Here is a 57,671-nt window from a genome sequence, read left to right as displayed (position 1 = left end):
TGAATTTCGCCGGGCGCGGCTTTTCCTGGCAGGCACCTTCTACAAGAATCTGGATTTCAAGAGCCAGCTTGATTTCGCAGGCAACAGCGTCAGCGTGAAGGACATGTATATCCGATACAATTTCATGCCCAATTCGCTCACCTTTGGGAATTTCAAGCAGCCCTTCAGCCTCGAAGATCAGACGAGTTCGAAATACATCACCTTCATGGAACGCGCCCTGCCGAACGCCTTTTCCCCGGGCCACCTGATCGGTATCGGCTACAACACCCACGGTGAAAACTGGTCGTTTGCGCTGGCCGGTGCCGGGTCCAGCGTCACCGGCGATGCCGACAACGAAGGCGACGAAGGCTATTCCCTGACAAGCCGTGTGCATTTTGCGCCTTTAAGCGAAAAAGCCAAAAACATTCATCTTGGCGCGGCGGTGTCCTATCGCAATCTGCGCAATCAGACGCTGCGTTTCCGGGAACGGCCCGAATCCCATGTAACGTCTGTGCGCTTTGTGGACACGGGCACGATCACCAACGCCACGGATCAATTTTTATACGGCCTGGAAGCGGCCAGCGTCTGGGGCCCCTTCTCGCTCCAGGGGGAATATATCGGCGTCAATGTGACACGGGATCGCGGCCTGTCCGACCTGGATTTCTACGGCTGGTACGGGTTTGCAAGCCTCTTCCTCACACCGGGCGACCATCGCAGCTACAACCCCAAGAAGGGTTCTTTTGGCCGCACGAAGCCAAAACATTCCTATGCCGATGGCGGCCTCGGCGCCTGGGAACTTGCCGTTCGCTATAGCGGCGTCATGCTGACCGACGAAGATATCCTTGGCGGTGGCGAGAAAAACCTGACCTTTGGGCTGAACTGGTACGCAACGTCCCATGTCCGCTTCATGCTGAACTACATCCGCGTGAACAACGACAACAATGCGACGGGCAATGCGGCCAATCTTTTGCCGCAACTTGCCTCCGCCGCCGATGACGACCCGCAGATCATTCAGTTGCGGGCGCAAATTGATTTCTAAAAAAGAAAGCGCAATGCCCTTCCCTAAGGAAACGTTCCCCTCTCCCGGAAAACCGGGCGAGGGGTTTTCTTATCCACTGCGGCGATGGCGTACGGCGATTGCGGCGCGCGCGGTCATTCCCCTTCGAAATCCACAAGGGTGCACACCTTCTGACCCATCGCTTCAAGACGGCCCCGGCCGCCAAGGTCCGGAAGGCCGATCACAAAGCTGCTGCCGATCACATGGCCACCGGCGCGTTCGATCAACTGGATGGCCGCCGCCGCCGTGCCACCGGTCGCGATCAAATCGTCAATCAGAAGGATATGATCGCCCTTGGCAATCGCGTCTTTGTGAATTTCAACGCAATCCGTTCCATATTCCAGCGCATATTCCTGGCCGTACGTCTTCCATGGAAGCTTGCCCTTTTTCCGCACCGGCACAAACCCGATGGAAAGCTGATGCGCGACGGCACCGCCAAGGATGAACCCCCTGGCTTCGATCCCCGCGACTTTGTTGATAGGTACACCGGCATGCAACTGGACAAGTCCGTCAACCGCCCTGCGGAAGCCGACGGCGTCCTGGAGAAGCGTTGTAATGTCGCGAAACAGAATGCCGGGTTTCGGATAGTCCGGAATGGTGCGGATTTTCTCTTTAATGTTCATGGATCGGCTGCTCCCTTCTCCGCCCGTTGTCCGGCCCGGAAGAAAATTTATCTTTTGGCAGTGTAAAAGCTCCAATCTGTGAAAGCCAATGCCGCAACGGCCATCCAAGCGATTGATTCTTGAATATAAAATGCTTTCCGAATGAACCACGTAGGATTAGGTTTTCACCATGCAGCAAAAACGAAAGGCAAAAATCGTCGCCACACTTGGCCCGGCGTCCGACAGTCCGGAAGAAATCCGCGCGCTGATCGAGGCCGGTGTCGATGTCTTCCGGATGAATTTCAGCCATGGAACCCACGCCGAACACCGCCGCCGCTTTGTCGCGATCCGCAAGGCGGAAAAAGCCGCCGGGCGATGGGTCGGCACGATGGCAGACCTTCAGGGCCCAAAGCTGCGGCTCGGCCGGTTCAAGGAAGGCAGCGTCGTCCTCAAGACGGGCCAACCCTTTCGTCTGGATCTTTCAAAACAGGCGGGCGACCAGACCCGCGCGCCCCTTCCCCACCGCGAAGTGTTTGCTTCGCTCAAGCCGAAGATGGATCTTCTGCTCGACGACGGTCAGGTGCGCCTTCGCGTCCGAAAATGCGGGCCTGATTTTGCCGATACCCGCGTCATCATTGGCGGCGGCTTAAGCGACCACAAAGGCGTCAACGTCCCGAACGTGGAGCTGCCCATCTCCCCCCTGACGGCGAAAGACCGCCGGGACATGCGCGCCGCCCTCGATATGGGCGTTGACTGGATCGCCCTTTCCTTTGTCCAGCGCCCAAGCGATCTTCGCAAAGCGCGCCGGCTGATCGGCAACAAGGCCGCCATCCTGACAAAGCTGGAAAAACCGTCCGCCATCGATTATCTCGACGAAATCGTCCGGCTTTCCGATGCCGTCATGGTCGCGCGCGGCGATCTTGGCGTGGAACTGCCGCCCGAAGACGTCCCCAGCATCCAGCGGCAAATCATTCGCGTCTGCCGGCAACAGGGAAAGCCTGTCGTGGTTGCCACGCAAATGCTGCTCTCAATGGTTGGCTCGCCGACGCCGACCCGGGCCGAAGCCTCCGACGTCGCCAACGCCGTCTATGAGGGAACGGACGCCGTGATGCTCTCGAACGAGACGGCCGTCGGCATCTATCCGGTCGAGGCCGTGAAGATGATGGATCGCATCATCTCCCGCGTCGAACGGGACCCGAAATATCAGGCGATCATCAACGCCGAGCACGCAACGCCAGAGGCCACAACCGCAGACGCCATTACGTCTGCTGCGCGCCAAGTGGCGGAAACCATCTCGGCCGCCGCCATCGTCACCTACACGACGTCCGGCTCGACAACGCTGCGCGCCGCCCGCGAACGGCCCGACGTCCCCATCCTGTGCCTGACGACCCGCAAGAAGACGGCCCGGCAACTGGCCCTTGCCTGGGGCGTGCACAGCGCTGTCAGCGTCGAAGTAAACGACATCAACGACATGGTGGAAAAAGCCCAGCGCATCGCACGCGCCGAAAAGGTCGCCAAGCCCGGCGACCGGATCGTTGTCACCGCCGGCATCCCGTTCGGCACACCCGGCAAGACGAATATTCTGCGAATCGCAACGGTAAAAAAACGCTAGCGAAAATGCCGGAGTAAAAATGCCGGAAGGAAATGCGCCAGACCGCGCTTAAATCCCGCCGCCTTTACGCTGCCCTGTCAGCGCTTCGATCCGTTGGCGGGCCTGATCCAGATGCGGGTTCACGGCCAGGGCGCGCCGAAAGGCCGTCAACGCCTCCTTGTCCCGTCCCATCTCGATATACATCATGCCAAGGCCGACCAGCGCGCCAAAATGACGCGGTTCCAGCACCAGAGTCTTTTCAACATCGGCAATGGATGAATCGTAATCGCCGAGCGCATAAAAAATGGTTGCCCGAAGGTTCCATCCCTCCGCATGGTCCGGCGCCAATTGCACGATTTCCGAGGCAAGACCAAGCGCCGTCAAATAGTCATTGCGAAGCAGCATCTCGCGGCTTTGCCCAAAAAGCTTTCGGACCGCCCTGTCGTCCGTCTTGACCCAGAGCCGCCAGATATATTGCTGAAGGTTCTCCGCCTCGACCGGGTCATGGGTTGCCTTAAGGCGGCTAAAGATCGCATCCAGATCCGGGTCCGCCTGGGTTGCCGTTACCGGCGCGGCAGTGGCAAGGAAGAACGCGGCGACAAAGAAGGTAAGAAAATATTTCATTGGCTATTCCTAACCTCGAAAACTTTCCCAAAGTGAATCCTAGCAGGCTTTCATGGCAGCCAGCATAGGCACCGGGCGCAAAGCAACCAATGAACGCCCGATCACAATTTCGTTAACCGTCTGGCAAAGCGTTTATTTCAGCCGGTTTTGGGCCGCCGCTTGCCCAATCGAGCAGCTCGACCACATGAACGAATGGAAGGGCGCTGCCCCCGGCAAGCCAATCGCGGCAGCCGATGTTGCCGGTGGCGACGACGTCCGCCTGCACGCCGGCAATGGCCTGCAGTTTCCGCGCGCGCAGGCCCTCGGCAAAATCCGGCTGCAGCAGGCTATAGGGTCCGGCGCTGCCACAGCAAAGGTCCGGATCGGCCAACGCCACAACCGCAAAGCCCGCCTGTTCAAGAAGCCGGGACGGCAGATCGCCAATCCCCTGGCCGTAATGAAGGCCACAGGCCGATTGATAGGCGACTGTAAAACCAGCCGGCACCGCGTGCAAAGGCGCGACACCAAGGTCCGTCACAATCTCGCTGATGTCTTTGGCAAGGGCCGAAACCCGCGCCGCCTTTTCCAGATAGGCCGGATCGTCGCGGAAAAGATCAGCATAGTCCTTCACCATCGTTCCGCAACCGGCAGCGTTGATGACAATGGCGTCATAAGCATCCCCGGCGTCATCGCCTGCCCCGATTGCCGCCATCCAGCAATCCAGATTCGTTCGGGCCAGCGCCTTTGCGCCCGGCGCGTCGCCGAGATGCAAAAGGGTCGCCCCGCAACACCCCACCCCTTTTACCACCACCACCTCACAGCCAAGGCGGGTGAGAAGCCGCACGCTTGCCCCATGGATGGCCGGCCGCAAACTTTTCTGAACGCAGCCTTCCAAAAGAAGCACCCGGCGACGGCGTTCGCCTTTCGCCTCATGCACGCCCGGCCCGGCAAGATCGGCGCGCAACGGCAAATGCCGGGGCACATGTGCAACGGCGCGGCCAAGACGCCCCGGCAGATGAACCAGCCATGGGCGGCCAAGCCGGCTTAGACGCAGCAACGCGCGAAAACGCCCCGGCCACGGCAACACGTGACCAAGGAACCCACGCCAAAGTCGCTCGGGAAAGGGCCGGGCCGCCGTCGCTGCGATGCGCGCGCGACCCCGCGCAAGCAGGCCTTCATAATCCACCCCGGCAGGACAGGCCGTCACGCACGCCATACAGCCGAGACAGCGATCAAGGTGGCGCACGCAAGAGGCCGAAGGGGGCGCGTCCTTCTCCAGCAATTCCTTGATGAGGTAAATACGCCCGCGCGGGCTGTCGCGCTCGTCGCCGCTTAAAACATAGGTTGGGCATGAGGCAAGGCACATGCCGCAATGAATGCAACTGCGCAAAATGCGGTTTGCCTCGGCCACATCGGGGTCTGCCAATTGCGCAAGGGTGAACGCCGTTTGCATATCAAATTCCTGGATACATACGGCCGGGGTTCAGGATGGCCTTGGGATCGAAGGCGGCTTTCATGCGTTCCGTCAAGCCATGCATGGCTTCGGGCAAGGGCGAAAAAACGGGCATGGCTTGCCGCGTTTCCACCGGCGCGCGCACAAGAAGCGCGTGCCCCCCGGCGTCGATCGCCGCCTTGTGAACGAGAGACGCAAACGCCCCGGCCCCCGATGGCACGCGAAGCCAGACAAGGCCCCCACCCCAATCGCTGAAAACGTCGCCTTCTTCCACCTGGCTGAGAATAGAACGGACCGTTTCCCGGGACGCCGCCGGCGGCAGCGAAAGACGCCACACAATGCGCGATGTCTCGCCTGCAAAATAGTGCACATCGCGCACTTCCTTCCAGAACATGGCCGAAAATGCGCTATGCAATTCTGCCGTCTCGCCAAAACGCGCACCCAGCTTGCGCAAGGCTTCCGCGCGCAATCCCACGGACCGACCCGGCCCTTCAACGCGAAGGGCGACAACCGAAACCCCGGGGGACGCGACAAAATCGACCGCCGATTTCGCAGCCACTGCGGCCGGAAGATGCGCGGCACCGGAAATTTCGTTCGGCGTCGCCTGAGCCTCCCCCATCGCGATGGCCGCCGTCAGGCTGTCGAGGTCATAGATCAGAACGGTGCGCGATTTTTCCGGTGCCGGTTCAACTTTCAGGGTTCCCTCCAGCAACACGGCAAGGGTCCCGAAGGAGCCCGCCATCAGTTTCGAAAGATCATAGCCGGTCACGTTTTTCACGACGCGGCCACCGGCTTTAAAAATCTCGCCCCGGCCACTCACGGCCCGAAAGCCTAAAAAATGATCGCGCGCCGCCCCCGCCTTCACACGGCGCGGACCGGAAAGGTTGCAGGCCAGCACCCCGCCCAGGGTCGCCTTTTGTGGTGGCGTGCCAAGAAGGGGCCCGTAATCGGGCGGCTCAAAGGCAAGCTGCTGGCCATGACCGCGCAGCAGCGTTTCGATCTCAACCATAGGTGTCGCGGCCCGGGCCGTGAAAACAAGCTCCTCCGGCTCATACATCGTCACCCCGGAAAGCCCGGAAACATCAAGAATTTCAGCCGCTTCCACCGGCCGCCCCAGGGCGCGCTTTGAGCCGCCGGCGACGATTTCAAAGGCGCCGTCATTGGCCAGCGCCTCACCCAGGGCCGCTGCCACGTCTTTTTCGTCCCGGGGGAACTGCGCGCCCAAATCAGTAACGCGGCAAGTCTGGGAACGGCATCTTGTCCCCGTGCATGTGCAGCTTTCCCAATTCGGCGCAACGGTGCAAAATCGGAAACATCTTTCCCGGATTCAACAGCGACTTCGGATCGAAGACGCATTTGACGCGCTGTTGCTGATCAAGATCGATTTCGGAAAACATCAGACCCATCAGGTCCCGCTTTTCAATGCCGATGCCGTGCTCACCGGAAAGCGCGCCGCCGACCGCAACCGTCAGCTTCAGAATTTCTGCCCCCAGGGCCTCCGCCTTCTCCAGGTCCCCCGGCACGTTCGCATCGAAAAGAATCAGCGGATGATGATTGCCATCGCCCGCATGAAAGACGTTCACCACGCGCAGGCCATGGGCCTTTGCAAGCTCGCCCGTGCGCAGAAAAACCTCCGCCAGTCTGGCGCGTGGAATGCTCCCGTCGAGCGCATAACAATCCGGTGCCAGCCTGCCGACAGCACCAAAGGTGGATTTACGTCCCGCCCACAGGCGCTTGCGATCCGCTTCGCTTTCGCTGAACCCGGCGACAACAGCGTCGAAACCACGGGCAATGGACGCGACCCGCGCCAACAGATCATCGACCTCGGCCGCCGTCCCGTCCAGTTCGGCAATAAGAACGGCTTCGGCGTCCTTCGGGTAACCAGAGGCGACAAAAGCCTCCGTCGCCGCCACCGCCCCCTTGTCCATCAGTTCCAGCGCTGCGGGCAAAATCCCGGCGGCAATAATGGCACCGACGCAATCGCCGGCAGATTTGTGACTCGGAAAACCAAGCACCATCGCGCGCACGCTCGAAGGCTTTGGAAGCACGCGCAACGTGACTTCCGTAATCACCCCAAGCAGCCCTTCGGAACCGGTAAAAATTCCCAGAAAATCATAGCCGGGCGCGTCCATGTGGCGACCGCCGACACGAACGATCTGGCCGTCCATCAGCACAACCTCAAGGCCAAGCAGATTGTTTGTCGTCATGCCGTATTTCAGGCAGTGAATCCCGCCTGCATTTTCCGCCACATTGCCACCGATGCTGCACGCAAGCTGGCTGGAGGGGTCCGGCGCATAAAAGAAGCCTTCTTTCTCAACAGCCTGCGTGATTGCCAGATTGGTGACCCCCGGCTGCGCAACGACGCAGCGATTGGCAAAATCAATGTCAAGAATCCGGTTTAACTTCCCAAGCCCCAGCAACACGCCATCGGCCAGAGGCAACGCCCCGCCGGAAACCCCGGTGCCCGCACCACGCGGCACGATTTTGACGCCGCTGGCATGGCAATAAGAAAGCACATTGGAAATTTCACCCGTGGTCTTCGGCAGAACGACGGCAAGCGGTCGTTGCCGATGGGCGCTCAAGCCATCCGTCTCATAAACGGAAAGCCCGTCTGGGTCCGTGATGATGCAATCGGCGGCAAGGATCACAGACAGATCCGAAAGGATTTGCGATCGCCGTGAAAGAATCTCTGCGTCCGATTGTGGAAGTTGCATTCCCTTAAGCCTTCTACGAAGCCTTCCCCATCGGTCCGGTCATCGGCCCGCGGCACACGTCGAAGCAGGCACTCTACGCCCCCGCCCAAAGGGCGGCAAATGCACGAGCCCAAAGGGCGGCAAATGCAGGTAGGGGCCGACCGAATGAAGGACGGGCCAGAAAAGAATCAGAAAAGAAGAAAAGGACGCCGGGCTACTAGGTCCAGCCCTGGAACGGGTCTAGCCTTGGCGGGCCTTGAAACGCGGATTGGTGCGGTTAATGACGTAGACGCGACCGCGCCGACGCACAAGTCGGCAATCCTTGTGCCGGTTCTTTACCGTCTTGAGAGAATTCACAACTTTCATCGTTCTGCCGCGCCGCTCTAGATTGGGGAAACTCAAAAATCGCAGCCACCATAGGAAGGGTGGGCCGCCCTGTCAATTGCCGGGTCCGGTTTTTACCCGCGCCCCGCGGCATATCCGCCCCGTCCGCCCCTCAGAAGGCACCCGAAGCCCGCTTGACGACATGAATGCGATGGACGCGAAGCCCGCCACGGTCAAAAGCCAACACCCGGCGGACCCAGATTTCCACCTCCCGGAGCAAGGCTTCCCCCATGGCCGGGGTAAGCTGCGGGTGCCGCTTCAGATGTCCCAGGTAATTTGCCCAGGCGCGCACGATCATCCCCCGATAGCGATCCGTCATGTCCTCAGAGATGTGCACCTCAAACTCAAATCGATCAATGGATTTCAGGGTCTGTTTGACAGTCCAGAGATGCGGCGCTCCCTTTTCCGAAGCCAGCCCGGCCACCGCCTTGGGGCTTGCCTCACCACCCTCCGGCAAAACGTAATCCGTAAAAAGGAACTGGCCGTTCTGCTTCATATGCTTGTAGATGGCCTCAAAAAGCGCGTCCTTGTTCTCGACACGGTAAAACCCCTCTTTTGAAAAGACACAATCGTACTGACGCCGATCCTCGGTCAGCCGCTCGCCAAGGGCTTCACGGTTGCAAAACTCAACCGGCGCGCGCTTCACCATCCCTTCTCTTTCCGACATTTCCATGCCGATCCTGGCAAGGCTTTCGTCCGCTTCAAAGGCGTTCACCCACATTTGGTAAACATTGGCAATCGTGCGCGCACTGCCGCCGAGATGCGCGTCGAGATTAAGCAGGCTCATCGCCGACGTCGGTGCCAGCGGTTTGATAAGTTCGATTGCAAATTCCTCGCCGCCCGGCGACGTAAATCCCGGCCCCCACAATTCGGCAAGAAGCGCCAGACGTTCCTGTGACCACGGATCCGGCGCGCCTTCGGCGCTGCTTGCACACTCAAGGTCCGGGCAATGGGTTTCCTCGGTGCCTTCCGCAAGCTCGGTGCTTTCCACAGAAACACCCGCCGGCGGCAGCGATTGCGATGCCTGGCCCTGCCACCAGGCGCGCAGCCGTGACGGCGCGGGCGCAGCGTGATCTCTTCCCTGGCTAAAAAGCCGAAATGCAGCAGCGAGTGACATGTTTCCTCCCCCTGCTCTGGCCGATGCCAGACACACAATGGGGTGCGATAGTCTGCAACAAAAAGACTTAAATTCACGTTAAATCACCGGAAAATAAGGAACGCGCCCGGTAACCGGGCTTGGCACGCACGGTCACCGGGGGGGGGGCAGAGGCTATCTTTAGCGAAGCTGGGCCTGAAGATGCGTCGTAAGAAAACGGCGGATATGGGAAGCGATCACCGGGCCGTCCTCCTCAAGGGCAAAATGGCCGGTGTCGAGAAGGTGAAACTCGATCGTTTTCAGGTCCCGCTTGTAAGGGTGCGCGCCTTCTGCGGGAAAGATGAAATCATTCTTACCCCAGACCACCAGAGTCGGCGGCTGGTGTTTGCGGAAATAGGCCTGCCATGCCGGATAGAGCGGCGGGTTTGAGCCATAATCGTAGAAAAGCTGCAATTGCACCGCCTGATTGCCTGCCCGATCCAGCAACGCCTGATCGACTGCCCAGTTGTCTGGGCTGATTGTTTCCGGGTGGCGGGTGCCGTGGGTGTATTGCCACTTCGTCACCTCGGTCTTCAAAAAACCTGCCAACGGCTTCGCCGTTTCCGCGTTGCGGTCCTTCCAATAGGCCCGGAACGGGTCCCAAAATTCGCGCAAACCCTCCGCATAGGCATTGCCATTTTGAACAATCAGGGCTTCGACGCGCTCGGGATGGCGGGTGGCCAGGCGATACCCGACCGGCGCGCCGTAATCCATGACGTAGAGGCTATAGCGTTCAAGGCCAAGCTTTTCGGTAAAGGCTTCAACGACGTTGGCCAAATTGTCGAAGCTGTAATCAAACGTCTCGACCGACGGCATGTCGCTGTTACCAAAACCCGGATAGTCCGGGGCAATGACATGATAACGATCCGCAAGGGCCGGAATGAGGTTGCGGAACATATGGGAAGACGTTGGAAACCCGTGCAGCAACAGCACCACCGGCGCTCCCTTTGGACCCGCCTCGCGGTAGAAAATTTTAAGGCCGTCGATCTCGACCGTTTTATGAAGGGTCTGGGTCACCGGCACGTCCGGGCCGGCCGGTCGGGGCGTCTCGGCATCGGCGCGCGCGGCCGGAAGGGTCAGAACAAGGACAAACGCCAGAGCCAAAGCAAGGCGCGTCCAAAAGGGCTGCCGGGCGGCGTGGGGAAAATTGGACATGTGTTTTCTCCTAAACATAGGGCCTCTCCGAAAGGGTGTTTTCCGAAAGTCTCAATGGCTTGCGTCTTTCGCAAACAGGACCAGAGCCAGGGTCCGTAAGGGCAGCAATAGACAGACTTGTCTGTTCTGTCAAGCGCCCTTACCGGAGGAAGGCAAGAAAATTTAAAACGTCGATGCCGCAGAGCCCGGCGCATTTCCTTTCTGACGGCCCGGAAAGACCCTTGAAACTAGACAGAATGGTATATATAGATGTGGAAAAGGAGGCTCCCATGACACCCAGCCGCCGCGACGTCCTGATCGAGACCGCGTTGAAACTTTTTAATCAAGACGGGTACCACGCGACAGGAATCGACCGCATCCTGGCCCAATCCGGCGTCGCCAAGATGACCCTCTACAAGCATTTTAAATCGAAGGACGCGTTGATCCTCGCCGTTCTTCAATATCGCGACCTGGCCTTTCGCAAGCGTCTCGCCAGTCGGGTTGACGCGCGGGCCACGTCACCGAAGGCGCAATTGCTGGCCGTCTTCGACGTGCTGGACGAATGGTTCGGCGAGGAGGCTTTTTCCGGCTGCATGTTTATCAACGCCGCCGCCGAATATGCCGCACCCCAGGACCCAATCTACGTTGCCGCAGGCGAACACAAACACCAGGTCCTGAAATATCTGCGCGAACTTGCCGCTCGCGCCGGCGCGGCCTCCCCCCGGGAACTGGCCGCCGGACTGATGCTGTTGATGGAAGGGGCCATCGTCATGGCCCATGTTGCGGGCGAACGCGGCGCCGCGAAACAGGCAAGGCATACCGCCAGATCGCTAATCGAAAACGCCGGGCTGTAACGCGGGGTCCGTCATCAGGAATGGCGGGGGAAATGGCGGAGGGAATGGTGGGCGGTACTGGGATTGAACCAGTGACCTCTGCGATGTCAACGCAGCGCTCTCCCGCTGAGCTAACCGCCCTTGTGACGCCTTTCTGAAGGCGCGTTTTCACGCCAGGCGCGGGCGATTATGACGGAACGCAACCGCTTTGCAAGCCCTCTCCCAGACATCTCAGGCGGCGAGAACCGTCTCGACCTCCTGGATCAGATCCTTCAGGTGAAAAGGCTTCGAAAGCACCTTCGTCTTGGTGCCTAACGTTTCTTTGGCGCGCACCGAGACGGCGGCGAAACCGGTAATCAACATGATTTTTATTTTCGGGAATTTTCCGGAAACGCGTTGGACAAGTTCGATGCCGTCCACCCCCGGCATCACGATGTCCGCCAGCAGAAGATCAAAATCCGTCTCGTCCTTAATCAGGCGGATAACCGCATCGCCATCGCCGACGTCCTCGACAACATGGCCTGCGCGGCGAAGAGCGCGGGCAAGAAATTCCCGCATCGACTGATCGTCCTCCGCAAGCAGAATGTGAGCCATTGAATGTCGCCTCCCTGAACCTGCCCGGCATTTCCACCGATGCACCCTTATCTAGATAAAGGATCGGGAAGGCTTCGAAAACACTTCAATATGGTAAACGCCCACAAACATCCAAAATGCTGGAAACGGCCCCCGTGGCGATGGCGGCAAGACGGCAAAAGAACAAAAAAAAGCGGGGCCGCATTTGTGCGGCCCCGAAGTCGTTAAGGGAGGATACACTTAAGATGAGGATGCGGCGGCGAAGTTCCAGGGGAGAAAGATGCCGCCGCAAGCCTTAATGCAGCGGACCATACCCTGCTTATTGGTGCGCCGCAACAAAAAAAGGCCGCTGGCGCAAAAGTATGTGCAAAAAAAGCCCTGCAAACCCTTACAAAAACAACGGATATCTCGCCGCCGCCCAAAAATATGGCTGCTGCAAATTCGGGCCAAAATCACCCCTAAAAATTTTGCACTGCAAAATAAGCGGCGTTTTAGTTCTCTGAAAAATTTCCCAGGTCCCGCCGCAAAAGGCCCCCAAAGACGGAAAAAGCTATCACCGGCATCGCGTCACCCGAGACGGTGACCGAAAGGGCAAAATTTCGCTACACTCCCTCCCCAACCCGCCGGAGATGACCCGTGAACGAATTGCAATCCCGAATCAAACCGGCGACGCCGGCAAATCTGAAACGCGCCGCCGACCTTCTACGCGAAGGCGGCCTGGTCGCCTTTCCGACAGAAACCGTCTACGGCCTCGGCGGCGACGCGACAAACGATGCCGCCATCGCACGGATTTTTGCGGTCAAATCCCGCCCTTCCTTCAACCCCCTGATTGTCCACATCGCCGACCTTGCGGCGGCGGAAAAAGTAGCGGTGTTTGATGACCGGGCACGGTGCCTTGCCAAAGCTTTCTGGCCCGGCTCCCTGACCCTCGTTCTAAAGCGGCTAAAAAATTCGCCGGTCTCCAAAGTCACAAGCGCCAATTTGCCAACCGTTGCCCTCCGCGCGCCGGACAGCGACATTGCCCAGGCCTTGCTGCGACAAATCCCGCACCCCATCGCCGCGCCAAGCGCCAATCGCTCTGGCGGCGTCAGTCCGACGACGGCCGGGCATGTCGCCGCTTCCCTCGGCATAGCGCTCGACCTCATTCTCGATGGCGGCCCCTGCAAAATCGGCATCGAGTCGACGGTGCTGGACCTTAGCGGCAACACCCCCTGCCTGCTCCGCCCCGGCGCCATCACCGAAGAAATGCTCACCCAGAAAATTGGCGCTTTGCAAAAGGCAACGCCGGGCGATCTTAAAAAACCGCGTTCCCCCGGCATGGCGGACCGGCATTACGCCCCTTCCATCCCAATGCGTTTGAATGTGAAATCCGTCGCGCCGGGCGAGGCGCTGCTTTCCTTCGGTTCCCATGCCATTTCCGGTTTCGCGGCCGAACGCAATTTGAGCCCAAACGGCGATTTAAGCGAAGCCGCCGCAAATTTATACAATCAGCTGCACGAACTCGACTGGTCCGGCTTTCAGGCAATCGCCGTCATGGCGATCCCCGAAGAAGGCCTGGGCGTTGCCATCAACGACCGCCTGCGCCGCGCCGCCGCCCCAAAAGAAGAAAGAGGCGGCAATGCCGAATGACCGGACCGCAAAAGGCGTCACGGCCCTGGCCACAGCCCTCGGACCCAAAGGCTGGTCCGAGGACATGGCGGCCCTGGCCCCCCACCTTGTCGATGCCCGGGGGCGTTACAAGGGAAAGGCACTCGGCCTCGCGCGTCCAAAATCGACGGAAGAAATTGCCGAAGCGGTCCGCATCTGTGCGCAACACGCGATTGCAATCGTTCCTCAGGGGGGCAACACAAGCCTGGTTGGCGGCGCAACACCGCAAGGGCCGGGCAATGAAATCCTCATGCAATTTGGCCGGATGAACCGCATCCGCGCGATCGACCCCGCCAACAATACGATGACCGTCGAAGCGGGATGCCTCCTGGCCGATGTCCAGGCGGCGGCGGCAAGCGCGGATCGCCTGTTTCCCTTAAGCCTCGCCTCCGAGGGCAGCGCCCAGATCGGCGGCGTGCTTTCCACGAATGCCGGCGGCAACGCGGTGTTGCGCTATGGCAATGCGCGCGAACTTGTCCTTGGGCTGGAAGTCGTGCTCGCCGATGGCCGCATCTGGGACGGCCTTCGAGGCTTGCGCAAAGACAACACCGGCTACGATCTAAAACAGCTTTTTATCGGCGCCGAAGGAACCCTTGGGATTGTCACGGCAGCCGTCCTCAAACTTTTCCCGGCACCCGGAGAAATCGCCACCGCGTTTGTCGCCGTGCCCGACCCAAAGGCGGCCATCGCCTTGCTGAACCTGGCCCAAGCCGTCGCCGGCCCGGCGCTCGCGACCTTCGAACTTCTACCGCGCATCGGACTTGATTTCGTCCTGGCGCATATTCCCGGCACCCGCGACCCCCTTGCCGCCCGGCACGATTGGTACGTGCTGCTTGAATGCACCGCACCGGCTGCCGCCGGCGCACCGGTCAGCGGCAACGGGTTGGCGCCGCTTCTCGTAACTCTTTTGGAAAAAGCGCATGCACAAGGCGTCCTTCAGGACGCCGCGATTGCCGAAACAATCGAACAGAAAAACGCCTTCTGGCGGTTACGCGAGACCCTGCCTGAGGCCCAAAAACATGAAGGCGGCAGCATCAAGCACGACGTGTCGGTGCCCATTTCAAAAATTCCGGAATTCATGGACCGGGCAACGGCCCTGGTTACCGAAAAGCTTCCGGGCGTTCGCATCGTCGCCTTTGGCCATGCTGGTGACGGCAATCTGCATTTCAATCTGAGTCAGCCCCCGAGCATGGACACAACCGCCTTTCTGGCACAATGGGAGACCGTCAACGCATGGGTCCACGATTTGGCGGTTGCGATGGGGGGGTCTTTTGCCGCCGAGCACGGAATCGGACAAATGAAACGCGCCGCGCTGCAACGCTATAAATCCAGGGTCGAGATCGAAATGATGCAGCGGCTGAAAGGCGCCATGGACCCGGATGCCATTCTGAACCCGGGAAAAGTTCTCATCCCATCGGCGGATACGGCTCCGGACATCAAGGGTTAAACGATGCGATTACCTAAACGATGAGATCGCCGGTCGCAAAGAAGACGCCATCCAGTTCAACGCCCGCGAACGCCCCCGAATTGGCGCCATAGCCCTCCACGCGGAAGAGTGGCTGGAAAAGCACGAAGGACGCGGCCGGATCATGGGCGAAAATGGTGAGATCGCCATTGCCGTCAAGGCCACCGACAGCTTCGGTTGTCCCTGAGAAATCCAGCAGGCGTGCGAAATTCACGCCCGATCCATCCGCAATGACATCGAATCCGGTCTCGTCCCCATAGAAATGGTAAGCGTCATCGCCACTGCCGCCGTCAAGGAAATCATCCCCCGACCCGCCCGCCAGAATGTCGTCACCACCCATCCCGAAAAGGAAGTCGTCGCCCGCCTCTCCCCACAGAAAATTCGCGGCGGCATTTCCGGTAAGCGTGTTTGCCTCGCCATTGCCAATCGCGTTCGCCGGCGCGCTATCCAGCAGATGAAGCGCCTCGATGCCGTCATTGATAAAGAAAAGATGCGCGCTGTCGGTCGCAACGCGCCCGTCAAGCGGCCCCCCAGCAAACACAAAGGTCGCCGGCGCCGACCCCGCGCCGATGGCCGCAATCAACGGGTTGCCCACCTCGACGCTGTCGAAACCACCAACGCTGCCACTGACCGCCTCAAAGACAACGTCCTCTGGATCGTCCAGGCGATACAGATCATCCCCCAGGCCGCCTGCCAGATGATCCGCGCCTGCGCCGCCATCAAGAATGTCATCCCCCGAACCGCCATTTAGAAAATCCGCGCCAGCGAACCCTTCAAGAAAATCCGCACCGCCGCCGCCATCCAGAAAATCGTTTTGCGGCGTGCCGGTCAGGTGATCCTCGCCGTTGCCACCAATCCGGGTTACACCGGAAAGCACCGGCGGCGGTGAACTGGGGAGAGGCTCAAAAAGGGGCGCGTCGAAGGACGCAACAAACGGTGCCGGTTCGGCGAAAAAGCCCACGCCACGCAATTCCCCCTCGGCAAAGAATTCAGCCTCGGCAGGATTGGTGAAGGTGAAACGCAACGCCCCGTCAGAATCGGAAACGCCGCTTGCATCCATCGGTGCGGCGTCGGGGTCTTGGAAAAAAGGATCGAAGACGCGCGGCCCGCCGGCAACCAGACCCTCCGCAGACAAATTCTCCGTAGAAAAGATATCTGCCGCCGCCTCGACCGGCGCAAGAAAATCTGCCCCCCCTCCATAAGTGTCGCCGGCGTCCGGATCAAAACCATCCAGGTCAGAGTCGAACGCAGGATCGAACAGGGGGTCGAGAAAATCCGGAGCGGTTTGCGAAATCGCCTCGCCCGAAAGGAGGGTAATTTCCGCCTCGATCGGCACCAGGGGAAGAAGCGCTAAATCCGGCGGGGATGGATCGTCTACCGCCACAATCGACTGCCACTTACAACCAGAAGAAGAGCCATCACAATACGTCCGCCATCAAAGGTAAGGTGCACAGTGTGCAAAGTAACCGGTGATTTAATTGAAAGCCTATGCTTGCAACTTTACTTTTTTTTCTTCTAATTTGCCCGCGAATATTCTTCTTGTTAACCGTCTTTCCGTCAATAGCTTTCTCTATTTCTTGCAAGAGGTGCCGCATTCGGTTCATCCGCGCGGTGCGTTTTCTATCCGGTTTTTATTTGTACCCCCGCGACGAACGCCGCCTCGCTTTCCCTGTCAGACCGCCGCCAAATAAACGGATTTTTGCCTTGCAATCCTTTCGGCAATGCGCGAAACAACGCGCCCATATCTCAGATTCTAGGTAGAGGCGCCTGCAATGGCACAAAGGCCATCCGTTGCAACCATGCCACCTTCGCTTGAGCAGGAATTTCCTCGCTCGAGGCCGCGTTTAACGACGGGCATGCCAACGACCGTAACGTCAACGCCAGATTATTTTATTGAAGAGGACGGCCAGGTTTTTGCCGGCAGGCACGTTCTGGCCGATTTCTGGGACTGCAACAACCTGGATCGGGCAGATGTGATCGAGCGCGCCTTTCGCAAGGCCGCCATGGCGGCGGGCGCCACCCTTCTCGACATACGGCTACATCGCTTTCCGTCAAGCGGCGGCATCTCCGGCGTCGCCATACTTGCCGAATCCCATATCAGCATTCACACTTGGCCAGAGCGAGGCTATGCCGCCCTCGATATTTTCATGTGCGGTGCCTGCGACCCCTATCGAGCGCTGCCGGCCCTACGGGAAGCCCTGCACCCGGCAAGAGTCCAGACCCACGAGCAACGGCGGGGCCTGACACCGTGACGGATGCCGCCGTGACAGATGCGTGGTTTGAAGAGACGCTGCACCCTCATGTCCGACTGCGGCTGAAAATGGACCGCGTTCTCCACCACCAAAAAACCGACTGCCAGAATCTGATCGTCTTTGAAAACGGTGAATTCGGTCGGGTGTTGGCGTTGGATGGCGTCATCCAGACGACAGAAGCCGACGAATTTTTCTATCATGAGATGCTGATCCATCCCCCGATCTTCGCCCATGGCAACGTCCGAAACGTCCTGATTATCGGCGGCGGCGACGGTGGCGCTCTGAAAGAAACCCTGAAGCACCCGATTGAAAAAGCAACGATGGTCGAGATTGACCCGGCTGTGATTGCGGTTTCAAAAAAATATTTGCCGGCGCTTTCTGCGGGCGCATTTGAAGACCCTCGCACCGAAATTCTTATCCAGGATGGCACGGCATTCGTTGCCAAAACAGACGCGCGCTTCGATGTAATCGTTGTCGATTCAACCGACCCCATCGGCCCGGCAGCGGCCCTCTTCCAAAAAGAATTTTATGCGAATTGCAAGCGCTGCCTTACCGAAAACGGCGTCCTCATCACCCAAAGCGGCGTGCCTTTCGTCCAGGGTGAGGAGGCGCGCATTGTCCATGGGCATCTGCACGCCCTTTTTCCGGACCACGGCTTCTACGTCGTCCCGGTGCCAACCTACAGCGGCGGCTTCATGGCCTTGGGCTGGGGCAGTCTCACCCATAAAAACCGCGCCGTTTCAAAGGCCTGCATCGAAGATCGCTATGCGTCTTCCGGGATTGCCACCCGCTACTACAACCCCGACATTCACCTTGCCGCCTTTGCCCTGCCCAACTATATCCGTGAGTTGATGGGATAAATTTCGCAACAAGCAACACCTCACCATGCAATGGTTCGCCATGAAATGGTTCGGCGCAAAGGAGCAAGCCCATGGAACAGCCGTTCCCCCTTCCCGGTATTCGTGCCGTCCTTGCCGTTTCGTCCGCCAAGGGCGGCGTCGGCAAATCAACGACCGCCGTGAACCTGGCGGTCGGCATGGCCAAGCGTGGGAAACGGGTGGCGATGCTGGACGCGGACGTTTACGGCCCCTCCCTTCCCCGCCTGCTTGGCATCCGGGGCATGCCCACCCTTCTGGACGACAAACGTCTGGTGCCGATGCAGGCTTACGGAATTGGCTGCATGTCCATCGGCTTTCTCGTCGAGGAAGCAACTCCGATGATCTGGCGCGGTGCCATGGTCATGGGCGCCATCGAGAATCTGATCAAGGATGTCGCCTGGGGGGATCTGGACGTTCTCGTCCTTGATCTGCCTCCGGGGACCGGCGATGCCCAGCTCAGCATCACGCAACGCATTCCTCTGACCGGCGCGGTCATCGTTTCAACGCCTCAGGATATTGCCCTTCTCGACACACGAAAGGGCATCGCCATGTTTMAAAAAATGAACGTGCCGATCCTGGGCCTTGTCGAGAACATGAGTTATTTCACCTGCCCGAACTGCGACGGACGCTCGGAAATTTTCGGTCACGGCGGCGCACATATGGCAGCGAAAGAACTGGGCATTGATTTTCTGGGCGAGGTCCCACTTGATCTTGCCATACGCGAAACGGCGGACGCGGGAACGCCGATCATCGTTACCGCACCGGACAGCGCCGTAGCGACCACCTATTTTCGTATCGTCGATCAGCTGCTCGAAAAAATAGATGCAACCGCGCGCAAGCCCACGCACCCGGCACCAAAGATTGTCATAGAATAAACTTGGGCTTCCTTTTACGGATCGCGGCTGACCCCTTCTTCTTCCAAACGGCGAAGATAGGCCTGCCACAATTCTTCCTGGCAAGATCCCAGCTCGTACAAATAATCCCACGAATAGATGCCGGTATCGTGCAGATCATCAAAAGAAATCTGTATGGCGTAATTGCCGACCGGCGTCACGCTCAGGATGCCGACATGGCGTCGCCCGCCGACCAGTTTTTCCGGGCCGCCCCCATGGCCGCGTATCTCGGCGGAAGGACTCTTCGCGCGCAAAAACTCGGCCGGAAGCACGAATGTGCATCCGTCATCAAAATCGATTTCGAGGTTTTTCTCCTTTGATTTCAGCCGAATTTCATTCGGCCAAACCCGCTTTTCCACGTCAGGCCCAGCCACCCGCGAACGGCATCATCTGACTGGTGGTGAAATTCGACCCCTCCGAGGCAAGATACACAACCAGCGCGCCCAGTTCCTCCGGCGTGCCAAAACGCTTTGTCGGACAGTTCTCCTGAACCAGCTTCTGCATGAAGTCCACCCCGATTGCTTCTGCCGGAAAATACGTCGGGTTTTCTGCAAAATTCGGACAGATCGCATTGACCTGAATGTTGTCCGCAGCAACCTCCTGGGCCAAGGATTTGGCCAGCGCGTTGGCACCACCGCGCGCCGCGCAATAGGTGGTCAAATTCGGCAGGCCTTTTATCGGCCCCGCCGACGTCATGAAGATAATCTTGCCGGATTTCTGCTTCTTCATGTGTGGAATCGCCGCCCGGGCCAGACGGAAAGGTTCAATCGTCAACCCCTCCAGATAGTTCTGGAAGGCATCAACGCCAGCCGTTTCCACAGCCGCCGGGAAAAGCGCCACGAAACTATTGGAAAAAAGCAGGTCAATCCGGCCACCCTTCTTGACGACGGCCTCAATTGCCTTTTCCGGCTCCAGTTCGTCGATAATCTCGACATCCGGGTTCGCGTCGGTGAAAGCCTTGCGGCTTTCCGCATCGGCAAAACCCTGATCGCTGCAAAACACTTTCCACCCATCGTCCAACAACGCCTTCGTAGCGGCGGGACCGCCATAGCCGGTGCCGTTGATAACCAGACAGACTTTGCTGTTCATCTTCGCTTCCTCCTTAAGCTCTGATTCTTTTTTTATTTAAATCCTGCCACCGGCGAACGGAATAACCTCGCCGACGATGAAATCCGACCCCGCCGAGGCAAGGAAGGCGACAAGCGCACCGGCGTCCTCCGGCTTCGCTTTCCGCATGGCCGGCCCCTTTTCAACAAGCAGGTTCTCGGCCGTGCTCTCGCCGATCATCTCTTTTGGGAAATACGTCGGCGCGACGGTGTCACCCAATCCGATCGCATTCACCTGGATGTTCGAATCCGCAACCTCCTGGGCCAGCGCGACCATGAACGCGTTCGCCGTTCCCTGGGCCGTGCAATACGCCGTGTGGTTCGCAAGCCCATAGCGTGGCGCATCCGAAGTCACAAAGACGATCTTGCCTGATTTCTGTTTCTTCATATGCGGGACCGCAGCCTGCGCCAACTGGAAAGGCTCGACGGCAAGCACGTTCAGCGCATGGCGGAGATCTTCGACATCCGTCTTTTCGATCTGGGCCGGCGACGGCTGCAGCGACGCACTCGAAATCACCGCGTCCACACGGCCATGTTTTGCGACCACCTCCTCGACCAGCTTTGCCGGATCAAACGTGGCGGTCACTTCCAGTTGCGGATGCGCCTTGGCGTAAGACAGGCGATCGCCCTCCTTCGCAAAAATTGGATCGCTAACAACGACCTTTGCCCCACCGGCTGCCAGCGCATCCGCGCCCGCTTGCCCGACCGGGGCGGTCACATGCGTGACGATGCACACGTTGCCTTGCATGTTCCCTCCTCCATTTTTTCTTATCGTGCGTTTTTAAAAACGCTCCGTTTTAAAGACATTCCGCGATACGTTCTGCCGACAGAATGCCAGCTTGACGTTAAGGCAATAGACGCTGCGGCAAAAGGAAATTCCCAAGTTTGATTTGCATCAAATTAGGCGGGATATGAAGGCGCGCAGCCCCTTGGCTTTCAGGTGAACCCATCAGGGGTTCCGGGACGACCCCGCTTGGCGCGACCGCTTTTTGCCACGCGGGCGCAGCTGTGGCGATGCCTTGTCGTTCTTTTCCGGACCACTCCATCGCGCCAGAACGCGCAGCAATTTTTCCTCGTCGATGGGCTTGGAAACATAGTCGTCCATTCCGGCCGCGAGGTAGCTTTCACGGTCCCCCTTCATGGCATTCGCTGTCAACGCAATGATCGGAATGGTGGCAACCCCGCCGGGAAGCGCCCTTATCTTCGCCGTTGCTTCCAGCCCCCCCATTTCCGGCATCTGCACGTCCATGAGGATCAGGTCGTAGGGAATCGTCTGGACGGCCTTCACGGCTTCAATGCCATTGCCCACCGCATCCACGCGGTGCCCTTTCTTTTGCAGCATCAGGCATGCCAGCAACTGATTGACCTGGTTGTCCTCGGCCAGAAGGATGCGCAACGGTCGCACAGGCTGCGCGGCATTTTCCGCGTCCTTGCCCGCTGGATCTTCACGCGTTGCGATGCCCGCGCCCTTTGCCGCCGCCTGCTTGCCAAACAAATCGGCGATCGTGTTGAACAGAACGGATTGCCGCACCGGTTTTGTGAGACAGGCATCGAAACCGATGGCACGAAAATGGGCGACCTCCCCCGCCATCCCCATCGAGGTGGCAAGCACAAGCTTCGCTCCGTCAAATTCCCGGCGCGCACGAATTTTCCTGCCCAATTCCTCGCCATCCATGTCCGGCATCATGTGATCGAGAACGATCAGGTCGAAGGGCGTCTTTTTTTCCATTTTCTCCACAAGCATCGCCAACGCCGCCTCGCCATCCTCCGCGCAATGAACGTTCATGCCCCAGGATTCAAACTGCTTGCGAAAAATGCGCCGGTTCAACTCGGCATCGTCGACCACCAGCGCGTGCAATTCCGCAAGGTCTTCCAACGGAACAATCTTCTGACTGTCTTTTTCCATCCGCCGCCCAAGGGAAATTTCGAACCAGAAATTGCTGCCCTCTCTGGGCGCGCTTTCAACTCCAATCTCGCCCTCCATCAGTCGAACCAACTGCCTGCAGATGGCCAGGCCAAGGCCGGTGCCGCCATAGCGGCGTGTCGTCGAGGAATCGGCCTGGGTAAACTGTTCAAACAAATGCCCTTGCGCCTCCTTGGAAATACCAATGCCGCTGTCGATCACTTCAAAGCGCAGGGTCAAGCCTGCCGCCGCCTGCTTCACAACGGTCACGCCCATGGCCACGGACCCCTTCTTCGTGAATTTGATAGCGTTCCCGGCCAGGTTCATCAAAATCTGACGCAGCCGGCTTGGGTCGCCGCGAACGAAAGCAGGCACGTCCGGCGCGAAGAAAGTGACAAAATCAATGCCCTTTCCGATGGCCTGCGGTCCCAGCAATTCGGCGATGTTTTCAACGACCTCAATCAGATCAAAATCCACGACCTCAAGCTCAAGCTTGCCGGCTTCCAGCTTGGAAAAATCCAGAATGTCGTTGATGATCGCCAGCAGACTGTCGGCAGATTTGCGAACGGTTTCCGCATATTGGCGCTGTTCATCGTCCAGCTTCGTCCCCAGCAGCAAGCCCGCCATGCCGATCACGCCATTCATGGGCGTACGTATCTCATGGCTCATCGTGGCAAGAAATTCCGACTTTGTACGGGTCGCACCTTCGGCCGCGTCCTTCGCGGACTGCAAGGCTTCTTCGGCCTGTTTGCGCACCGTACTATCGGTCACAATGCCGGTAAAGATCCGCTGATTGCCGTCGTCCAAGATGGCCTCGCTGATGGCCAGATGCATCGGAAAATAGCTACCGTCTTTGCGCTGCCCTTCGACATCGCGGCCGATGCCCATGATCTTCCTCTCGCCCGTTTCCAGGTAATGCTTCAGATAGCCGTCGTGCTGTCCACTATCCGAAGGGGGCATCAACATGCGGATATTTTTACCGATGACCGTTTCCGCCGCATAGCCGAAAATCTGCTCGGCGGAAGGGTTGAAGGACTGGAGAATTCCCTTCGCGTCAATGGTGATGATGCCCGTGGCGGCGGTGTCCAGCACCGCCTGCAGGCGCTGTTCGCTGCGGCCTAGTTCCTTCGTGAGACGCTCCATCTCGCCGCCGCGCAATTCCAGGGCGCGTTCCATCTGCTTGTGCCCGGTGATTTCCGAAGCAATGCCGCAAACTTCGGTCGGCTGGCCGTTCGCATCCCTAAGGATAAATTTCGATTTCAGAAAAACCCGCTCTTCGCCATCCACCTTGGTGGTAATTTCGTAGCCCCCTGCCGGCAGAAGGCCCGCCAGGGCCTTGCGGTCGTTTTCTTCGGCCATCTCGGCTGTGTTCGGGAACGCCTCGCGCGCCGTCTTTCCCATCACGTCTTCCAGAGACACCTGGAAGACCTCCTGATAGCGGCGATTGATCCAGATATAGCAACCCCGAAGATCCTTCAGCGAAATACAAAGCGGCGCGTAATCGAGAATGCCCTGAAGCTGCCGGTCGCTCTCGCGGAATTTCTTCTCTATCCGCTTGCGTTTGCTAATGTCCCGGGCGATGCCAACAAATAAATCGCTAGGATGGCTCCGTATTTCACTCACCGTCAGGCCAATTGTAAAGATCGTTCCGTCCTGACGGCGGCCTTTTACTTCATGGGAGGGGCTGCCCGCGTCATTCGTCTTCAGATAATTCCGGGCGCAGTTTCCCTCCCCGCCGAGACAGAATTCCGGCATGAGTAGACGGATGCTCCGGCCAATGACCCTGTCCGAAGGATAGCCAAACATCTTTTCGCACGCCGGATTGAAAGAGAGGAGGATGCTGTTCGCATCAATGGTAAAAATGGCGTCCCAAGCGTTGTCGATGATGGCACCAAGGCTTGCCCGGTTGGCCGCCTCTATCTTAAAGGCCACCCACAGACCAAAGGCCAGGGCGATCAACACGAAGAGTGGAACCGCCTCGAAGGCGGTGTGATACCAGCCAAGGGAGTGTCCATCCCAAGCAAGGATGCCCCCCGCCCCCGACCCAACGCCGAACAGGACGCCGACCAGAAGGTAATTTCTCAGATTGCGCGTGAACCGCGCCGAACGAGCCTCCAGCAAAGCCATGTCACCACCAAAAATACACCCTAAGAGAGTGTTCTTAGTAAAGAACACTCGTAAAAGATGTATTAAGCGGTGCCAGAAGCCGCTGCAGACAGGGAAAAGCTAAAGGGCTTCTTCCCCCGTCTCGCCCGTACGAATGCGCGTGGCGCGTCCCACGTCGAGCACAAAAATCTTGCCGTCGCCGATCTGGCCAGTTTTTGCAACTTCCTGAATGGTATCAATGGCCCGTTCTGCGGTGGTGTCGTCAACGACGATCTCGATCTTGACCTTGGGCACGAAACTAACCGCATATTCGGCGCCGCGATAAATCTCCGTATGGCCCTTCTGGCGGCCATATCCCTTGACCTCGCTGACGGTCATCCCCTGAACGCCAAGTGCTGTCAGGGCCTCGCGCACATCGTCGAGCTTGAATGGCTTGATAATAGCGATCACGAGTTTCATTGACGTTTTTCCCCTCTCCAAACAGGTGGCAATCCAAAATGCCTCACAGGGTATAGCCCCGTTCGCCATGGGTGGTGATGTCCAGTCCTTCCGTTTCCTCCTGCTCGCTGACCCGAAGACCGATCAGGGCGCGCAGAAGAAAGGCGATGCCAACACTCACCACCACGGCCCACCCGACGGTGGCGACAACGCCAAGGCCCTGCACCCAGAACTGGTCCAGGATTGTGCGCCCTTCCGGCAGGCCCAGGCCGCCAAATGCGGTGGATGCGAAGACGGCTGTCAGCAGAATACCGAGAATGCCGCCAACACCATGCACGGCGAAAACGTCGAGCGAATCATCGATTTTCACGGTCTGCTTGATGAAGGGAACCGCCCAGGAGCAGACGAGCCCTGCGGCAACCCCGATCGCCAGTGCCCCCATCGGCCCGACATAACCGGAAGCCGGCGTAATCGTTGCCAAACCGGCGACCATGCCGGTCACGGTTCCAATCAGGCTCGGCTTGCCATATTTGATCCACTCAAACGCCATCCAGGTGAGCGCGGCGGTCGCAGCGGAAATGTGGGTCACCGTCATCGCCATCGCGGCATTGCCGTCGGCGGCCAGGGCGCTGCCCGCGTTAAAGCCGAACCAGCCGACCCACAGCATGGCGGCGCCGATCATCGTGACGCCCGGGCTGTGAGGCGGCTTCACGTCACCAGGAAATCCCTTGCGGCCACCCAGCATCACGGCCAGCACCAGCGCCGTTACCCCCGCCGTCGCATGGACGACAAGACCGCCGGCAAAATCCATAACGCCAAGATCGGCAAGCCAGCCGCCGCCCCAGATCCAATGGGTGACAGGCGCATAAACGAGGATCAGCCAAATGCCGCTGAACAGAAGAACGAATGAAAATTTTATCCTCTCCACATAGGCCCCCACGATCAACGCCGGTGTAATGATCGCAAAGGTCATCTGAAACATCATGAAGAGAGTCTCTGGAATGTCCCCCGCCATCGCATCAACCCCAACGCCGGCGAGGAAGGCCTTGCCGAAACCGCCAACCCATGCGTTTGCCGCACCACCATCCCCAAAGGCAAGGCTGTAGCCGCAGACGACCCACAGAACGGACATGAGACAGGCGATCCCGAAACAATGGGTGAGAACGGAAAGCACGTTCTCTGCACGCACCAGCCCGCCGTAAAAAAGGGCCAGCCCTGGAAGCGTCATGAACAGCACCAGCGCTGTAGCCGTAAGGATCCAGGCCGTATTGGCGCCGCTCAAGGCCGCCTCCCCAGCCAAAGCCGGCAAAGGCATCATCGCAAACAGAAAAGCAAAGCAAAGAAGATAAAGCAGCTGCGTAGATTTCCCGACCGGCATGTGTTTTTCCCCTTGGACAACGCTGGATCGCACTGGATGACACTGGTCCGGCAAACCCACCTTTCCATGCGCTAAAAGCGCGATTTCGAGAAACCCTACACCAGGAAGGAATATCTCGCAAAGCCTGCAAAACCTGCCGGTTTTTCGCGCAACGCATGCCCGCACACGCTTCGCCGGACCTTGTCAAACAATCGGCCCAAATATTAATGGGAAATTAGCCGCTCACCGTCCAGTCTGTCGTGACCACAACCCTTCGGACCACCCACAACGGGGAACCGGTCGGTGAAAATCAGCCAAAAGGACCCGGGCCTTAACGAAACCCGCGAGGAACTGAGGCAACGCAACGAAGGCGAACGCCGCCTGCGGAGCATCGTTGACGCGACCCCCCTGCCGCTTTTCATCACCAGCGCCACGGATGGGAGGGTCCTTTACGCCAATGCAAAAACCGAAACGCTGACCGGCCTGCCACCGGCGGCTCTGTGTGGGCGCAAGGCCAGGGACTTTTACGCAAAGCCAGAAGAGCGGGACGCGCTCTTCGAAATGCTCGAAAAGAAAGGCCTGATCAACGATCATCAGGTCGAGATGCGCAAAAGCACCGGCGAGACCATCACCGTCCTGCTTTCCCTTCACCCCGTTATCTATGAGAACGATCTTGCTATCCTCACATCGGCAGTCGACATCACCGAGCGCCTGCGCTCGAAGGAAGCGCTTCGTGAAAGCGAGGAACGCTTTCGCAGCGCCTTCGAGATGGCCCCCCACGGGACTGCACTTGTTGATTTGGAGGGCAAATGGCTAAAGGTGAACCACGCGCTCTCCGAGATGATCGGCTACAGCGAAACGGAGCTAAAGACGACCGACTTTCAGGCGATTACCCATCCTGACGATCTTGAGGCAAGCCTCGCCTACTACAAGCAGATGCTGGCCGGTGAGATTACCACCTACCAGATAGAGAAGCGCTATTTCCATAAGGACGGGCATGTCGTCTGGGCATTGCTGGCCGTTTCCATGGTACGGGATTCGAAAGACGCGCCGCTTTATTTTGTTACGCAAATCTACAATCTCACGGATCGCAAGGCGATCGAGGCCCAACTCCGTGAAAGCGAAGCCCGTTTCCGCAACATCTCCGAACGCGCCCCGGTTGCGATTTCCATCAACCGGATTTCCGACGGCACGTTCCTTTATATAAACCCCTGGACGAATGCCTTTTACGGCTTCGGCCCCGGCGAACTGATCGGGAAACAAAGTCTGGACCTCTATCAAGACCCGAAAGAACGCACAGAAATCATGAAGCTGGTCCTGAAAACCGGCCACCTGAATGACCGCGAAGTGCGACTGAAAAGCGCAGACGGCACACCCTTGACCGCCATCATTTCCTACGCGCGCATCGCTTTCGATGACGAAGACGCGGTGATGACCGTTGCCCAGGATGTTTCCGAGCTAAAAAAGATCGAGACGGCGCTGCGCGAAAGCGAACAGCGTTTCCGCGCCGTCGTCGAAGGCTTGCCCCTGCCGCTGCTCATCACTCGCCTGTCCGATGGACAGATTCTCTTCGCCAATTCGCGTGTCGGCCCGGCCCTGGATCTGCCGGTGGAAAAAATCATTGGCGCCCACGCCAAGGACTTTTATCAAAATCCGGAAGACCGTTCCGCCATCATCGAGCGTACCCGCAAGCATGGCGGCATTCGCGAGCACGAGCTGAAAATGAAGAAAGCCGACGGCACGCCGATCACCGTCCTGCTGTCCACCCATCCCGTGACCTTTCGGGGAGAGGAAGCCGTCCTCGCCGCCTTTCAGGACATCACCGCCTTCAAAAAAGCCGAAGAAGCCTTCCTCCAGGCGACGAAGATGGACGCCATCGGACAGCTCGCCGGCGGCATCGTGCATGATTTCAACAACCTTCTCGGCGTGATTATCGGCAATCTGGAATTGCTGGAGGAACGCAGCCATGACGAAGCGACCCATAATTTTGCCCGCCGGGCGCTTGGCGCAGCGGATCGCGGGGCGGCACTCACCCAGCGCCTGCTCGCTTTCTCCCGCAAACAGGCCCTGGAACCAAAGCCCACGGACTTAAACCGGCTCATCGCCGGAATGACGGAATTGTTCGAACACAGCCTCGCCAAAGCCATCGAAATCCAAACGGACCCCGGCAACGACCTCTGGCCCATCCTGATCGATCCGAACCAGTTGGAAAGTGTCATTCTAAACCTTTCCCTGAACGCCCAGGACGCGATGCCGAAAGGCGGGAAACTGATGGTTTCAAGCAAAAACGTCACCATCGACGCAAAAAATTCCAAAGAGGCGGACCTTGCCCATGGCCGTTATGTCCTGCTCACCGTCCGGGACAACGGCGCCGGCATCCCGAAGAAAAATCTGGCCCATGTTTTTGATCCCTTCTTTACGACCAAGGACGTTGGCAAGGGAAGCGGCCTGGGTTTAAGTGTCGTTTACGGGTTTATCCGGCAATCCAATGGCGACGTGCGCATTGAAAGCCGTCCTGGCAAAGGAACGACCGTAAAGATTTATCTGCCGACAACGAAAAAGAAGGAAAGCCCTTCCGAAACGGCCCTGCCGATGCTGAAGGGGCTGGAAGGAAACGGCGAAACAATTCTCATCGTCGAAGACGACGTGGCCATGCTCAGCCTTGTAAAACGCCTCCTGACCAGCCTCAACTATCGGGTGCTCGAAGCAAAAGACACGCCATCAGCGTTGCGCATTTTGGAAACGGCATCCAGCATTGATCTCCTTTTTTCGGACGTCGTCCTGCCCCATGGCATGAACGGCGTCACCCTTGCCAAGGAAGCGCGGCAAAACCATCCGGGCCTGAAAATACTGCTAACTTCCGGCTATCTGGCCGAATTGCCCGACCGCAGCAATCTTAGTGCCGAGCTAATCAAAAAGCCCTACCGCAAGCGTGCCCTGGCCAAGAAAATCCGCGAAGTGCTGGCCGCATAAACGCAGCCCATCTCAACCGGCCAACGCCGCATCCCATCGGAACATTTTCTCTAACTCTCTGAAAACGCCATTCTTTTGCAAAGAAAGCGGTTTGCTTTCCCGCCGCCAATATGATTAATTTTTGTTAACCATATGGACAATCCTCGAAAATGAGGCACGGAATGAAGGCCTATGAGGAACTTGTTGGGGGGGAAGGCCGGCTAATCAACTATCGGGCAGACCGGCACAAGGCCCAGGATTTGTTTCGCCGGGCTCTACCCGATATTGAGATCGCCAGGCTGCCTTACGTGCTGCAAGACCTAAGCATGAGCGGCATCGCCATCTTTGCAAACCGTGAGAACGGCTGGTCCGGCGAACCGGGCGAACAAGTGCCGATCCATATTCGTCTTGGCAAGACGATCCTCCATGAAGGCCGCGGGCGGATCTGCCGCGTCGAGCCGACGCCCTTCGGCACGAAGGTCGCGCTGCAACTGACGAGCGGCCATCTGGATATTCCGCAACTGGTCGCCAGACACGAGGAAATTTGCCTCCGCCGCGAACTTGAAGGCGGCCTCAACGCGGCAAGCGAGCACATTCCTCCGGAATACCGGCAGCTCACCTCCGACATTCTTCATTTGCTGCGCCGCTATCGTTCCGCCATCAAACAGTTTAACGGCACGGCAAATCCGCACACCCTAGAGAATGAATCCCGTCTGGCCGAGGTGCTCTCGATCTGTGAAGAACGCATCCTGCCGGAATGGCGCACACTTTGGCACCAGGCAAACGCACTCGTCGAACCCATCATGAAAGACCCCAAAGCGCTGAAGGAAACGAAGCGCTTCACCGAACTGGTCCTGACGCCGGAATTCATGGAAGCTCCCGTCTGGAAGCGTGCCTATGAAAAGCCGCTTGGCTATCCAGGCGATTTTAAGGCCATGAATTACATCTATACCTGGCGTCGCCAGGGGGCGACTCCTTACGGGAAACTGCTGCATCGCATTGGCCTCGACACGGGCGAATGCATCGCGAACCGCATGGTGATGATGCAACAGATCATTGCCGAAATTGTCGCCAACAAAAACGGCCCCGTGCACATGACGAATCTTGCCTGCGGACCGGCGCAGGAAATCATCAACTTTCTACGTCGCGGCTTCATTCCCCATGCCGTTCACATCACGCTGATCGATCAGGATCATCAGGCCCTGAGCCAAGCCTATGAGCGCATCTATCCGGAAACGCTTCGCCTGGCCGGTCGGGCAAGTGTAAACTGCCTGCACGCGTCCTTCGGACAACTCCTGAAAGGCAACCAGCTCTTGGACAAAATTCCGGCCCAGGACCTGATCTACATGGTTGGTCTGGTGGATTACCTTGGCCAGCGCGCGGCGCGCGCGCTGATCAACGGTCTCTACCGGCAATTGGCACCCGGCGGCTGTCTGGTCGTCGGCAACGTCAAGAAAAGTCCCGCCAGCCTGCTGTGGCCGACCGAATTTCTTTGCGACTGGAGCCTCGTTTACCGGACGGAAGCCGAAACCTTTGATTTGGCGCGGGACCTGCCCGCAAGCACGACAACCGTCAAGACCGACGCTTCGGATTGCGTCCAGATGCTCTACATCCGCAAGCCGGACGCGTGACCCTCAGGCGGCGCCGTCGACATGGCTCGGTGACCTGGCCCCACCAAACACGCGTTTTGCAGGGAAATTGGCGCGAATAATCGTACCGACCCCGATTTCGCTTTCAATCTCAAGCGCGCCGTCGTGAAGCCTCATTATTTTCTTGGCCAGCGGCAACCCAAGGCCCGTGCCTTCATAGCCACGGGCATAGGCGGCTTCCACCTGAACAAACGGCTCGAAAACCTTTTCGATATCTCCTTTTGCAATGCCGATGCCGGTATCCTCGACGCACACGCAAACGCTGCCATCCGCCATGTGGGCGGTCGAGACAACAACCGCGCCGCCTTTCTGCGTAAACTTTACCGCGTTTGAAAGAAGGTTGATGAAGGTCTGCCGAAGCAATCTGGGGTCCGCATGCAGTTGCACAGCCGTTTTTGGCATGTCGAAGCGAAGCCGAATGCCATTTTCCGCCGCCCGTTCACGGAACATACGCATGCAACCGTCCAGCACCTCCGTAAGATTGACGACCTCATCTCGAAGCGTGAGCCGCCCGGCCTCTGCCTTTGAGAGATCCAGAATATCCGTGATTAAGCTCAACAGGTGACTGCCACTGCTGTGGATATCCTCAATATAGCCCTTGTACTTTTCCGACCCGATGGGGCCAAACATCTGCTGCTTGAGTATCTGGGAAAAGCCGAGAATCGCATTCAGGGGCGTACGCAATTCGTGGCTCATAACAGCAAGAAATTCCGTTTTTGCCTCACTGCTTGCACGCGCTTCATCCAGAAGCTGATCGGAACGTTCTTTTTCCTTCAAAAGAAGCTGCGTCTTGACAAAATTCTGGCGAATGTAGAGCTCCTGCGTGTAGCTCGTGAAAATACCGACGGCACCCGATACGACCAGAAAAACATTGTTGCTGATTAACACCTCGCTTGGAATCGGATTTACGACCAGTGCAACATACTGATAAAGCCCCACCAACGTCACGGTAATGGCCGCCGCATACACATAGCGAAGAATGCTCAGGCTTGAGCAATAAATGATGACGAGGAGAAGGCCCGCGTAATAGAGATGGTTGCCCGGCGCGTTCGCAATGGCCACCATGACAAGAATGCCCAGCCCCGGAACAAGCATGCCAAACGCCAGGATAAATTGCGACATACGCAGAAAGGCTTTTGTCCCTGTGACGAGACAGAGCGTCAATAGAACCGGACAGACAACCCCGTAACGGATGATCCAGAATTCCATCAGCTTGTCCGGAACGATGAAGTAATCGAGAATGCCAAAGAGGGCGTAGAGGCCTAACCCTGCAAGAAGGGAAACCCGGATGGTGGGAAGCGACTGCCGGATATGCATGATCCGGTAGCGGTTCTCAGTTTCGTCGTCGTCAAAGCGGAGGCGCAACTTTCCAAGCCGCAAGGCATGAGCCGTCCACGCTTTTTCCAGGTCGTTCATGGCCATTTTTACTTTTCCAGACGTGGGCGGCCCCGTGGGCGGCCCCACCGACACGCACCCCTGTTAACACAGGTTAACGGCCCGCAACGGTCCATCAAAAAAATTAAGAATTCCTTAATAGGCGCCGAAAATCGCTGATTTTTCTAAGCGTTCCAGCGCTTTTAGAAAAACCGGCTTAAACGAAGCGTCAGGAAATCGTCGTCCCGGATACCGGCAACAAGAACGTCGTTCTGCCCGTTAAAAAAGAAGCGACCTTCAAGCTCAACCTTCCAATTGTCGCCGACCCGGCGTGACGCCTCGACAAAGAAGAGCGTCGCCTGGGACGACCGGTCGACAACCGCCCCGGCCAGCGCCTCCGTACTCTGCACGTCGTTCAATGCCAGACGCGCGCCTAGAAAAAGATCGCCATCCCCGGCAGCAGGCGGCGCCAAGGCCCTGTCGCGGCCGTCATATTGATATTCGGCAAGAAGGCCCAGATCGGCAACGGTCTCGAAGAGCTGATAGAGCGTATATTCGAAGCCGGCGACGGTCGCATAAAAACGATCGCCATGGCCGCTGCGACTCATCGCCTCCAGCTTCCAGAGCCAGGCCTCCACGGTCCATTGAACCTCAAGACCCGTTTGATCAATCTGGTCGTAATGGGGAACGAAGACGACCTGTCCGCCGGGCCGGGGCGTAAGGATCAGCCGTGGCTCGCGGCTCGTTCCATGAAAATGCGAAACGCCGATATCCCAATCCCCGATCACATGCGACCAACGCAGTGCAAAATCGACATGGGTCTCTTCGGCAGCCGAATCATAAGTCGGGTTGTCGGCGTCGATGACAATGGGGCCGCGCAGCCTTGCGTCCTCATCGGGGAAACTGCGCTCGCGAAAGCCAGGCAGCACGAAGGCGCTCAGCGTTCCCCAGTCCTCCTGCAGCCGGAAATTCACCATCGGCTGACCCAGTTTGTCCTCGTCGTCGATGTCCTCCACCCCGTCGAACTGGTTGATGATATCGACAAGATGGCGGGATTCGGTAACGCCCCAGAAAATGCGATCCAAACCGATGACAAGGTCCCAACCCCGACCCTCATGCAGCCAGTTTGCCTCGCGGACATCCACATGGGTGCGTTGATCGCTGTCCGGCGCCCAACGCGCGAAAGGAATAAAAGTCAGGCGGTTTGCCCGCCCTCCCCATTCGTACACCAGCTCCGGCTCCGCCACGAAGGACGGCGAAATCTGGTTGTCGTCCTGATCGGAAAAGAAAGCCGAATTGGGGAAAAAACGCGTCTCGAAAGCTACATTGCCGGACAAATCCCATTCGCCAGCAACGGCACCGGATGGCGTAAGGGAAAACTGCGCGATCGCCGCAATCGCAAGAACCGCGAAAAAGAGAGGACGCGCGTTCGTCAACGGGCCCGCTTTAGACGACTGGGCGTGAAATTTCCTTCATCCACACCGGTGCGGAACTTGTAATTCGTAAAGGTCAGCGTCGTCGCCTTCCCCGTTTGCATATTGTCCATCTGCATGCGCAGGGGTCGCCAATGCTTATCCAGATATTTCTGGTATTCCGACTGGACGAGCACTTTTAAAAGCTCACTCTTGCGGTCGTAATATTCAACCTTCATGACGCGGTATTCGTCCTGATCGACCCAGATAACCTGCTTCGTATAGCCAGAATGTTCATAAACCGGATAACGCTCAACGACGAAGCATTGCAGTTCACCGCAGCCCTCGTCCCGCAGCCATTTGTATTTATATTTTTCGACTTCCTGACTCGCCAGATCCTCGTAAGCAAATTCGCTACCGACGAACGGGCCGGATTTGTTAACGGATGAGATTCGTTTCACGCGCTTGATCGCCGGCAGGTAAATCCATTGATCGTCCGGCTCGGTGATTTTCGTATGCGACAGAAACGCCGTCCCTTCAATGTCGCGCGGCTTGTCGAAGATGGTCAATCCCTTGTCGCCAAGCCCGGCTTCTGTATTTTCCAGAGACTGGGTCCGCAAATCCCGGGTGCTTGATTCGCCATTGCGATTGGTGAGGACCATGTTCAGATCAACCTCGCTATCGATCCAGCCGAGATCGCGACGGTCGATCTCGCGGGCGATGACAAGGCCTTTTTCCTCGGGCGTTTCGGCCAAAGCCGGCCCCGCTAGAAAGGCGAACCCGATGGCCGCGCCCAGGACTGCAATGCCCAGGACTGCAATGCTCAGCCGGGTGCCGTTTCGAATTTGTCGACTTTGTGACAACGCTTTAACCATGGTCCGTCTCCTTGGCGTTGGTTCTGCCGCGCGATAAGGCAACAAGCAGCGCGGGAAGCAAAGTAAAATCCACAAACAGGGCGGCGGCAATCGATGCAGCTGTCAGCAAACCAAGGCTTTGATTCAGCTCGAAGGCAGAAAAGGCCAGCACCCCGAACCCGGCGACAAGAATGACCGAGGTAACGACAAGCGCCGTGCCAACCGTCGCGAAAGCATAGCGAACGGCATCTTCCGAATTGAGCCCCTGTTCGCGCCGCGCACGAAGGTATTTTGAGAGAAAATGCACGGTGTCGTCAACGATGATACCAAGGCTCGTCGCCACCACGATCGATGCCGCCAGGCCAAGCTCGCCCACCGCAATCGCCCAGATTCCAAAGACAATCACCGCCGGGACCAGGTTTGGGATCAAGCTTAAAAGGCCAAGGCGAACGTGGCGGAGTGCCAGAATAAGCGACAGCGAAATCAGCACGAAGGCCAGAGACGTGCCGACCAACATGCTTTTGATGTTGCGCTCGGAAATATAGGCAAACATGACAAACGGGCCCGACCCTTCAATCTCGGCCGCCGACACCATGTTCTTCTTAAGCCAGACTTCCGAATCGGCCTTCAGCACACGCGATTCCCGCGTGGTGATGTTTTTCAGCGTCGCAATGACGCGCACAGAAGATTTGTCGATGTTGATCTGGTTGTTCAGGTCCAGCCCGTAAGGCAACGACATTTCAAACAGCAGCAAATATTGCGCCGCAAGCTCGCGAATGTCTGGCAACAGGTACCAGGCCGGATCATCGCCATGCATGTTCTTGTTCAACCGGCGCACGATGTCGGTATAGGTCTGCACATGCACAACTTCGGGCCGCGCTCTTAACCAATTGGCGAAAGCATCCATCTCTTGAAGGTAAACCGGCTCACTGATGCCGCCGCTTTCTCCAGCGGGAAGCGAATATTGAACCTGATAAATGCCGGAGAGGTTTTCCATCGCAAAATCGGTGTCGGCGCGAAACTGGATGATCGGAYCGAAATAATTGACGAACTGATCGTTTAACTCGATGCGCGGGATCATGATGCCCAGCAGGATGACCATGGCACTCACCCCCCACAGAAGCGCGCGGCGCTTGGCGATGACAAAATTCGCCAGCCGCTCCATATAGGTTACCGCCGATAAATCACGGGGCCTCGCACGCATCGGCAGCACGGACATCAGCGCCGGCAGGAAAAGGACCGAATAAACCCACGCCGCGATCACCCCAATGGCCGTGATATTGCCAAGGTCACGGAAGGGCGGCGCGTCGCTGAAATTCAGGCTCAAAAAGCCAATTGCCGTCGTCAGACTGGTCAGGAAAATGGGATGGAAATTGATCCGCATGCTTTCCAGAATGGCGTCACGCTTCGACGCCCCCCGGGCCATCTGCTGTGACATCGTCACCAGGACATGCACGCTGTCGGCGATCGCCAGGGTCAGGATAATCGTCGGCGCCGAAACGGAAGGCGGGGTTAACTGAACCCCCATCCAGCCGGCAACCCCCATCGCCGTCGAAGCGGACAGGCCGATGACGAGAAGCGTCGCGAAGGTGCCGCTCACGGAACGCAGCAGCACGAACATGACAAGAAGCAGCACGCCATACATCAGCGGCACCAGCCGGGTCAGGTCGCTGACACTGGCTTCCGTAAACGCGTTGTTGAGCGCCGCAAGCCCGGTGACCGCAATTTTGATGTCCGGGTGTGCGGCGCGCACGCGATCGGCAAGGGCATGGGCCGCCGCCATGGCTTTCGGCACTTCCTCGGTATTCTTTTGCGGCAGGGTCAAATTGATATTAATGCCCGTCGTCTCGCCATTTGGGGAAAGCAGCCGGTTTAGAATCAACGGCTCTTCGAACGCGACATCACGAATACGCGCCAGGTCCGAGCGCGTTAGAGACGCGGGATCGCGGACAAGGTCTTCAACCGTGAGATCATCGCCATCGGCATAGCTGTGCTGAAAATTCGTCAGTGAATCGACGCGGGTCGCAAAGGGAATTTTCCACCCCTCGTCGGTGAAGGTTTTAATGGCCGTTAGCGCCGCCTTCGTAAAAACGTCCCCTTTGGCCGGCTTCAACACGAAAAGAATGTTGTCGTCTTTCGTGTAGACGTCCTGAAGTTCTTCAAAGGCCAAAAGCTGAGGATTTTCCTCGCTGAAAAAGACGCGGTAATCCGTCGAAAATCCAAGATGCTGCGCACCGCTGGCAATCCCGACTGCCACAACCAGAGTCACGGCCAGGACGGCGAAGCGCCATCGCAAAACCCAACGCGTATAGCCCTCTACCGTTATTCCCAGCTTTGCAAACATGTGCACCCTCTTGATTGTTTTTTCTAAGATGCCCGTCACCTTGGCAAAAGCTGGACAAAGTGCGCGCCTGATGTAAACTACACGGTATAGTTCACTTGACGTCGTGCAGTGTATTGATCCCGGCTGTCCTGTCAAGAGTAGACTACACGGTGTAGTTTTATTCAGGTCCCAATGCCCCCTCAAGGGAAAAGGAATGACGCAAGCGATCCAAACCAACGACGCGGACCCGGCGCCAAATCCCAAGCGCGAGGCGATCTTGATTGCCGGACAGCATTTGTTCCTCAAATTCGGATATGGGGCGGTGACGATGGATGCGATCGCGCAGGCGGCGAATGTCTCGAAACGCACCGTCTACAGTCACTTCTCAAGCAAGGAGATGCTGTTTGCCGGGTTGATGACGGCGATGTGCGACGTGCTTGGCGATCGCGCCCTGCCCGCAGAAATCCCGGAAGCCTCTCCGGAAGAAGCGCTGACGATGCTCGGCCGGCAATTTGTGGACCTTGTGACCTCGCCGAACGGGCTGGCACTTTTCCGGATTGTGGTTGGCGAAGGCGCGCGCTTTCCAGAACTTGGCACAACCTTCTATGAAACCGGCCCGCAACGCCTCGTCACCCTGATTGCCACCTACCTTCGCGAACAGGACCGGGCCGGCAATCTGCGCGTGTCTGAGCCGGAAATTGCCGCCATGCAATTTCTCGACCTTGCAAAATCGGGCGTGCATCTAAGGCTGCTTCTCGGCATCGACAGCGCGCCCACGACGGCGGAAAAAGAAGGCGCAGTGGCCCAGGCCGTCGCCTGCTTCGTTCGCGCCTACGCCGCCTGACAAAGCCACATCTGACAAGCCACATCTGGCAAGCCACATCTGGCGCGGCCGCGCAAAACTTCATTTGCATCCCCGCCATGCCGGGCCCCATACTTCGCACTCACTTCCGGGGGGAGGACCAAACCATGACACGTGTGCTGTGCGCCGCCTATGGGGTGGCGGCCTATCTCACCTTCTTTGCCGCCTTTCTTTATGCCGTCGGCTTCGTCGGCGGGCTTGTCGTGCCGAAGGGCATCGATTCCGGGGCCGAAGTTCCGCTTGTCGAAGCGCTGGCTATCAATCTGGCGCTGCTGAGCCTTTTTGCCGTGCAGCACAGCGTCATGGCGCGGCCGGGTTTCAAGAACTGGTGGACAAAATTCGTGCCCAAACCGATTGAGCGCAGCACCTATGTGTTGCTCTCAAGCCTGATCCTGATGCTGCTCTATTGGCAATGGCGGCCCATCCCCGGCAATGTCTGGAGCGTGACCGACGGCGGTGGCGAGATCGCACTTTGGGCGGGCTTTGCCATCGGCTGGGGGGTTGTCTTTCTTTCAACGCTGATGATCGGCCATTTCGAATTGTTCGGCCTGAAACAGGTTTATCTTAATCTGAAAAAGCTGGAGCCGAAGGACGCCCGTTTCGCCATGCCCGGTTTTTACAAGCTGGTGCGCCACCCGATTATGCTGGGGTTCATCATCGCCTTCTGGGCAACGCCGGTGATGAGCTTTGGGCATCTGCTTTTCGCCCTTGTCACGACGGTCTATATCCTGATCGCGCTGCAATTCGAAGAACATGATTTGATCGCGCTTTTCGGCGAGCATTACCGGCAATATCGCAAAAACGTGCCGATGCTGGTGCCGTTTCTAAAAGGCGGCGGGCGGAAAAAACCCTGAACGGAAAATCGTGGCCCGCTCCCCTCGCCGGAAACCGACAATGCGATTGATCGCAATGCGATTGATCGCGTGGCCCGACTAGCGTATTGCATGCGCCTAGGCGTTCGCTACTTACATTCGCTACTTACATTCGCTACTTACATTCGCTACTTACAATGGAACAGGGTTTAACCAAATGGGGGATACGCAGCAAGGCATGCCATCGCAAGGCTTGCCATCGCATGGTTTGTTGAAACAACTGGCGCGATACCGCGAACCCAGCCACGCCCGCAGCATCATCGAACTGACCCTCACCAAAGTCGCGTTCGTCGCCCTTTGGGCGGCGGCGTGGTGGGCGCTTTCGATCAGCTATTGGCTGACCCTTGCCATCGCCGTGCCGGCGGCGGCGTTCCTTGCACGTCTTTTCCTGATCCAGCATGATTGCGGCCATGGCGCTTTTTTCCGCCGGAGGGCTTTCAACGATTGGGTCGGACGCATTCTTGGAACGCTGACGATGACGCCATACAATGTCTGGCGGCGTAGCCATGCGGTCCACCACGCAACGTCGGGCAATCTCGACAAGCGCGGCGAAGGCGACATCGACACCCTGACGGTGAAAGAATATCAGGCGTTGTCGCCGCTTCGCCGCTTCGCCTACCGGGCCTATCGCCATCCCATCGTTTTGTTTGTCATTGGGCCGGCTTACCAGTTTCTGCTCCGCAACCGGCTACCCTTTAGCTTGCGCAGCACCGATTGGCGGTTTTGGGTCAGCGCCATGGGAACGAATGCGACCATCGTTCTTGTCGCCGGCTGCCTGATCTATTTTCTTGGCGCGGGTCCCTTCTTTCTTGTGCAGCTGCCGATCCTCCTTCTTGCCGCGTCAATCGGCGTCTGGCTGTTTTACGTCCAGCATCAATTCGAAGACACCTACTGGGCCAGGGATGGCGAATGGCAGGCCCAGGATGCCGCGATCCAGGGCAGTTCCCATTACGACCTGCCCGGCGTTTTCCGCTGGCTGACCGCGAACATCGGCGTGCACCACATCCATCACCTCAGCAGCCGCATTCCCTATTACCGCCTGCCCCAGGTCCTGCGCGACTTTCCCGAGCTTGCCCGGATTCACCGCCTGACATTTATGCAAAGCCTCGCCTGCGTAAAACTTCGCCTGTGGGACGAAGGCCAGCGGAAGCTGGTTTCGTTTTCCGACGCGCGCGCGCTACCAACAGAATAACGCGACGCGGTAGCTTAGGGCCAGTCGGTCAGGCCGGACGGGGGACGGGGTGCATTAAGGCTGCTATTCTTTTTCTCCCCCTCAGGCCTTGCTTCTCGCCCTCAGAAACATTGGGAAGAAACTGGTCTGCTGCTTCAATTTGATGACATCGTTTACGCTGATCGTATTCGCCTTCCGTCGCTCGCCGCCGGTCGGAGTGACTACCTCCAAATCATGGTTGTCGATGATCGCGTCATGAATGTCATCGGCATGCGCGGGGGTGAAATTGTATATGTTCTCGTAGAAATCCATGACTGGCATAGCACCGCCGTATTCCGTCACGAGGCGTGGAATATCGCTCAGAAGCTGTCTTTTCGCGGAAGCGCGGCCGTCACCGTCGAAGAGGTAAAGCTCCCCATCCTGCCGGGGATCGTAGGACAGCATATCGAGACCGGAGCGCCCAAAATGCGCCTGAAGGCTGGCGTTGTCATGAAGAATGTTGTTGTAGACCTGCCTTGCTCGATAGACATTGGCAAAGTGGATAAGCCAGTATCGCCACCCGCCTGGATTATTGATCGAGAACGGGCTGACATAGGGCGCGCATAGCCGGAACGTGTCGAAGACGATCTTTTCCGCCGTTCCCAACCAGTCATTTTTGCTCATGAATCCGTTGAGCGTTTCGATATCGGAACTTTTCACCCCGAGGTGATTGAGCCGCGCCTGAAGCTGTTTCGGTTCGTTCTTTTGAAGAAAAGCCAGCAACGAGCTGATCATAAAGGTGTAGAAGATTTCAGCGGCGGGATAAGAGCGCATAATATCGAGTATGGTGCTCTGTTCGACGTGACGATCACCGCATTGATCCAGGTTGAATAGGACGTTTCGATAACGGCCTTGACCCAGAAAGCCTTTGATCTTCGGATATGCGTCCTCAAAGAGCTCGTTCAGATACTCCACACGGATATGCAGCTTAGGACACGTCTGCGCGATGTCGGCCTGTAGTGGCGCAACCTGTGTTTTCAATAACTCAATCGCATCGCGGTTCGCGTCATTGAAGATCAGAAGGCATTCGACTTCAATCGCGCCCAGACCTTGGACCGCACGTTGTGTATTCACCGCCTCGACGGCGTGCTTCAGTTCCTCAACGAAGATCAGCGGTGATCCGGCCGTCCCGCACAGGTATCGGCCACCACCAGCGAAGCCGTCAACAATGGCTAGTCGAAAACACTCCTGCTGGGGCAGCTTGCAGCGCACGTTCAGGTAGTCGAAGACATACTCGCGCAGGATTTTGTGCTTGCGGCGGGAATGTTCTTCAAGGTTGGCCCCGTCGGCCCATTCGTATGGTTTTTCTACCAAGCCATCTCTCTCGTCCTGTCTATCCTACCTATGTCTGAGCAGTCGAAATTTGCGGTGCATTCGGCATTCCATCCCAGGTCCGACCTCGATATTCACGTCCATTAGCCTTTTTTGAACGCTTTTTGTTATCCTTGCCCCAGGCTCCCCATTGCTTAAAGAAGAAGGCAGTTCCTGCCGCCAAGCACTGCGCATAAACCTCATCAATCCATTCCTCCCGGATAGGGCGAGCAGATTTACCGCTTTCCCCCCCGACGATCGCCCAATCGATGCCCGTGAGATCGACCGCACCGACCGATCCGATGAGCGGCTCAAAGGAAATAAATCGAATGGCTGCGGGAGTCTTGTACAAATGCTCAACGCGGCAAACAACATCAGCATTTTCAATGCTGGTTCCCAACCAAACATTTGGGRGAACATCCCCAATCCGAGTGGCGACCAGCTCTGCCATGCGCTCAGGCCGCTTGGTCAGTATCTGATAATTGTGATGAGGCGTGTCACGCATCACTTGCCAGACATCCAGGATGAAATCGTTGCTAACCCGCTCATGAAAGAGGTCACTCATCGAGTTCACAAAAATCTTGCTTGGTTTCCGCCAGCGATATGGAATCCCCAGCGCCTTGTGATCCTCCCGCACCACGCCATTCCAAACCGTACGTTTTCCGATCTTCCGTGTCAGCCCCGCATATTTCTCGACACCCATCGCTTCGAGACGCTTGGCCATCTCCATAGCATAGCAATGGGTACAGCCTGCGGTGACGATCGAGCAGCCCGCAACGGGGTTCCAGGTAGCGTCCGTCCACTCAATTTTGGTTTYAGCCATTTTGTCCTTCCAAGCACTCACTAACTTGGCGGTTTCTTTCGATAAAGCACATTATATACGCGTTCTAACGACCCATCAAATGAACCAAATCCTCTTTTTTTCTGCTCCGGATTCAAGTGGCGGCGACTCCAGATTCAAGTGACGCGCTACATTCAGGATTGCGGAACGGGAAAGGCGACCGTCCGGCGCGCGGCAACGCGGCCCCACAGCCCCGGCGGTTTTTGGATTATTTTTTTCGGAAAAAAGTGGTGCCCAGGGGCGGATTTGAACCACCGACACGCGGATTTTCAGTCCGCTGCTCTACCAACTGAGCTACCTGGGCACATGCAACGCCGAAAGGGCGTGCAGGGCGCGCTTATAGGGGAAAAACACCCCTCCTGTCCAGCAGGCCGACTTTCCAGCCGAGGACTATCCATCCCTGTCATCTTCGTCCATTCCTTCTTCGGTCGCCGCGACCCCGTCCGGGCATTCTTCCGTCGGGATGCGATAGCCGCCGTCGATCCAGCGGATCAGATCCCGGCTTGCACAAAGTTTCGAGCAGAAGGGCCGGAACGCCGTCGCCATCGGCTTCTGACATATCGGACATGGCGCGCCTTTCTTAGATGGCGCGGTCATAACGTTGCACGTTCATAACCAAGTCCGCCCAAAAGCGCCGCCGTCTCAAACAGCGCCAGGCCAACGACGTTGGAATAGGAGCCGTGGAGACCGCGCACGAAAACAGCGGCGCGGCCCTGAATGGCGTACGCGCCGGCCTTGCCTTCCCATTCGCCGCTGTCGAGGTAAGCGTCAATTTCGCCGTCGCTTAAATTTTTGAAGGCGACCCGCGTCATCACCAGGCGGCTGGCGCATCGGCCATCCGGCGCGATCACGCAAATGCCGCCATAGACCCGGTGGCTGCGGCCGGAAAGAAGGCGCAGGCATTTCTCAGCCTCGGCCCGGTCACGCGCCTTTGGGAGGATGCGCCGGCCCACCGCAACGACAGTATCCGCCCCAAGCACGAAAGCGTCCCCATGACGCGGGGCGTCCCCATGACGCGGGGCGTCCCCATGACGCAATGCCACAGCACGGGCCTTTGCGTCGGCAAGGCGACGGGCAAGCGCGTCCGGACGTTCCCGGGGATGAGGCGTTTCATCAACCGTAGCCGGTTCAATCGCATCGGGGGACAGACCGATCTGGTCAAGAAGCGCGCGCCGTCTTGGCGAAGCGGACGCAAGCACGAGAAGGGGACGGCCAGCCATAAATTTTGGAAGCTATTTAAAGCGAAACGTAATCCGACCTTTTGTCAGGTCGTAGGGGGTCATCTCGACGGTGACCTTGTCGCCTGCAAGGACGCGAATGCGATGCTTGCGCATCTTGCCCGCCGTGTGGGCAAGCACTTCGTGGTCGTTCTCCAGACGAACGCGAAACATCGCGTTCGGCAGCAATTCAAGCACCGTGCCGCCAAATTCCAGAAGTTCTTCCTTCGCCATGTGGCTCCTTGCGTGTTGTGGCCCCTTGCGCGTCATCCTGCGCGCGCAGTCGTTGGACCCGGAGATAACTCTTCCCGAAGGGGCTTGAAGTCAAGGGAATTCGAGTGTTTTCCTCAAAATCCGGCCAGGATCTTAGACTTCCGGCGTGGAGCTTCTCCCAAAACGCTGGGTGATGCGCGCCAGCAATGCGTCGCGCACGTCGCGATAGGCCTTCATTCGTTCCTCGCGATTGCCGTGCACGTAAGACGGGTCCATCAGTTTCCAATATTCCACCTCTGCCGCCATGGTGCGCGTCATCTCGACCGCCTGGTGCTGCGCCTCGGGCGAAAGGGAGATGACCAGATCGAAATAGGTGTCCTCCAGATCACCGAAGGCTTTCGTGCGATGGCTGGAAATGTCGATGCCGATTTCTTCGGTCACGGCGACGGCGAACGGGTCGAGTTCGCCGGCGCGCACGCCGACCGAATCAATGTAAATCCGGTTCCCGAAAAGATGTTTCAGGATTCCTTCGGCCATTGGCGAACGGATGGCGTTGTGGGTGCATGCGAAAAGAACGCTGCCGGGAAAATCGCCCATTTACGCCCGCAGATGCAAAACGCAGACGAGGGTGAACAGACGGCGCGCGGTGTTTTCATCAAGGCCGATCTTGTCCGCCAGACGTTCGCGCAAAAGCTCGGCCCCTTCGTCATGAAGGCCGCGACGGCCCATGTCGATGGCCTCGATCTGGGAGGCGGTGGCCGATTTCTTGATCGCCGCATAATAGCTGTCGCAAACAGTGAAATAATCCTGGATCAGCTTGCGAAAGCCACGCACCGAAAGGGCAATGCAGGTTTTGGCCTCGCCTTCCCCGGTCGCGCCCTTGCCTTTCTCCGCAGAGACAATATCGAAAAGCAGGCGGCCCTCGGCAATCGAAAGGTGCAGATCGTAGGGCCCCGCCGCCAGACCTTTGGGGGCAAAGTGATTCGCTTCCAAAAGATCGAAGATGGCCACCTTGCGTTCATGGGCGACCGCAGGCGACCAATGGACGATGGAGCGTTCATCCAGGGTGACGTTTGCAATGTGTTCCATTTCGCGCGCCATCGGCGACCCCGTCATCCGCCCTTGGGACGCGACATGCGCAGGCGAAGCGAACGCGCGTGGGCGTCCAGGCCTTCCGCCGTTGCCAGGACCTCGGCCGCAGGCGCAAGGCGGTCAAGGGCGGCCTCGCCACAGGCCACAAACGAGGTGCGTTTTAGAAAATCGAGCACACCAAGGCCGGAAGAAAAACGCGCGCTTCGCGCCGTCGGCAGCACGTGGTTTGGCCCGGCAACGTAATCGCCAAGCGCTTCGGGTGTGAACCTGCCAATAAAAATCGCACCGGCGTTGCGCACAAGCGCAGCAAAAGCGTCCGCGTCTTCAATCGCAAGTTCCAGATGTTCCGGCGCCAGCCTGTCGATCAGCGGGATCGCGTCTTCCAGCCGGTCGAGAAAGACGATCACCCCGTTCGCCTCCCAGCTTGTGCGCGCGATTTCGGCGCGTTCGAGCGATTGCAGCGCGTCTTCAATGGCGGCTTCCACCTTTGCGGCAAATTCCCGGTCGTCCGTCATCAGGATCGCCTGGGCCGCCGGGTCATGTTCCGCCTGGGACAGCAGATCGGCGGCAATCCAGGCCGGGTCGTTTGCGCCATCGGCAAGGATCAGGATTTCGGACGGCCCGGCGATCATGTCGATACCGACCTGGCCGAAGACCTGGCGTTTTGCTTCCGCCACATAGACATTGCCCGGCCCGACGATTTTATCCACCGCACACACATTTTCCGTGCCGTATGCCAGGGCGGCAATCGCCTGGGCACCGCCAAGGCGGTAAATTTCCGTCACACCGGCAATTTTCGCCGCCACAAGAAGCAACGGGTTGAGGACGCCCTTTGGCGTCGGCACCGTCATGGCAATGCGTTTCACCCCGGCAATGCGCGCCGGAATCGCGTTCATCAGCACCGAGCTTGGATAAACCGCCGTGCCGCCAGGCACATAGACGCCGACGGCGGCAAGAGGCCGCCAGCGATAGCCCAGCCGCACACCAGCCTCATCCCGGTAATCAAGGTCTTCGGGCAATTGCCGGCGGTGGTAATCTTCGATGCGGAGCGCCGCAAATTCCAGGGCGCAGCGAAGGTCCGGCCCGACGGCGCGTTCGGCCGCAGCAAATTCTGCGGGTGTTACCCGAAAGGCGTCCGGCGCAAGGGTGACGCCATCGAAACGTTCCGTATAGGCCACCAGCGCCGCGTCGCCGCGCGCGCGCACATCGGCAAGGATGCCTTTAACCGTCGCACGAACGTCTTCGCCCGGCGCATGTTTGGCATCCAAAAGCCGCTGAAACGCGGCTTCAAAACCCGGCGATGTCCGATCAAGACGCTGTGGCATTCACCATCTCCCGGAACCGGTCAATCCATGCCATCACCTCACCGGGCCGCGTTTTCAACGCCGTCCGGTTAACGGCAAGGCGCGACGTGATGTCGGCAATCTTTTCCACTTCGACCAGGCCGTTCTCGCGCAGCGTCCGACCGCTGGAAACCAGATCGACGATGCGTTCGCAAAGCCCCATTGTCGGCGCCAGTTCCATCGCCCCGTTCAGTTTGATACATTCCGCCTGCACGCCACGAGCAGCAAAGTGACGGCGCGTCAGAGACGGGTATTTTGTGGCGACGCGCACGCAGGACCAGCGCGCCGGATTGTCCTTTGCACCCGCCGCTTTCAGTTCCGCAACCGCAAGCCGGCAGCGTCCGATGCGAAGGTCGAGCGGCGCATAAATTTCCGAATAGTCGAATTCCATCAGGACGTCATTGCCGACAATGCCCAGCTGGGCAGCGCCAAAGGCGACGAAGGTCGCGGCGTCAAAGCTTCGCACCTGAATCAGGTCGAGCCCCGGATCGCTGGTTGCAAAGCGAAGCTGGCGCGTGTCCGGGTCCCGAAAAGCTGCCTCCGGTTCAACCCCAAGCCTGGCGAGAAGCGGCATCGCTTCGTCCTGAATGCGGCCCTTGGGCAGGGCCAGAATGATTTTTTTCGCTTCCGACAAGGTTCTAAGTCCTTCCTGATCGCACATATAGCACAAGCCCTGCCCCGCCTTCTACGGCGAGGCAACAGGCTTGCCTGACAGGCTTGCCAACCGGGCTTAGTCTTTTAGTCGTTCGATTTCAGCGCCGCAGGCAGCCAGCTTTTCCTCAAGGCGCTCATAGCCCCGGTCCAGGTGATAGACGCGGTGGACGATTGTTTCACCCTCGGCAACAAGACCCGCCAGCACCAAGGATACCGACGCGCGCAGATCCGTCGCCATCACCTCGGCGCCCACCAGGCGTTTCACCCCCCGGACCATGGCCGACGCACCATGAACCGTGATATCCGCCCCCATGCGGTTCAGTTCCGGAACGTGCATGAAACGGTTTTCGAAAATCGTCTCGGTAATCATCGCCGCACCTTCCGATACCGACATAAGGGCCATCATCTGCGCCTGCATGTCCGTCGGAAACCCGGGGAACGGCTCGGTCATGACATCGACACCGCGCAAGGCGGCGCGCTGACGGCTGACGCGAAGCCCCCCCGGCACGTCTTCCAGGGTGACGCCCGCCTCCGTCAGAACCTCGACAAGGGCGCGGATGTGCTCACGGCACACGCCTTCAAGCACAAGATCGCCGCCGGTGATCGCCGCCGCCATCGCGTAGGTTCCCGTCTCGATCCGGTCGGGAACGATTTTATGGCTGGCCCCATGCAGCCGATCGACGCCCTGAATGCGGATCGTGTCCGACCCGGCGCCTTCGATCTTTGCCCCCATGGCGGAAAGGCAATTGGCAAGATCGACAACTTCGGGTTCGCGCGACGCGTTGGCAAGTTCGCTTTCGCCCTTCGCAAGGACCGCCGCCATCAATAAATTTTCCGTGGCACCAACGGAAACAAAGGGAAAAACAATCTTCGCCCCGCGCAACCCCGCGCGCACTTGTGCGTGGATGTAGCCTTCGCGAAGGTCGATTGTCGCCCCCAATTGCTGCAACCCTTTCAGATGCAGATCGACAGGGCGCGTGCCGATGGCGCAGCCACCGGGAAGGGAAACCACCGCGTTGCCCTCGCGGGCCAGCAGCGGGCCTAACACAAGAATCGACGCGCGCATCTTGCGAACCAGATCGTAAGACGCCGTGGTGTTGGAAATTTCCTTCGCCTGCAAGCCAAGTACGCGCCCGGCATGGCCTTCGTTTGCTTCGTCGCCAACCATCCCGATCGCCACCCCGTGGCGCGCCAGAAGATTGGCGAGGGTCGCGATATCGGCCAGATGCGGCAGGTTTGAAAGCGTGATTTGCGCGTCGGTCAGCAAGGACGCCGCCATTAAGGGCAGCGCCGCATTCTTTGCGCCACCAATCGCAACCCGGCCCACAAGCCGGTTGCCTCCACAAATTCGAATTCGGTCCATCGTTCCCGCAAGCCCTGTTCCCGCAAGCCCCGTCGAAGAGGAGAAATAAGCCCATCGTCACCGGGGCGCAAGGGAAGGGCTTTGATCAACCGCCTGCCCATTAAAGCTTTGGCAGTGTCACGCCCCGCTGGCCCATATATTTTCCGGCCCGGTCCTTGTAGGAAACCTCGCAAACCGAATCGCCTTTCAGAAACAGGAACTGGCAGGCGCCCTCATTCGCGTACACCTTCGCCGGCAGGGGCGTCGTGTTCGAAAATTCCAGCGTCACATGCCCTTCCCACTCCGGCTCAAGGGGGGTCACGTTGACGATGATACCGCACCGCGCATAGGTCGATTTCCCAAGGCAGATGACCAGCACGTCCCGCGGAATGCGGAAATATTCGACCGTTCGCGCCAGGGCAAAACTGTTCGGGGGAATGACGCACACCGGACCGTGACGGTCAACGAAGCTTTGCGAAGAAAACGCCTTTGGATCGACAATGGCCGAATCGACATTCGTGAAGATCTTGAACTCCTCCGAGACGCGCGCATCATAGCCATAGGAGGAAAGGCCGTAGGAAATGACGCCCTCGCGTTTTTGCGATTCAACGAAAGGCTCGATCATGCCATCCGTCGTTGCCCTTTCTCGAATCCAGCTATCCGGCATTATGGACATGGGGTGGGCTCCTGTGGTCGGGTTCCTGTTTTTTTCCGGGCTTTTGCCTGGCTTTTTCGTTTCCGTAAATTATCCCGCAGGGCGGCGGCGCGGCGATGGAGAACGTCACGGCCCTTCGGCGCATTGCGCGCGGTTTCCCCGTCCCGTTCCTCACCATCCTGTTTCATGACGCCTGTTTTGCCCGGTTGTTGCGACGCAGCGCAGAATGCGGCGTGCGTCCCGGTCCGTCAAGGTGGCGGGCGCAAGGAAAGGCCGCGTTCAGATTCCCTTGGCAGGGTTCCGCTTCCTGTGTAAACTTCGGGGAAGGAAATGAAGCCCATTCTAGACGTCGATATAGTCACCCAAGATACAGGATTATATTTTGTCTGGGATTGGGCATCCGCAAGAGGTGGTCCGAAGCGTTTGTGGACCTTTGCCGCTGCTTCAGATGAGGGCCACCCCCCCCTTCCGGATCAAGGGCTTTTTAGAGGTGTTTTCACCTTCGGACTGCCCACGTTAAAATGGTAAGGAGTGAACCACGATGGCCGAACTCGACAGGATGGAATGGTACGATCTGGCACGGGCGACGACCTGGACGCCGAAATATGTTGAACAGGACGAGCTGTTCCCGCCTGAGATGAGCGACCCGCATGGTCTGCCGCAAGAAATCTGGGACACCTATGACGAGCCCTACAAGACGACCTATCGCGACTATGTCCGGGTCCAGCGCGACAAGGACATGGGCGTCTATTCCGTACGCGCCGCGCTGGGACGTTCGAACTTCATCAACAAGGCCCCCGAAGGCTGGCGTTCGATTCTCAAAGCCCATTACAACGTCATCGGCGGCATTGAATTTACGGCCACCCTGTACCTTTCCCGCTGCGCCCGCTTCGGTCGCGCCGGCGGCATGCGCAACACGGGCACGTTCGGCACCCTTGATGAAATTCGCCATGGCCAGCTTCAATTCAGCTTTCCCCACGAATTCATAAAGAAGGACCGCCAGTGGGACTGGGCGGTGAAGGCCTATCACACGAACAACTGGATCAGCATCGCCGGACGTCACTTCATCGAAGACGTCATGGTCACCCGGGACGCCCCCACGACCACGCTTACAAACGGGTTCTGCCTGGAGACCGGGTTTACGAACGTCCAGTTCATCAGCCTTGCGGCCGACGCCGCGCGGATGGGCGATTATACATTTTCGAACATCATCACCAGCATCCAGACGGACGAGGCGCGGCACGCCCAGATTGGCGGACCATGCCTGCAAATCATGGTCGAGAACGGGAAAAAAGATCACGCCCAGCACGTCCTTGACCTTTCCTTCTGGCGTTCATGGAAACTGTTCCTGTCCCTGACCGGTCCGGCGGTGGATTACTATTCGCCCCTCGACCGGCGGGAGAAGTCCTTCAAGGAATTCATGGAAGAATGGATCATCGTCCAGTACGAGCGCCAGATCCTGGACATGGGGATCGACCGCCCCTGGTACTGGGACATCTTCATGGACGAATTAAACTACGCCCATCATGGGCTTCATATGGGGCTCTGGTTCTGGCGTCCGACCCTGTCCTGGAACCCCGTGGCCGGCGTCACACCGGCGGAACGCGACTGGCTGGAAATGAAATATCCGGGCTGGAACGATACTTTCGGCAAGGCCTGGGACGTCATCATCGACAACCTTCTGAACGACCGGAAAGAAAAGACGCTTCCCGAGACGTTGCCGGTACTTTGTAACCTTTGCCAGCTTCCCATCGTCGCACCGCCTGGCACAACGACCTTCAAGCTGCACGACCACACCCACGAGCACAAAGGCCGACTTTATCATTTCTGCTCGAAGCCCTGTAAGTGGATCTTCGAAATGGAGCCGGAGCGCTATGAGGGGCATCTCTCTCTTACCGACCGTTTCCTGGACGGCCAGATCCAGCCGATGACGGTGCCAGGTGTGCTCAATTATATGGGCATCGCGCCAGGCGAGATGGGCGATGACCCATGCGAATGGCTCTCCGCCTATCGCACCCACATCAAGGCCGCAAGCTGACGGGGATCACAAACGCCGCTGACTCCCACACCACCCGCTGGCACACGCAAGCGTAAAGGACTGACTGACAATGGCATTGTTCCCATTCGTTTCAAATTTCGAGGGTGATTTCCTGCTGCAACTTGTTGCTGCCGATACGGAAAACACGATGGACGAAATCGCCGCCGCCGCCGCCGGACATTCCGTCGGCAAGCGGGTTTTCCCCCAAAACGACAAAGTAATTCGCGTGCGCATTCAGGGAAAAAAAGAGCCCCTTGCCCGCGACGTCACCGTCGAGGGTGCCAAGCTGGCACCGATGACACCCCTCGAATTTTATTACGAAGGGTAAGCCCAACATGGCCTTTGTAAAACTCTGTTCGCTCGACGATCTCTGGGAAGGCGAGATGGAAATGCGGCCCATCGGCAAGGTGCCGGTGCTGCTGCTCTATCCGGAAGGCGGCGAAGTCAAAGCCTTTCAGGCCATCTGCCCACATCAGCAGGTGCCCCTTTGGGATGGCACATTCGAGGACGGCGTCCTTACCTGCAAAGCCCATGAATGGACCTTCGACAGCAAGACCGGGGACAGCATCAACCCGCCCGGCTGCACCCTTGCCGAATACAAGGTGAAGATCGAAGGCGACGACGTCTATGTGGACGTTGAAGGCATTGCGCAAAACATGGCCGCACCGACGGTCGAAATCAAGGAGGGCAAAGGGTGAGCGAGATATCAAACAAGGTTGGTCCGGTCCTGATGACCGGCGAGATTGCCGACGCCGCCATCGAGGCCCTGGAAGAGGACAACCCCGGAAAGACTTTCGAGATCCAGGATCACGAAGCTTATATGCGCGTACAAACGGACAACGAATGCATCATCCGTCGCGAGACGATGGCAAAAATTCTTTCCCGGCCCTTTGTCATGCAAGAACTGGAAGTCGTCTTAAGCACCTTTGCCGGACGCATTGACCTGACATCGGATTACGTACGGTTCTGGCTGAAAAAGAAACTTTAGCCGCCAAAATATCCGCCAGGCAAAGCCGAGCCGACAACGTCACAGAGGAAGAGAAGAATGAGCGAAGACGCGCCGGAAATTCTGAAGCCACTTAAAACCTTCAGCCACCTTGCGAAGAAGCGGCGTCGGCCAAGCGAATACGAGATTACGACGACACGCGCCTACTGGATCATGGACTCGCTTTCGACCGGGAAGGATTTTGAGGGCGAGCGGCAGACAGACCAGCCCTTTGAGCTGTCCGCCGACATTCCAATGGCGAAGTGGTACGTAAAATACCGCGACAAATCGCCTCTGCAATATGACGACTGGGAAGCCTACCGCGACCCGGACGAAATTATCTATCGCAGCTATTGCCGGATGCAGGACGGTCAGGAAACCTATGTCGATGGCATCATCGACGAGTTCAGCACGATCGGCCACGACGCCGACCTTGACCCCGACTGGGTGAAGGTGCTGGCCAGCCTGTATACGCCCGCACGCTATCCCTTGCACGCGCTTCAGATGAGCGCCGCCTATTCTTCCCAGATGGCGCCTTCCAGCACGGTCGCCAATTGCGCGATGTTCCAGGGCGGGGATCAGTTCCGCTGGGTTTCACGCACGGCGTACCGCACGGCAGAGCTTGCCAAAACGCAACCCAAGGCAGGCTTTGGCACGGATGAGCGCACGCATTGGGAAGAAGATGCCGCCTGGCAGGGCTTTCGCGAATTGCTGGAAAAAGCGCTGATCGCCTATGACTGGGGCGAGCATTTCGTCGCCGTGAACCTGGTAGCCAAACCCGCCTTTGACGAAGCGTTCCTGCGTCAGTTTGGAAAATCCGCCCGGCGAAACGACGACATGCTGCTTCACTTCATGGCCGATGCCGCCCTTCGCGATGCCGAGCGCAGCCGCCGCTGGTCCGCCGCCCTTGTCGAGCTGGCCCTGAACAATCCAGACAACAAGAAGGTCATCCAGGGATGGCTTGAGAAATGGGTGCCGCTGGCAGACAAGGCCATCGCCGATTTCTGTGGCGCCCTTCCCGATGTCCCCGATGGGGCCGAAGAAGCATCAAAGGCCACCAGAGACTTCCGCGCGACCCTCGGATTTTCCATCTGACGACGTTTGCGGCTTCTGAAAATAAAAGGCCCTCGCCAATCCTCGCGGGGGCCTTTTTTTATTCACCTGTCTGTGGCATGTTCGCGGACTTCGCCGCCATAGCTCAGTGGTAGAGCGCACCCTTGGTAAGGGTGAGGCCGAAAGTTCGATTCTTTCTGGCGGCACCATTCTCTTAATATAGATCAATAAGTTAAGCAGCCTCACAAAAGGCGGTTTTTTTTACTGTAAAAACGAAGCAGGATTGCGAACGCACAGGGGTAGAATGCGACCCTTTTTTTGGTTACGTAGATGCCTTTTTCGGCGGCGGCGGGGTACATCAATCTTACTTTGTCGAGAGCATCTTCGAACCGCTCCTTGAAGCGGGCCGGTCTCTCGGACTTGTGGGAGAAAAGTCATTTCAGGGTGGTCCGCGGTACAGTACTCTTGTTTCTGCGGTCGTGCAGTTGCATGACCAGCCACATATATATGTTATATGTCCATTTTCAACGACGACTCAAATGTGCGTAGCGCACTCATATCGAAGGGCTGGCTGTGCTCGTCGAAGGCTGCAAAAAAAAATCGGGATCGAGCCGGATTTTCTCGGGGCTGAATCCGTCCTCGCCGCTTAGGCGGCTGTGGCGGACCGTGGGAGAAGGGGTAGAACTTTTGGGCACCCTATTAAAAGATATCGGAGAAGTAATGAGGCTTACAATTATGACAGTCGTCGGCACCGTACTGGTGTCGCTTATCTCTTTTTCCGCCCATGCCTCTGACATCGCTATTTGCGGCGCAAGCGAAGGGTACAGCTACTATCCAAAAATCGGATTAGGAGCAGCCGACGCGAACGCCGGAGAATGGTCTGAAGACCGTATTTCCAACGGACGCTTTACGGCAACGCTTGCCGAGGACAAGTCCTTCGACATTATAGTGCTCGACGCCACCGGCGGAGTATTCTCTTCGCGTGCGGTCGGCGCTGTGGTGGAGCTAGTCGGCAAAACAGATGAAACGCTCACGCTCCTCGTCATCTATCCGGGAAAAACCATCGAAACGTACACCTTTCTTCGCAACGCCGACGGCCAAGCGGAGGTTATGTGGACGGTGAACAAGTTTGGCACCCTTATCCCTAAAGCAGCTTCATATCAGGCGGCTTGTAGCTTTCTAGCGTTCTAAAAAGGTTACCGACATGACGGAGGTGCAAATCACAAACAAGGAGGCGAGCGATTGTGTCGAAAGCCTGTGGTCTGATGCATTTGCCAAGAGCCCCCTAGACGCCACATACACTTTGCTCAGAGTATCGGGACTAGCGGATGCCAAATGGGACCCCTTCGAGGAAACCCTGGAAACCTTTAACGATTACAACTGGCACTTGAAGGCAGAAAGCGACGAACTGTCCCCAAAATCCTCGTGGCGAATTGGTCTCTTAATGTACTGTCACGCAGTCGAAATGTCGGCAGTTCATACCGCTCTAGCGAACCTCCTTCGCATTCACCAAGGGCACCCCTACCACGTTACTCCACTTAACTTCCGCGGGCGCACCCCCAAAAATAAAATATTTAAATTTTTCCCGCCCAGTGCAAAGACCAAGTGGAAAGAGATAAGTGATATGGCATCTAAGGCTAGACTAGACGATCTCGTAAGAATAATAGATTCCATCTATAACGATACCGTCAGAAACGCCTTTTCACACTCAGATTACATCATTACTGACACGCATTTTCGCTGGACGGAGGGTGGGCTTCCCGGCCAAATACCACTGGAGCAAGTTAGCAACCTCATCACTAATTCTTTTAATTTTTTCAGCACTTTTACGGCGTTAAATGATCGCTGGCTTAACATGATTGGGAAGTCAGCTCGCTATTATAAATTGCCAAAGCATGAGGTTCTGGAACTTATTACGGATGACCGCCACAAACTCAACGGATTCCGGGTTCATTTCTCAAATGGAAATTCTGCCCAATTTATCCGAACGGACGAAGGCGTCGATTGCTCAAACCTGTGGTTCGAGAACGACGGCAGCATAAATTTCAATATCGGTATGTTAAATTCTTGTGAGGAGCAGTGGAAAATTGACGGTAAGCCCGTAGACTTCGGCGATCAAGCCGCTACCAATGAACTTTGACCTTCCCGTTTCATCATTCTCCCGACTGAGGGTGCGCTGCGCGCACCCTAGGATACTCCCCGATACCTCAGAGTACACTCAGCTCAAAATAGAGCCTCCTTCTCACCTTCATCAGGTCCCAAATGCCGACATCGACCCCAAAAGTCGAAATCTGGCGGGATGGTGCGGGGAACGGGGGGATGGGCGGGTCCCGAAATTCCTGTTCTTTACAGGGGGTTGGGGCGGTCCGACCCTCCCCACGGTCCCGCCCCCCTCGTCACCGGGTCCACCCTACAAACAGTTCCGGATCAAAGTTGAGGACGCAGCCTTAAAGAAAGGCGGTCAGAATCATTTCGACCGGCTTGGCCGGTTCGGTCGCGCCAGCCTTTGTCTTGTCAAACGCCGTCTTGACGGATGCCGTCCCGGCGGGAGGCGGTGCCAGCAGCCATCGGCCAAGACCACGTAAGCGAAACGCAAAATGGGAAAGAACATTTTCCATAAGCCTATCCTGACCCTGGAATTTGACCATTTCGCGATGCTTTGATGACGGTTTGATGACGCCGGTGTTACGACGTATGGAACCTTTCTATATCAAGCTGCTACAACTGCGACGAAATCGCATCGCTAGCAAAGAAGGGCTTGACCCCCGCCGGTTGCACGGAATGGGCTTTGACGTTTGACGTAAAACGGCGCTGCTCGCTGATTGCGTCCGAATAAGCAAGCTGGCCGATTGCCGCCTGGTTCCGCTTTAAGATTTTCACGGTGCCTGCCTTTTTATTCTCTTTCGCCGTCGCAAAATCGAGCGAGACGACATTGCTGTTCTCGATATCCTCGCCACGCATCAGCCCACACCCAAGAATAAATGTGTATAAAGTGTGTTTTTTGCCTTGACGTAGGCGGTGTTCATGTGTATTTTATACACATAATTTGAGGGAAGCCGATGCACAGCCGCGAAATTCTAAAAGCCCTTAAAAAAGACGGCTGGTTCATCATCGGCCAAAAGGGCGATCACTTGCAGTTGAAGCATCCGACAAAGAAGGGCCGCGTAACCGTAGCCCACCCGACAAAGCACATGCCCCTCGGCACGCTGAAAAACATTGAGCGGCAGGCGGGAATAAAACTTAGATAGGAGAAAACCATGCGCCACTACACCGCCGAAATCATCACCGATGACGGGTCCGGCTATGGTGTCATCTTCCCGGATTTTCCGGGATGCCTGACCAGCGCCGACACGATCGAGCAGGCGATCGCGCGCGCCGGCGAGGCCCTGCAATTCCATGTCGATGGCATGCTGGATGATGGCGAAGCGATCCCAGAACCGGCGCAACCAGGGCCTGTTAAAAATCGAGCCTTGCGAAAAGACTACTGCGCGACGATCCTGGTCCCCGTCCGCCTGCCAAGCCCGGCAAAACGCGTGAACATCACCATCGACAGCGACCTTCTGGAAGCCATCGATGCCACCGCGCGCGCCCAGGGCACGACCCGAAGCGGCTTTCTGGCCCAGGCGGCAAGGATTCGAATCCGCGAAGACAACGCCGCCTGATCGACCGGCTTGCCGGTTATCCGGCTAGCTGGTTACCCAGCCAGTTTTGCGAAACCGCCCCAGCGTTCGCGGCCACCTTGGTTTTCCAGATGGTTGACCAGCGCCGCGACGACCCGCCGGTCAAAGAGCCGGTCTTCGCCTTCGCGTAAGTTTGCGATGGCCTGATCGAAATCGATGCCCTCGCGATAGGCGCGCGGCGACGCCATGGCGACAAAGGCATTGGCGACGGCAACAATCCGCGCCGGCAGCAGGATGGCGTCTCCGGCCAGACCCGATGGCGTGCCGCTGCCATCCCAATGTTCGCGAAGCTGCCGCAGGGTTGCCGTGACCGGCCCGGCAAAGGCAATGCCTTCCAGAAGATCGACGCTGGCCGCCAGGCTTTCCTGAATGCGCCGCTTTTCCTCGTCGGAAAGAGGCCCCTGGCGCGTCAGCAGGGCTTCCGGCACCAGAATTTTGCCGATGTTCATCAGCTTGCCCGCCGTTTCCGCCGTCTCAATTTCCGCCTCGTCCAGGGCCATCGCCCCGGCAATCGCGCGTGCCACTTCGGCAACGCGCGAGGAGTGGTTCGCCGCATAAGGATCGCGGCGGTCAACGATGGCGACCAAGGCGGCAATGACCTGTTTTAACGTCGCCTCATGCTGTTCGCGGGCAAGGATGGCCGCCGTCATGTCCCTCTCGACAACAAGCACGCGCGGCGTCATGTCCTCGCCCGCCACGTCTTCCGCCTCCAGAGGCACGTGAACGGATTGGAAAATCCGCGTGTCGTCCGCGCCCGCCACCAGCCGGTGAATGGCCGAGCCGGTTTCGCCGCTTTCAAGGGCGCGGCGGTTCAGGCCTTCGATACGCGATACCGCCGCCGGGCCAAAGACGCTGGCCATCGTTTTGCCCTGCATCGCGTCCTGGGAAATGCCCGCCGCCGTCGCCGAGGCGCGATTGGCAAAACGGTAACGGTTTTCTTCGTCAACGAGGTACAGCGCATCGGACTGGCTGTCCGTCACCAGGCGCAGAAAATTCTTCTGGCTTTCAAACCGGCGGGCCAGTTCGCGGTACTTGTCCGCCGCCGCCGCCGCCCGGCGGGAAGAACCGTGCCACCACACGGCGACAAAGGCCACGGCAAGCAACGCCATGGCGAGCAGAAAGCCGGCGATCCGCCGTTTTGCCCGGGCATCGCTTTCGGCCAGCGCTTCGTCGCGGTCGATTTTTGTCAGCAGCGTCCAGGGCGTGACCTCAAGACTGCGCGCCGTCACCAGCACCGGAACGTCGCGGTAATCCCGCATCACGGCGAAGCCGCCCGGTGACGCCAGCATGGCTACCGCCGCCACGTCCGGCGTATCGAGGGCAACGCGTTTGCCGATCGGTCCGGTGCCGTCCAGAAGCGGCGAGAGATATTCAACGGCCGCCCCCTGGCGGCGAATTAAAATACTTTCCAGACTTTCTTCCGTAAGCCCCGGCGATTTCAGGAGTGCTGCCATCTCTGGGCCGACTTCGCGAACGCCAAGAATGCGCCCAACCTGCTGGCTTGGACCGGGATCGCCCTGCACAGCAAAGATCGGCAGAACAAACCCAAGGGCCAGCCTGCCTGCCGGGTTCAGATAAAGGTCCAGCAATCCCCGATCCCCCACCGCAACCTGACCAAGGGCCTCACTAAGCCGCCCTTCCAGAGGCGGCATGCCGG

The 57,671-nt window shown here is 58.0% G+C and carries 56 protein-coding genes and 3 tRNA genes (1 of these 59 running past the window's edge); 23 read left to right on the top strand and 36 right to left on the bottom strand.

Features of this window, described 5'->3' with window-relative positions; genetic code table 11:
• Positions 1–1,018 carry the 3' portion of a porin gene (locus COA65_00295; GenBank protein ID PCJ61444.1) on the top strand. 380 nt of this gene lie to the left of the window's left edge, so only the last 1,018 of its 1,398 coding nucleotides appear in the window; the start codon falls outside the window, past its left edge; the stop codon is at positions 1,016–1,018.
• 113 nt (positions 1,019–1,131) lie between these two features.
• On the opposite strand, the gene COA65_00290 is transcribed toward COA65_00295, so the two are convergent.
• Positions 1,132–1,659, bottom strand: coding sequence for an adenine phosphoribosyltransferase (locus COA65_00290; GenBank protein ID PCJ61741.1), 528 nt, complete (start codon positions 1,657–1,659; stop codon positions 1,132–1,134).
• A 169-nt stretch (positions 1,660–1,828) separates the two neighbouring features.
• Here COA65_00290 and pyk point away from each other — a divergent pair, with 169 nt between their 5' ends.
• A complete protein-coding gene (gene pyk, locus COA65_00285) occupies positions 1,829–3,250 on the top strand; it encodes a pyruvate kinase (GenBank protein PCJ61443.1) in 1,422 nt (473 codons plus the stop codon).
• A gap of 48 nt (positions 3,251–3,298) precedes the next feature.
• Here the strand turns inward: pyk and COA65_00280 are convergent, their stop codons facing one another.
• From COA65_00280 to COA65_00250, 7 genes are all read right to left on the bottom strand, one after another.
• Positions 3,299–3,853, bottom strand: a complete 555-nt coding sequence (locus COA65_00280) for a hypothetical protein (GenBank protein PCJ61442.1) — start codon at positions 3,851–3,853, stop codon at positions 3,299–3,301.
• 112 nt (positions 3,854–3,965) lie between these two features.
• Complete coding sequence (locus COA65_00275) at positions 3,966–5,285, bottom strand: glycolate oxidase iron-sulfur subunit (GenBank protein ID PCJ61441.1); 1,320 nt, start codon at positions 5,283–5,285, stop codon at positions 3,966–3,968.
• A 1-nt stretch (position 5,286) separates the two neighbouring features.
• A complete protein-coding gene (locus COA65_00270) occupies positions 5,287–6,510 on the bottom strand; it encodes a glycolate oxidase subunit GlcE (protein PCJ61440.1) in 1,224 nt (407 codons plus the stop codon).
• A gap of 1 nt (position 6,511) precedes the next feature.
• Positions 6,512–7,999 (bottom strand): FAD-binding oxidoreductase, encoded by a 1,488-nt coding sequence (locus COA65_00265; protein PCJ61439.1) that lies wholly within the window; start codon positions 7,997–7,999, stop codon positions 6,512–6,514.
• A 219-nt stretch (positions 8,000–8,218) separates the two neighbouring features.
• Positions 8,219–8,344 (bottom strand): 50S ribosomal protein L36, encoded by a 126-nt coding sequence (locus COA65_00260; GenBank protein PCJ61438.1) that lies wholly within the window; start codon positions 8,342–8,344, stop codon positions 8,219–8,221.
• A gap of 130 nt (positions 8,345–8,474) precedes the next feature.
• Positions 8,475–9,479, bottom strand: coding sequence for a hypothetical protein (locus COA65_00255; GenBank protein PCJ61437.1), 1,005 nt, complete (start codon positions 9,477–9,479; stop codon positions 8,475–8,477).
• 159 nt (positions 9,480–9,638) lie between these two features.
• Entirely contained in the window at positions 9,639–10,652 is a 1,014-nt protein-coding gene (locus COA65_00250; GenBank protein ID PCJ61436.1) for a hydrolase, read from the bottom strand.
• A 269-nt stretch (positions 10,653–10,921) separates the two neighbouring features.
• On the opposite strand from COA65_00250, the gene COA65_00245 reads away from it, so the two are divergent.
• Positions 10,922–11,485, top strand: coding sequence for a TetR family transcriptional regulator (locus COA65_00245; GenBank protein PCJ61740.1), 564 nt, complete (start codon positions 10,922–10,924; stop codon positions 11,483–11,485).
• Positions 11,486–11,530: 45 nt separating this feature from the next.
• On the opposite strand, the gene COA65_00240 is transcribed toward COA65_00245, so the two are convergent.
• Positions 11,531–11,605 (bottom strand) — tRNA-Val (locus COA65_00240).
• 90 nt (positions 11,606–11,695) lie between these two features.
• Positions 11,696–12,058: a response regulator gene (locus COA65_00235; GenBank protein PCJ61435.1), complete on the bottom strand. Its 363-nt coding sequence runs from the start codon at positions 12,056–12,058 to the stop codon at positions 11,696–11,698.
• A gap of 624 nt (positions 12,059–12,682) precedes the next feature.
• Here COA65_00235 and COA65_00230 point away from each other — a divergent pair.
• Both COA65_00230 and COA65_00225 read left to right on the top strand, forming a co-directional pair.
• Positions 12,683–13,666 (top strand): threonylcarbamoyl-AMP synthase, encoded by a 984-nt coding sequence (locus COA65_00230; GenBank protein PCJ61739.1) that lies wholly within the window; start codon positions 12,683–12,685, stop codon positions 13,664–13,666.
• On the top strand, positions 13,656–15,131 hold the full coding sequence (locus COA65_00225; protein ID PCJ61738.1) for a hydroxyacid dehydrogenase: 1,476 nt from the start codon (positions 13,656–13,658) through the stop codon (positions 15,129–15,131). The genes COA65_00230 and COA65_00225 overlap by 11 nt, the downstream gene beginning before the upstream one ends.
• 13 nt (positions 15,132–15,144) lie before the next feature.
• On the opposite strand, the gene COA65_00220 is transcribed toward COA65_00225, so the two are convergent.
• Complete coding sequence (locus tag COA65_00220; GenBank protein PCJ61434.1) at positions 15,145–16,533, bottom strand: hypothetical protein; 1,389 nt, start codon at positions 16,531–16,533, stop codon at positions 15,145–15,147.
• A 388-nt stretch (positions 16,534–16,921) separates the two neighbouring features.
• Here COA65_00220 and speD point away from each other — a divergent pair, with 388 nt between their 5' ends.
• The 3 genes from speD to COA65_00205 all read left to right on the top strand — a co-directional run bounded on the left by speD (position 16,922) and on the right by COA65_00205 (position 19,154).
• Positions 16,922–17,401 (top strand): adenosylmethionine decarboxylase, encoded by a 480-nt coding sequence (gene speD, locus COA65_00215; protein PCJ61433.1) that lies wholly within the window; start codon positions 16,922–16,924, stop codon positions 17,399–17,401.
• Positions 17,398–18,261 carry a spermidine synthase gene (locus tag COA65_00210; GenBank protein ID PCJ61432.1) on the top strand — a complete coding sequence of 288 codons (864 nt, stop codon included), beginning with the start codon at positions 17,398–17,400 and terminating at the stop codon, positions 18,259–18,261. The genes speD and COA65_00210 overlap by 4 nt, the downstream gene beginning before the upstream one ends.
• 71 nt (positions 18,262–18,332) lie before the next feature.
• On the top strand, positions 18,333–19,154 hold the full coding sequence (locus COA65_00205) for a hypothetical protein (GenBank protein ID PCJ61431.1): 822 nt from the start codon (positions 18,333–18,335) through the stop codon (positions 19,152–19,154).
• A gap of 14 nt (positions 19,155–19,168) precedes the next feature.
• Here the strand turns inward: COA65_00205 and COA65_00200 are convergent, their stop codons facing one another.
• The 6 genes from COA65_00200 to COA65_00175 form a co-directional block, all read right to left on the bottom strand.
• The gene (locus COA65_00200; GenBank protein PCJ61737.1) at positions 19,169–19,531 is read right to left on the bottom strand and encodes a hypothetical protein; all 363 of its coding nucleotides are present in this window, start codon (positions 19,529–19,531) and stop codon (positions 19,169–19,171) included.
• A 1-nt stretch (position 19,532) separates the two neighbouring features.
• Positions 19,533–20,261: a hypothetical protein gene (locus COA65_00195; protein PCJ61430.1), complete on the bottom strand. Its 729-nt coding sequence runs from the start codon at positions 20,259–20,261 to the stop codon at positions 19,533–19,535.
• Positions 20,262–20,297: 36 nt separating this feature from the next.
• Complete coding sequence (locus COA65_00190) at positions 20,298–21,026, bottom strand: hypothetical protein (protein ID PCJ61429.1); 729 nt, start codon at positions 21,024–21,026, stop codon at positions 20,298–20,300.
• Positions 21,027–21,227: 201 nt separating this feature from the next.
• On the bottom strand, positions 21,228–24,308 hold the full coding sequence (locus COA65_00185; GenBank protein ID PCJ61428.1) for a sensor protein gacS: 3,081 nt from the start codon (positions 24,306–24,308) through the stop codon (positions 21,228–21,230).
• Positions 24,309–24,407: 99 nt separating this feature from the next.
• Positions 24,408–24,746 carry a transcriptional regulator gene (locus COA65_00180; protein PCJ61427.1) on the bottom strand — a complete coding sequence of 113 codons (339 nt, stop codon included), beginning with the start codon at positions 24,744–24,746 and terminating at the stop codon, positions 24,408–24,410.
• 43 nt (positions 24,747–24,789) lie between these two features.
• Complete coding sequence (locus tag COA65_00175) at positions 24,790–26,043, bottom strand: ammonia channel protein (protein ID PCJ61736.1); 1,254 nt, start codon at positions 26,041–26,043, stop codon at positions 24,790–24,792.
• Positions 26,044–26,385: 342 nt separating this feature from the next.
• Between COA65_00175 and COA65_00170 the strand changes: the two genes are divergently transcribed.
• Both COA65_00170 and COA65_00165 read left to right on the top strand, forming a co-directional pair.
• Positions 26,386–29,055, top strand: a complete 2,670-nt coding sequence (locus tag COA65_00170; protein PCJ61426.1) for a hypothetical protein — start codon at positions 26,386–26,388, stop codon at positions 29,053–29,055.
• 149 nt (positions 29,056–29,204) lie between these two features.
• The gene (locus COA65_00165) at positions 29,205–30,665 is read left to right on the top strand and encodes a hypothetical protein (GenBank protein PCJ61425.1); all 1,461 of its coding nucleotides are present in this window, start codon (positions 29,205–29,207) and stop codon (positions 30,663–30,665) included.
• 3 nt (positions 30,666–30,668) lie between these two features.
• On the opposite strand, the gene COA65_00160 is transcribed toward COA65_00165, so the two are convergent.
• The 4 genes from COA65_00160 to COA65_00145 form a co-directional block, all read right to left on the bottom strand.
• On the bottom strand, positions 30,669–32,153 hold the full coding sequence (locus COA65_00160) for a hypothetical protein (protein PCJ61424.1): 1,485 nt from the start codon (positions 32,151–32,153) through the stop codon (positions 30,669–30,671).
• Between the two features lie 107 nt (positions 32,154–32,260).
• On the bottom strand, positions 32,261–33,493 hold the full coding sequence (locus COA65_00155) for a hypothetical protein (protein ID PCJ61423.1): 1,233 nt from the start codon (positions 33,491–33,493) through the stop codon (positions 32,261–32,263).
• Positions 33,490–34,344 (bottom strand): outer membrane lipoprotein-sorting protein, encoded by an 855-nt coding sequence (locus COA65_00150; GenBank protein PCJ61422.1) that lies wholly within the window; start codon positions 34,342–34,344, stop codon positions 33,490–33,492. The genes COA65_00155 and COA65_00150 overlap by 4 nt, the downstream gene beginning before the upstream one ends.
• Positions 34,337–36,667 (bottom strand): RND transporter, encoded by a 2,331-nt coding sequence (locus COA65_00145; GenBank protein ID PCJ61735.1) that lies wholly within the window; start codon positions 36,665–36,667, stop codon positions 34,337–34,339. Before COA65_00145 ends, COA65_00150 begins: the two co-directional genes overlap by 8 nt.
• A gap of 193 nt (positions 36,668–36,860) precedes the next feature.
• Here COA65_00145 and COA65_00140 point away from each other — a divergent pair, with 193 nt between their 5' ends.
• The 3 genes from COA65_00140 (at position 36,861) to COA65_00130 (ending at position 39,572) form a co-directional block, all read left to right on the top strand.
• Positions 36,861–37,490: a transcriptional regulator gene (locus tag COA65_00140; GenBank protein PCJ61421.1), complete on the top strand. Its 630-nt coding sequence runs from the start codon at positions 36,861–36,863 to the stop codon at positions 37,488–37,490.
• Positions 37,491–37,615: 125 nt separating this feature from the next.
• On the top strand, positions 37,616–38,362 hold the full coding sequence (locus COA65_00135) for a hypothetical protein (protein ID PCJ61420.1): 747 nt from the start codon (positions 37,616–37,618) through the stop codon (positions 38,360–38,362).
• 175 nt (positions 38,363–38,537) lie between these two features.
• A complete protein-coding gene (locus COA65_00130) occupies positions 38,538–39,572 on the top strand; it encodes a fatty acid desaturase (protein PCJ61419.1) in 1,035 nt (344 codons plus the stop codon).
• Positions 39,573–39,653: 81 nt separating this feature from the next.
• Here the strand turns inward: COA65_00130 and COA65_00125 are convergent, their stop codons facing one another.
• From COA65_00125 to COA65_00065, 13 genes are all read right to left on the bottom strand, one after another.
• A complete protein-coding gene (locus COA65_00125; protein PCJ61418.1) occupies positions 39,654–40,904 on the bottom strand; it encodes a hypothetical protein in 1,251 nt (416 codons plus the stop codon).
• 28 nt (positions 40,905–40,932) lie between these two features.
• Positions 40,933–41,724, bottom strand: coding sequence for an ABC transporter ATP-binding protein (locus COA65_00120; protein ID PCJ61734.1), 792 nt, complete (start codon positions 41,722–41,724; stop codon positions 40,933–40,935).
• Between the two features lie 246 nt (positions 41,725–41,970).
• Positions 41,971–42,046: transfer RNA gene (locus COA65_00115), tRNA-Phe, on the bottom strand.
• Between the two features lie 86 nt (positions 42,047–42,132).
• A complete protein-coding gene (locus tag COA65_00110) occupies positions 42,133–42,339 on the bottom strand; it encodes a DNA gyrase inhibitor YacG (protein ID PCJ61417.1) in 207 nt (68 codons plus the stop codon).
• Positions 42,336–42,962: a septum formation protein Maf gene (gene maf / locus COA65_00105; GenBank protein ID PCJ61416.1), complete on the bottom strand. Its 627-nt coding sequence runs from the start codon at positions 42,960–42,962 to the stop codon at positions 42,336–42,338. Before maf ends, COA65_00110 begins: the two co-directional genes overlap by 4 nt.
• Before the next feature lie 12 nt (positions 42,963–42,974).
• Positions 42,975–43,193: a translation initiation factor IF-1 gene (locus COA65_00100; GenBank protein ID PCJ61415.1), complete on the bottom strand. Its 219-nt coding sequence runs from the start codon at positions 43,191–43,193 to the stop codon at positions 42,975–42,977.
• 132 nt (positions 43,194–43,325) lie between these two features.
• On the bottom strand, positions 43,326–43,769 hold the full coding sequence (locus tag COA65_00095; protein ID PCJ61414.1) for a low molecular weight phosphatase family protein: 444 nt from the start codon (positions 43,767–43,769) through the stop codon (positions 43,326–43,328).
• The gene (locus COA65_00090) at positions 43,770–44,273 is read right to left on the bottom strand and encodes a hypothetical protein (GenBank protein ID PCJ61733.1); all 504 of its coding nucleotides are present in this window, start codon (positions 44,271–44,273) and stop codon (positions 43,770–43,772) included.
• Positions 44,274–44,284: 11 nt separating this feature from the next.
• Positions 44,285–45,589: a histidinol dehydrogenase gene (gene hisD, locus COA65_00085; protein PCJ61413.1), complete on the bottom strand. Its 1,305-nt coding sequence runs from the start codon at positions 45,587–45,589 to the stop codon at positions 44,285–44,287.
• Complete coding sequence (locus tag COA65_00080) at positions 45,573–46,268, bottom strand: ATP phosphoribosyltransferase (protein ID PCJ61412.1); 696 nt, start codon at positions 46,266–46,268, stop codon at positions 45,573–45,575. The genes hisD and COA65_00080 overlap by 17 nt, the downstream gene beginning before the upstream one ends.
• 69 nt (positions 46,269–46,337) lie before the next feature.
• Positions 46,338–47,624: a UDP-N-acetylglucosamine 1-carboxyvinyltransferase gene (murA, locus tag COA65_00075; protein PCJ61411.1), complete on the bottom strand. Its 1,287-nt coding sequence runs from the start codon at positions 47,622–47,624 to the stop codon at positions 46,338–46,340.
• A 100-nt stretch (positions 47,625–47,724) separates the two neighbouring features.
• A complete protein-coding gene (locus tag COA65_00070) occupies positions 47,725–48,279 on the bottom strand; it encodes a dCTP deaminase (protein PCJ61410.1) in 555 nt (184 codons plus the stop codon).
• Positions 48,270–48,446 (bottom strand): hypothetical protein, encoded by a 177-nt coding sequence (locus COA65_00065; GenBank protein PCJ61409.1) that lies wholly within the window; start codon positions 48,444–48,446, stop codon positions 48,270–48,272. The genes COA65_00070 and COA65_00065 overlap by 10 nt, the downstream gene beginning before the upstream one ends.
• A 353-nt stretch (positions 48,447–48,799) precedes the next feature.
• On the opposite strand from COA65_00065, the gene COA65_00060 reads away from it, so the two are divergent.
• The 8 genes from COA65_00060 (at position 48,800) to COA65_00025 (ending at position 54,474) form a co-directional block, all read left to right on the top strand.
• The gene (locus COA65_00060; GenBank protein PCJ61408.1) at positions 48,800–50,296 is read left to right on the top strand and encodes a toluene monooxygenase; all 1,497 of its coding nucleotides are present in this window, start codon (positions 48,800–48,802) and stop codon (positions 50,294–50,296) included.
• A gap of 70 nt (positions 50,297–50,366) precedes the next feature.
• Positions 50,367–50,624, top strand: a complete 258-nt coding sequence (locus tag COA65_00055) for a toluene monooxygenase (GenBank protein ID PCJ61407.1) — start codon at positions 50,367–50,369, stop codon at positions 50,622–50,624.
• Between the two features lie 7 nt (positions 50,625–50,631).
• Positions 50,632–50,994, top strand: coding sequence for a 2Fe-2S ferredoxin (locus COA65_00050; GenBank protein PCJ61406.1), 363 nt, complete (start codon positions 50,632–50,634; stop codon positions 50,992–50,994).
• A gap of 32 nt (positions 50,995–51,026) precedes the next feature.
• Positions 51,027–51,284 (top strand): monooxygenase, encoded by a 258-nt coding sequence (locus tag COA65_00045; protein ID PCJ61732.1) that lies wholly within the window; start codon positions 51,027–51,029, stop codon positions 51,282–51,284.
• A gap of 57 nt (positions 51,285–51,341) precedes the next feature.
• Entirely contained in the window at positions 51,342–52,376 is a 1,035-nt protein-coding gene (locus COA65_00040) for a toluene monooxygenase (GenBank protein ID PCJ61405.1), read from the top strand.
• A gap of 92 nt (positions 52,377–52,468) precedes the next feature.
• Positions 52,469–52,543: transfer RNA gene (locus COA65_00035), tRNA-Thr, on the top strand.
• 511 nt (positions 52,544–53,054) lie between these two features.
• On the top strand, positions 53,055–53,525 hold the full coding sequence (locus COA65_00030) for a hypothetical protein (GenBank protein PCJ61404.1): 471 nt from the start codon (positions 53,055–53,057) through the stop codon (positions 53,523–53,525).
• Between the two features lie 13 nt (positions 53,526–53,538).
• On the top strand, positions 53,539–54,474 hold the full coding sequence (locus tag COA65_00025; protein PCJ61403.1) for a hypothetical protein: 936 nt from the start codon (positions 53,539–53,541) through the stop codon (positions 54,472–54,474).
• Positions 54,475–55,052: 578 nt separating this feature from the next.
• Here the strand turns inward: COA65_00025 and COA65_00020 are convergent.
• Entirely contained in the window at positions 55,053–55,295 is a 243-nt protein-coding gene (locus COA65_00020) for a hypothetical protein (protein PCJ61402.1), read from the bottom strand.
• Between the two features lie 98 nt (positions 55,296–55,393).
• Between COA65_00020 and COA65_00015 the strand changes: the two genes are divergently transcribed.
• Together COA65_00015 and COA65_00010 are read left to right on the top strand one after the other, a co-directional pair.
• A complete protein-coding gene (locus COA65_00015; protein PCJ61401.1) occupies positions 55,394–55,582 on the top strand; it encodes an addiction module toxin, HicA family in 189 nt (62 codons plus the stop codon).
• A 9-nt stretch (positions 55,583–55,591) separates the two neighbouring features.
• A complete protein-coding gene (locus COA65_00010; protein ID PCJ61400.1) occupies positions 55,592–55,996 on the top strand; it encodes a CopG family transcriptional regulator in 405 nt (134 codons plus the stop codon).
• A 32-nt stretch (positions 55,997–56,028) separates the two neighbouring features.
• On the opposite strand, the gene COA65_00005 is transcribed toward COA65_00010, so the two are convergent.
• On the bottom strand, positions 56,029–57,671 hold a 1,643-nt coding region (locus COA65_00005), incomplete at its 5' end, for a histidine kinase (protein ID PCJ61399.1).

The organism is Rhodospirillaceae bacterium, from assembly GCA_002746255.1.
Classification (GTDB): domain Bacteria; phylum Pseudomonadota; class Alphaproteobacteria.
The sequence above is the reverse complement of the archived record's forward strand: the minus strand, read 5'-3'. Positions and strand labels throughout refer to the sequence as shown.

Excerpts from the sequence above, each read along its gene's own strand:
- COA65_00185 (PCJ61428.1), bottom strand. The coding sequence starts at position 24,308 with ATGGCTTTGCTGGAGGCTCGTTCGGCGCGGTTCACGCGCAATCTGAGA.
- COA65_00070 (PCJ61410.1), bottom strand. The coding sequence starts at position 48,279 with ATGTCCATAATGCCGGATAGCTGGATTCGAGAAAGGGCAACGACGGAT.
- COA65_00130 (PCJ61419.1), top strand. The coding sequence starts at position 38,538 with ATGGGGGATACGCAGCAAGGCATGCCATCGCAAGGCTTGCCATCGCAT.
- COA65_00055 (PCJ61407.1), top strand. The coding sequence starts at position 50,367 with ATGGCATTGTTCCCATTCGTTTCAAATTTCGAGGGTGATTTCCTGCTG.
- COA65_00010 (PCJ61400.1), top strand. The coding sequence starts at position 55,592 with ATGCGCCACTACACCGCCGAAATCATCACCGATGACGGGTCCGGCTAT.
- COA65_00290 (PCJ61741.1), bottom strand. The coding sequence starts at position 1,659 with ATGAACATTAAAGAGAAAATCCGCACCATTCCGGACTATCCGAAACCC.
- murA (PCJ61411.1), bottom strand. The coding sequence starts at position 47,624 with ATGGACCGAATTCGAATTTGTGGAGGCAACCGGCTTGTGGGCCGGGTT.
- COA65_00280 (PCJ61442.1), bottom strand. The coding sequence starts at position 3,853 with ATGAAATATTTTCTTACCTTCTTTGTCGCCGCGTTCTTCCTTGCCACT.
- COA65_00065 (PCJ61409.1), bottom strand. The coding sequence starts at position 48,446 with ATGAAACAGGATGGTGAGGAACGGGACGGGGAAACCGCGCGCAATGCG.
- COA65_00190 (PCJ61429.1), bottom strand. The coding sequence starts at position 21,026 with ATGCAAGGCAACGTGTGCATCGTCACGCATGTGACCGCCCCGGTCGGG.
- COA65_00245 (PCJ61740.1), top strand. The coding sequence starts at position 10,922 with ATGACACCCAGCCGCCGCGACGTCCTGATCGAGACCGCGTTGAAACTT.
- COA65_00100 (PCJ61415.1), bottom strand. The coding sequence starts at position 43,193 with ATGGCGAAGGAAGAACTTCTGGAATTTGGCGGCACGGTGCTTGAATTG.
- COA65_00040 (PCJ61405.1), top strand. The coding sequence starts at position 51,342 with ATGAGCGAAGACGCGCCGGAAATTCTGAAGCCACTTAAAACCTTCAGC.
- COA65_00225 (PCJ61738.1), top strand. The coding sequence starts at position 13,656 with ATGCCGAATGACCGGACCGCAAAAGGCGTCACGGCCCTGGCCACAGCC.
- COA65_00260 (PCJ61438.1), bottom strand. The coding sequence starts at position 8,344 with ATGAAAGTTGTGAATTCTCTCAAGACGGTAAAGAACCGGCACAAGGAT.
- speD (PCJ61433.1), top strand. The coding sequence starts at position 16,922 with ATGGCACAAAGGCCATCCGTTGCAACCATGCCACCTTCGCTTGAGCAG.
- pyk (PCJ61443.1), top strand. The coding sequence starts at position 1,829 with ATGCAGCAAAAACGAAAGGCAAAAATCGTCGCCACACTTGGCCCGGCG.
- COA65_00165 (PCJ61425.1), top strand. The coding sequence starts at position 29,205 with ATGAGGCACGGAATGAAGGCCTATGAGGAACTTGTTGGGGGGGAAGGC.
- COA65_00090 (PCJ61733.1), bottom strand. The coding sequence starts at position 44,273 with ATGGCGCGCGAAATGGAACACATTGCAAACGTCACCCTGGATGAACGC.
- COA65_00255 (PCJ61437.1), bottom strand. The coding sequence starts at position 9,479 with ATGTCACTCGCTGCTGCATTTCGGCTTTTTAGCCAGGGAAGAGATCAC.
- COA65_00050 (PCJ61406.1), top strand. The coding sequence starts at position 50,632 with ATGGCCTTTGTAAAACTCTGTTCGCTCGACGATCTCTGGGAAGGCGAG.
- maf (PCJ61416.1), bottom strand. The coding sequence starts at position 42,962 with ATGGCTGGCCGTCCCCTTCTCGTGCTTGCGTCCGCTTCGCCAAGACGG.
- COA65_00015 (PCJ61401.1), top strand. The coding sequence starts at position 55,394 with ATGCACAGCCGCGAAATTCTAAAAGCCCTTAAAAAAGACGGCTGGTTC.
- COA65_00060 (PCJ61408.1), top strand. The coding sequence starts at position 48,800 with ATGGCCGAACTCGACAGGATGGAATGGTACGATCTGGCACGGGCGACG.
- COA65_00275 (PCJ61441.1), bottom strand. The coding sequence starts at position 5,285 with ATGCAAACGGCGTTCACCCTTGCGCAATTGGCAGACCCCGATGTGGCC.
- COA65_00195 (PCJ61430.1), bottom strand. The coding sequence starts at position 20,261 with ATGAACAGCAAAGTCTGTCTGGTTATCAACGGCACCGGCTATGGCGGT.
- hisD (PCJ61413.1), bottom strand. The coding sequence starts at position 45,589 with ATGCCACAGCGTCTTGATCGGACATCGCCGGGTTTTGAAGCCGCGTTT.
- COA65_00080 (PCJ61412.1), bottom strand. The coding sequence starts at position 46,268 with ATGTGCGATCAGGAAGGACTTAGAACCTTGTCGGAAGCGAAAAAAATC.
- COA65_00025 (PCJ61403.1), top strand. The coding sequence starts at position 53,539 with ATGACGGAGGTGCAAATCACAAACAAGGAGGCGAGCGATTGTGTCGAA.
- COA65_00175 (PCJ61736.1), bottom strand. The coding sequence starts at position 26,043 with ATGATGCCTTTGCCGGCTTTGGCTGGGGAGGCGGCCTTGAGCGGCGCC.
- COA65_00045 (PCJ61732.1), top strand. The coding sequence starts at position 51,027 with ATGACCGGCGAGATTGCCGACGCCGCCATCGAGGCCCTGGAAGAGGAC.
- COA65_00140 (PCJ61421.1), top strand. The coding sequence starts at position 36,861 with ATGACGCAAGCGATCCAAACCAACGACGCGGACCCGGCGCCAAATCCC.
- COA65_00250 (PCJ61436.1), bottom strand. The coding sequence starts at position 10,652 with ATGTCCAATTTTCCCCACGCCGCCCGGCAGCCCTTTTGGACGCGCCTT.
- COA65_00180 (PCJ61427.1), bottom strand. The coding sequence starts at position 24,746 with ATGAAACTCGTGATCGCTATTATCAAGCCATTCAAGCTCGACGATGTG.
- COA65_00110 (PCJ61417.1), bottom strand. The coding sequence starts at position 42,339 with ATGACCGCGCCATCTAAGAAAGGCGCGCCATGTCCGATATGTCAGAAG.
- COA65_00030 (PCJ61404.1), top strand. The coding sequence starts at position 53,055 with ATGAGGCTTACAATTATGACAGTCGTCGGCACCGTACTGGTGTCGCTT.
- COA65_00235 (PCJ61435.1), bottom strand. The coding sequence starts at position 12,058 with ATGGCTCACATTCTGCTTGCGGAGGACGATCAGTCGATGCGGGAATTT.
- COA65_00265 (PCJ61439.1), bottom strand. The coding sequence starts at position 7,999 with ATGCAACTTCCACAATCGGACGCAGAGATTCTTTCACGGCGATCGCAA.
- COA65_00020 (PCJ61402.1), bottom strand. The coding sequence starts at position 55,295 with ATGCGTGGCGAGGATATCGAGAACAGCAATGTCGTCTCGCTCGATTTT.
- COA65_00095 (PCJ61414.1), bottom strand. The coding sequence starts at position 43,769 with ATGGGCGATTTTCCCGGCAGCGTTCTTTTCGCATGCACCCACAACGCC.
- COA65_00135 (PCJ61420.1), top strand. The coding sequence starts at position 37,616 with ATGACACGTGTGCTGTGCGCCGCCTATGGGGTGGCGGCCTATCTCACC.
- COA65_00150 (PCJ61422.1), bottom strand. The coding sequence starts at position 34,344 with ATGGTTAAAGCGTTGTCACAAAGTCGACAAATTCGAAACGGCACCCGG.